We start from the raw sequence: 55,879 nt of genomic DNA on the forward strand, positions 1-55,879 counted from the left end.
GACACCGTCGTGGTGTCCACCCAGCACGACCCCGACGTGACCCAGGAGCAGATCCGCGAGGCGGTGATCGAGCTGATCATCAAGCCGGTGCTGCCGCCCGAGCTGATGCAGGGCGACGTGCGCTACCTGGTGAACCCCACCGGCCGCTTCGTGGTCGGCGGCCCGCACGGCGACTGCGGCCTCACCGGGCGCAAGATCATCGTCGACACCTACGGCGGCGCGGCCCACCACGGCGGCGGTGCGTTCTCGGGCAAGGATCCGTCCAAGGTCGACCGCTCGGCCGCCTACGCCGGTCGCTACGTGGCCAAGAACGTGGTCGCCGCCGGCCTCGCCGACCGGTGCGAGGTCCAGGTCGCCTACGCGATCGGTGTGGCGCGCCCGGTTTCGCTGATGGTCAACACCTTCGGCACCGGCAGGATCGCCGACGAGAAGATCGTCGATCTCATCGGCCGGCATTTCGACCTGCGCCCGAAGGCGATCATCCAGACGCTCGACCTGCTGCGCCCGATCTATTCCCGCACCGCCGCCTACGGCCACTTCGGCCGCGACGAGCCGGGCTTCACCTGGGAACAGACCGACAAGGCCGCCGCCCTGCGCGCCGACGCCGGACTCTGAGCCGGAAGCGCCCTCAGGAACGACGCGAGTCGCGCTCGGGCGGCGCTGCGGCGCTGGCGCGGGTTCCGAGCGCTGCAATCGCGACTTGCGTCGCTCCTACGCAGGTCAGCCGCGCTCGGGAATGCGCACGCGGGAACGCCGCGAGTCGCGCTCGGGCGGCGCTGGCGCGGGTTCCGGGCGCTGCAATCGCGACTTGCGTCGCTCCTGCGCAGAACCGCCGCGCATCCGTCCCGGTAGAATCCGGAACTCGCGGACGCCCGCCCCGGTCTCTGCCCCACCACGTCGCCCAGAGTCGCCCATGCTCCAACAAGTCCTGATGTTCGCCCTCGGCCTCACCGTCCTCGTTGTCGGTGCGGACGTCCTCGTACGTGGCGCCTCGCGGCTGGCGGTCTCCTTCGGCGTTTCGCCGCTCGTCGTCGGCCTCACCGTGGTCGCCTTCGGCACCAGCGCGCCGGAGATGGCGGTATCGGTGGGCTCGGCGCTCGCCGGCAGCCCCGACCTCGCGCTCGGCAACGTGGTCGGCAGCAACATCTGCAACGTGCTGCTGATCCTCGGCATCTCGGCGCTGATCACCCCGCTGCTGGTGGACGAGCAGATCATCCGCCAGGAGATCCCGATCATGATCGGCGTGTCGGCCCTGCTGGTGGTGATGGCGCTCGACGGCCATCTGGGCCTGGTCGAGTCGATCGTGCTGTTCGCCCTGGTGATCGCCTACACGGTGTTCCTGATCGTGCAGTCGCGGCGCGCCTCCAAGGCGGTGCAGGAGGAGTTCGGCACCGACCTCCCCACCTCCGCCTGGGACCGCCACTGGGCGGTGCAGGTCGGGCTGATCGCGACCGGACTGGTGATGCTGATCGTCGGCGCCGACTGGTTGGTGGAAGCGGCGGTGGCCTTCGCGCGCGCCTTCGGGGTCAGCGACCTGGTGGTGGGCCTCACCGTGGTCGCGGTGGGCACCTCGATGCCCGAGATCGCCACCTCCATCGTCGCCGCGATGCGCGGCCAGCGCGACATCGCGGTGGGCAACGTGGTCGGCAGCAACATCTTCAACATCCTCGCCGTGCTCGGTGCCTCGGGCATCGCCTCGGGCACCGGCCTGCCGGTGTCGGAGGCGGCGCGCAACTTCGACCTCTGGGTGATGCTCGCTGTGGCCTTCGCCTGCCTGCCGATCATGATCACCGGGCGCGAGATCGCGCGCTGGGAGGGCGGCGTGTTCCTCGCCTACTACGCCGCCTACACCGCCTGGCTGGTGCTGCAGGCCCAGCAGCACACCAGCCTGCCGGCCTTCTCGGGGATCATGCTGGGCTACGTGATGCCGCTCACGGTGATCACCGTCGTGGTCAGCATCGTGCGCAGCAACGGCAGGCGCGCATAGGCGGGGCGATCGGGCTGCGTGCCTCGCATGCCGGGCCGCCTGATCGCGACTGGCGTCGCTCCTGCGGGAGCCGGCGGCGACGGGGGCCGGATGTGGGAGCGACGCCAGTCGCGATCCCCGCGATCGTGATGCCCGCGGCAGCAACCGACCCCTCGAGTCCACGCCCGCCTGCCGCTTTGGTATCATTCGCTTCTTTCCGAGGAGCGCTGCGAGGCGCCGGCCGCATCCGCTGCTGCCAGGCCCCCAGGCTCGGACCCCGCCCTGCGGCGGGTATCAGTACAACGGCGCTCACCTGCGAATCGTCTTCAACCCTGCCGGGTTCGGGATGTCGGGTGAGCCGCCTGCAGCGACATGCTGCCCTCCCCCCGCTTTCCGCCCGGCCATAGCATGGAGCTTCACATGAACGCCGTGGCTGACACCCAATTCACCGATTTCGTCGTCGCCGACCTCGCGCTCGCCGCCTGGGGCCGCAAGGAAATCCGCATCGCCGAGACCGAGATGCCCGGCCTGATGGCGATCCGCGAGGAATACGCCGCCAGCCAGCCGCTGAAGGGCGCACGCATCACCGGCTCGCTGCACATGACCATCCAGACCGCGGTGCTGATCGAGACGCTGACCGCGCTCGGCGCCCAGGTGCGCTGGGCCTCGTGCAACATCTTCTCGACCCAGGACCACGCCGCCGCGGCCATCGCTGCCGACGGCATCCCGGTGTTCGCGGTCAAGGGCGAGTCGCTGAAGGACTACTGGGACTATACCCACCGCATCTTCGAATGGTCGGACGGGGGTTACAGCAACATGATCCTCGACGACGGCGGCGACGCCACGCTGCTGCTGCACCTGGGCGCGCGCGCGGAGCAGGACCTCTCGGTGCTGGCCAAGCCGGGCTCGGAAGAGGAGACCATCCTCTTTGCCGCGATCAAGGCCAAGCTCGCTACCGCCCCCACCTGGTACTCGACGCGGCTGGCGCACATCAAGGGCGTGACCGAGGAGACCACCACCGGCGTGCATCGCCTGTACCAGATGCACGCGCGCGGCGAGCTCAGGTTCCCGGCGATCAACGTCAACGATTCGGTCACCAAGTCGAAGTTCGACAACCTCTACGGCTGCCGCGAATCGCTGGTCGACGGCATCAAGCGCGCCACCGACGTGATGATCGCCGGCAAGGTCGCGGTGGTGGCCGGCTACGGTGACGTGGGCAAGGGCTCGGCCCAGGCCCTGCGCGCGCTGTCGGCCCAGGTGTGGGTGACCGAGGTCGACCCGATCTGCGCGCTGCAGGCGGCGATGGAAGGCTACCGCGTGGTCACGATGGAATACGCCGCCGACAAGGCCGACATCTTCGTCACCGCGACCGGCAACTACCACGTGATCACCCACGACCACATGGCGAAGATGAAGGACCAGGCCATCGTCTGCAACATCGGCCACTTCGACAACGAGATCGACGTCGCCAGCATCGAGCAGTACCAGTGGGAGGAGATCAAGCCGCAGGTCGATCACGTGATCTTCCCCGACGGCAAGAGGATCATCCTGCTCGCCAAGGGCCGCCTGGTGAACCTCGGCTGCGCCACCGGCCACCCGAGCTACGTGATGTCGAGCTCCTTCGCCAACCAGACGATCGCACAGATCGAGCTGTTCACCCGCACGGCCGACTACCCGATCGGCGTGTACACCCTGCCCAAGCACCTCGACGAGAAGGTCGCCCGCCTGCAGCTGAAGAAGCTCAACGTGCAACTCACCGAGCTGACCGACGCGCAGGCCGCCTACATCGGCGTGCCCAAGCAAGGCCCGTACAAGTCGGACGCGTACCGCTACTGAGCCCCGGGGGCGGCGCAGCCCCCGGCAGGAGCGCCTTCCGGCGCTCCTGTACAAAGGCTCTTCACGCCTCACCCCCTGACTCCTCACGCCCATGAGCATGAACTCCTTCCACGCCCGCCAGGGCAAGCCGCGGCCGGCCGCGCAGGGCAAGGGCCCGGCGGACCGCCACGGCCTGCTGCGCGTCGACCAGCTGCTGGTGGCGCAGGGGCTGGCGGCCTCGCGCACCGCGGCGCGCGCGCTGATCGAGGCCGGGCGGGTGAGCCACGAGGGCCAGCCGGTCGCCAAGCCGGCGCTGGAATTGCCGCCCGACGCACGGCTCGCCGTCACCCCCGCCGACAGCGACCGCTTCGTCTCGCGCGGCGCGCTCAAGCTCGAAGGCGCGCTCGCGCGCAGCGGGCTGGACGTACGCGGCGCCACCTGCCTCGACATCGGCCAATCCACCGGCGGCTTCACCGACTGCCTGTTGCAGGCCGGCGCAGCGAGGGTGGTCGGGGTGGAGGTCGGCCACGACCAGCTCCATCCGCGCCTGCGCGCCGATAGGCGCTGCGTCACCCTGGAGGGCATCAACGCCCGCCAGCTCGACGCCGCCGCGCTCGGCGGACACTACCCGCCGCACGGCTTCGACCTGCTGGTGTGCGACGCCAGCTTCATCTCGCTCGCCCTGCTGCTGCCGCAGTGGGCCGCGCTGCTCGCACCCGCCGGCCACGTGCTGGCGCTGGTCAAGCCGCAGTTCGAGGTCGGCCCGCAAGGCCTGGGCAAGGGCGGCATCGTGCGCGACCCCGCGCGCTACACCGAGGTCGAGGCCCGCCTGCGCGCCGCCGCGGACGCCGCCGGCCTCGTCATCCTCGACTGGTTCGACTCGCCGATCACCGGCGGCGACGGCAACCGCGAATTCTTCTTCCACGCCATCCGCAGGCCGGGCGGCGACACCCACCGAAGCGAACCATGAAACCCGAAATCTCCATCGAGTTCTTCCCGCCCACCACGGCCGAGGGCGCCGAGAAGCTGCATGCCACCCGGGAGAAGCTCGCCGCGCTCGAGCCGGCCTTCTTCTCGGTGACCTACGGCGCCGGCGGCTCCACCCGCGAGCGCACCTTCGCCACCGTGAAGGAGATCGCCGCCGCCGGCCACGAGGCCGCGCCACACCTGTCCTGCGTGGGCTCGTCGCGCGACAGCATCCGCGAGATCCTGCAGGAATACGCCGCCGCCGGCATCCGCCGCATCGTCGCGCTGCGCGGCGATCTGCCCTCGGGCGCCGGCGCGGCGGGCGAGTTCCGCTACGCCAGCGAGCTCGTCGAGTTCATCCGCAGCGAGACGGGCGACCGCTTCCGCATCGAGGTCGCAGCCTACCCCGAGTGGCACCCGCAGGCGAAGAGCCCGAAGGACGACCTCGCCGCCTTCAAGCGCAAGGTCGAGGCCGGCGCCGACTCGGCGATCACGCAGTATTTCTACAACCTCGACGCCTACCTGAACTTCGTCGACGCGGTGCGCAGGATGGGCGTCGACGTGCCGATCGTGCCCGGCATCATGCCGATCGGCAGCTTCAGCAAGCTGGCGCGCTTCTCGGATGCCTGCGGCGCCGAGATCCCGCGCTGGATGCGCAAGACCTTCGAGAGCTACGGCGACGACAGCGACGCGATCCGCGCCTTCGGCCTCGACGTGGTCACCCGGCTGTGCGAGAAGCTGCTCGCCGCGGGCGCGCCCGGCCTGCATTTCTACAGCATGAACATGGCCGGCCCGACCACCGAGATCTGCCGGCGGCTGGGGCTGACTGCCTGATCTCCCGGCAATCCTGGACGGGATCGTAAGGTGGGTGTGACGTATGCGGCTCAAGCCCCTGTGGCGTATGCCGTATAGTCCTCCGATCAGCACATCTTCTTCCGCCCCACGCCTCGTGCTGGCGGCCAGGATCCGCCACCATGTATTTCGCGCCTTTCTCCTCCGGTCCTGCCCAAGGCATTGATCGGTGCGTGGCTGGCGCGGACCTCTGCATATCTGCCCGGCGCCAACTGGCCCGGCTGCTGTTGACCGGCGCCCTCGCGCTGCCCTTCGCCGCGGCGGCCGAGGCGCCCCCTGATCTGAGCCTGGAGCAGTTGATTGCGCTTCCGGTGGAGAGCGCGGCAGAGTACGAGCGGGTAGCGGTGGTCGGCGCCTCAAAATACGAGCAGACGAAGGACCGGGTTGCCGCCGCCGTCACCGCGATCACCCGCGACGAGATCCGCAGCTTCGGCTGGCGCACGCTCGACGAGGCGCTCGCCACCCTCCCCGGCGTGCATACCACCTACGACCGCCAGTATTCCTACGTCGGCGTGCGCGGCTTCGGTCTCGCCGGCGACTACATGACGCGCGTGCTGGTCACCATCGACGGCGTGCGCGTCAACGAGCCGATGTACGACGGCGCCCCTTTCGGTCGCATGCTGCCGCTCGACATGGACCTGGTCGAGCGCATCGAATTCATCCCCGGCCCGGGCGGCGCGATCTATGGCCAGAACGCCATGTTCGGCGTCGTCAATGTGATCACCCGCAAGGGTGCGGCACTCGACGGAGGAGAGTTCTCGGCTTCGTGGCAGTGGCCGCAGGCGACGCGCAAGGCGCGGGCGAGCTGGGGCAAGCGCCTCGACAACGAGCTCGAGCTGCTGGTCTCGGCCACCGTCCTGCGCAGCGACGGCGACGACCTGTGGATGGACTTCGGCAATGGCGACAGCGCTACGGTGCGCGGCCAGGACGGCGAGCGCGACCAGGAGTTCAACCTCAGCGCGAGCCGCGGCCCGTGGTCCTTCGGGCTCGCGCACGGCGACCGCCGCAAGGACGACCCCACCGGCGTGTTCGGCACCGACGCCTTCGCCTCGGGCACCTTCCAGGGCGACCGCTACACCGTCGCCCACCTCGGCTACGGTGCCACGCTCACCGACACCTTGTCGCTGTCGGCGCGCGCCTTCGCCGGCGACTACCGCTACGAGAGCACCCTGATGTATGACGGCGAGGGCTACGAGTACCCCGCCTCCGCCGCCTGGCACGGTGCCGAGCTGCAGCTCGTGTCGACCGCCGTGGCCGGCCATACGCTCCTGTTGGGTACGGAATACCAGCGCAACCAGCGCATCGACCAGAACATCGTCCATCCGGACATCGGCTACCTCCTGCGCGACCGCCGTGACGGTTACCGCGCGGGACTCTTCGTGCAGGACGAATGGCAGATCACCGACGCTTTCGCCAGCACGCTCGGCCTGCGCGCCGACCACAATGACCTCACCGGCACCGAGTTCAGCCCGCGCGCTGGCCTGATCTGGAATGCCGGCAAGCACAACACGCTCAAGCTGCTGTACGGTCGTGCCCACCGCGCGCCCAACGCCTACCAGATGTACTACGACGATGCCTACCTCATCGAGGATGGCACGATCGGGGCCTGCCAACGCGCCAACCCGAGCCTGGGTGGCGAAGTGGTCGAAACCACCGAGCTGGTGCTCGACCATATCGCCTCGGCCAACCTGCACCTGCGCGCCTCCCTCTACCGCTGGAAGATCGACGACCTGATCAATCTTGTCGCCGACGCCGATAGCGTCGGCCAATATCAGGCCGTCGGCAGCGTCGAGAGCCGTGGCCTGGAGCTCTCCGCCGACCACACCTGGCGCAACGGCGCCCGCCTGCGCGGCAACCTGTCCTTCCAGCACGCCACCGGCGCGGCGGGCGAGCGCGTGGAGAACTCGCCGCGCATGCTCGGCCGGATGAACTTCTCCACTCCGCTGGCAAATCTGCCACTGCGCATGGGCGTGGAGTTCGCCTACGACAGCAAGCGCCGCAGCCCGGCGGGCAACACGGTCGACGCGTACTGGCGTTCGAACCTGCACCTGGTGGCCGAGCGCTGGATCCAGGGCGCCGAGGTGTCACTGAGTGTGATGAACCTGTTCGACGAAGACTACGCCCATCCGAGTGGCGGCGCGCCCATCCACACCATGGACCGCATCGCCCAGGACGGCCGCAGCCTGCGGGTCAAGTTCGACTACCGCTTCTGACCCAGCATGCTCTCACTTTCCATCCGCCCGCCACGACGCCGGCTGCGAGCGTTCATCCTCGGGGCGCTGCTGGCTGGCGTGGCGAACCTCGCACATGCGGGCGACATCACCGCCGAAGAGTACAGGGTCAAGGCATCCTTCCTGTTCAACTTCGCCGCCTTCACCTTCTGGCCGGAGGGTGGAGGTGAAACCCTGTCGATCTGCGTCTATGGTGGCGACCCGTTCGGCTCGCATCTCGACGCGCTCATGGACCGCAAGGTGGGCGAACGCAGCGTGCGCGTACGGCGTGTGGGCAGCGTCGACGCCCTCGTGGACTGCCAGCTCGTGTTCGTCCCCCGACAGATGATCGGCAACCTGGGCCGGGTGCTCGACGGCGTGGACGGCCAGCCCGTCCTCACCGTGGCCGACAGCCCGGGCGCCCTGGCGAGCGGCGTGGTGTTGAACATGGACAGCAGCGCAGGTCAGATCCGCTTTTCTGTCAACCTCGCGGCGGCCCGCCGCCAGGGGCTCGGGCTCAGCTCGAAGCTCCTCAATCTGGCCACCGAAATCAAGCGATGAAGATGTCCCACGACGAAGACGACAACCGCATCACCCTCGGCGAAAAGCTGCGCCGCGTAAGCCAGCGCGCGCTCGGCGCCGCGGTGGCGATGCTCGCGGTGGCGATCACCCTCGGTAGCTTCTTGATCAGCACGCTCGCGCTCGAGAGCAATACTCGGGTGATGGCGCGGGTGCTTGCCGACAATGCCGCCGCCGGCCTGATGTTCCTCGACCACGACGCCGCCACGCGCGTGCTCGCGACCCTGGAGCGCCTGCCGGACGTACGCGGCGCAGCGATCTTCGATGTATCCGGAGCCCCTTTTGCGCGTTACGGCAAGTTCATCGAACAAGGCCGGGAGACGGTGGACTTTTCGGCCGAGCACGCGCACTTCAGCTTCGAGACACTGCACCTGACCCAGCCGATCGTCGAGGGCGGGAACGTGGTCGGGGTGCTCGACCTCGACCTCGATCTGCGTCCGCTCTATCTCCAGGTGCTCGCCCACGGCTCGATTACGGTGCTCGCCGCGGCGATCGCGCTGCTGCTCGCCACCCACACGCTGCGCCGGCTCAACCGCGCGGTGTTGCAGCCACTGTCGACCCTGTCTGCGCTGATGGAGCGCGTCGCCCACACCGAGGACTACAGCGCGCGCGCCGAACCCAGCCGTATCATCGAGCTCGATTCCCTCGCCAGTGGCTTCAACCGCATGCTCGGCCAGATCGCCGAGCGCGATGCACGCCTGGCAAGCCATCGCGACCACCTCGAGGACGAGGTCGCCACACGCACCGAGGAGCTCCTGCGCGCCAAGGAGGCCGCAGAGGCTGCCAGCCAGGCCAAGAGCGACTTCCTCGCGACCATGAGCCACGAGATCCGCACGCCGATGAACGGGGTGCTCGGCATGACCGAGCTGCTCCTCGACAGCGGCCTCAACCACGAGCAACGCCACTTCGCCGAGGCGGTCGAGAACTCCGGTCGCCACCTGCTGGGCATCATCAACGACATCCTCGACTTCTCGAAGATCGAATCCGGCCACCTCGAGCTCGAAGCGGTGGAGTTCGAGCTCGGCGACCTGCTCGAGGACACGCTGGCGATGTTCGCCCAGCCAGCCGAGAAGAAGCGCCTGGAGCTGATCGCCGACCTGCCCCCCGAGGTGCGGCGCTGCGTGCGCGGCGACCCCTTCCGCCTGCGCCAGATCGTCGGCAACCTGGCCAACAATGCGATCAAGTTCACCGAGCGTGGCGAGGTCGTGGTGCGTGCCCGTCTGCTCGGCGAGGGCACTGACGGCTATCGCCTGCGCATCAGCGTCGAGGACACCGGGATCGGCATCCCGCCCCATGCGCAGCAGAAGATCTTCGAGCAGTTCTCCCAGCTCGACGGCTCCACCACCCGCCAGTTTGGCGGCACCGGCCTCGGCCTGGCGATCTGCCGCCGCCTGGTGGGCCTGATGGGCGGCGAGATCGGTGTCGACAGCCGGCCCGGAGCGGGCGCCTGCTTCCATATCGACCTGTGCCTGCCGGCGGGGCAAAGCACCGCCGAAGCCCTGCGCTGCGACGTCGCGCTCGAGCGTGTGCACGCCCTCGTCGTGGATGACAATGCCACCAACCGCGAGATCCTGCTGCGCCAGCTCCACGGCTGGGGCATGCAGGTGGAATGCTCTGCCGACGGCGCGGGCGCGCTGGATCGGCTCGCACGCGCCGCCACGGCCGGCGAGGGTTTCGAGCTCGCCGTACTCGACATGCACATGCCGCACATGGACGGCTTGCAGCTGGCCACCGCGATCCGCGCCAACCCGGCGCTCGCCGGCGTGCGCCTGGTGGTGCTGACATCGAGCTACTCCAGCGCCAGCGTGCGCGAGCGCGAACGCGCCGGCATCCTGCGCTGCGTGCACAAGCCGATCCGCCAGGCCGAGCTGTTCGAGGTTCTATGCAGCGCATTGCGCGCTGTGGACGCAGTGCCAGCGGCCACCGCAGTTGCGGACGAGTGGCGACCGACGCGCGGCGGGCGCGTGCTGCTGGCCGAGGACAACCCGGTGAACCAGCAGGTCGGCCTCGCAATGCTCGCCAAGCTCGGCATCGCGGTTCGTGTCGCCAACGACGGCGAAGAGGCAGTGAAGCTGGCTGCGACCGAAGCCTTCGACCTGATCCTGATGGACTGCCACATGCCGGTGCTGGACGGCTACGAGGCGAGCGCGGCAATCCGCGCATCGGAGCACGCACCGCGCGTACCGATCGTCGCGCTCACCGCCAACGTCATGGAAGGCAACCGCGAACGCTGCCTGGCGGCGGGCATGGACGATTTTCTCGCCAAGCCCTACGCGCTCGAGCAGCTCCAATCCACCCTGCAGCGCTGGATGGCGGCAACGCCCGCGAGCGCGCCGGCGACGCCTTGCGACGCCGCGACCGAAGCCGAGGCGACCGAGGTGACAGAGGCGGCGATCGATCGGACCTTCATCGAGCAGTTCCGCGAGCTCGACCCCGACGGCGGCATGGCACTCGCCGCGCGCATCCTCCGCGTCTATGCCGAGAGCAGCGCCCCCCCCTTCGCCGAGATCGAGCGCGCCACCGCCGCCGGCGACGCCGCGGGACTGCGTCGCGCCGCGCACAGCCTCAAGTCGAGCGCGGGGAACGTCGGCGCCAGACGCCTCGCGGCCCTCCTCAAGGACTTCGAGAGCCTCGGCAAGGACGGCCGGATCGACGACGCGCGCGCCGGCCTCGCCGCGCTGCGCACCGAGCATGCGCGCACGCTCGACGCCATCCATGCCCTGATCGAGGAGTTCGGTCGATGAGCTCGACTCGCATCCTGGTCGCCGACGACGATCCGACCGCACGCCTGCTGATGCAAGCCGCGCTCGGCAAGAGCGGCTTCGAGGTCGCCGTCGCCGAGGATGGCGAGGAGGCCTTGCAGGCCTTCGCGCACGCCACCTTCGACATGGTGCTGCTCGACGTGGAAATGCCGCGCCTGGACGGCTACGCGGTCTGCCGCGAGCTGCGCCGCCGCTGTGGCGACGCGCTGCCGATCCTGATGGTCACCGGCATGGACGACACCGCATCGATCGAGGCCGCCTTCGAGGCCGGCGCGACCGACTTCGTCGCCAAGCCGATCAGCTGGCCGCTTCTTGGCCACCGCGTCCGCTACGTGCTGCGCGCCACCCGCGCCGCCACCGCGCTGCGCATGGCCAACGCGCGCAACGCGGCCATGCTCGACGCCTTCCCCGACACCCTGCTGCGCCTCGACGCGGCCGACCGCATCGTCGAGCTGCGCGCAGCCCCGACCGGCGTGCCCAGCTGCTGCATGCCGGCGGTCGGCCAGACCCTGGCCGAAGCCTATCCGCACGAGGTGGCGACGCTGCTCGCGCAAGCGCTCGACGAGGCCCGCCGCAGCCGGCAGCCGAGCACGGTGGATTTTCCTCTCGCGTGTCGGACCGGACGCCCCTGCCACCAGGAAGCACGGGTGAGCGCAATCGACGACGGCGAGGCCCTCTGCCTGCTGCGCGACATCACCGAGCGCAAGGAGTATGAGACCCGCATCCACCACCTCGCCTATTTCGACAGCCTGACCGGGCTGGCGAACCGGCGCAGCTTCCTGGAGCGGCTCGAGCGCGAGATCCGCCGCGCCCTTCAGAACAAGTGGCGCCTGGCGGTGCTCTTCCTTGATCTGGACCGTTTCAAGAGCATCAACGACACCCTCGGCCACGCTGCAGGGGACGCCCTGCTGCAGCAGGCCGCCGAGCGCCTGCGTGCGATCACCCGCCCGGGCGACATCGTGGCGCACGACACTGATCGCATGGGCACGGCCGAATTCGCTCGCCTCGGCGGCGACGAATTCACCGTGCTGCTGCCGACGATCTCCCGACCGGACGACGCGCTGGCGATCGCCGAGCGCATCCGCGCCAGCATATGCGCTCCATTCGCGATCGAGGGCCAGGAGCTCTGCGTCACCACCAGCGTCGGCATCGCCGTCTTCCCGGACGACGGCGAGGACGCCGCCACGCTGATCAAGCACGCCGACATCGCGATGTACGACGCCAAGGCCAACGGACGCAACGGCTGCCGCTACTACAACCCTGCGCTGACCGCGGAGGCGGTGCATCGCGTGGAACTCGAGGCCGGGCTTCGCCGCGCGCTCGCCCACGACGAGCTCGTGCTGATGTACCAGCCGCAGGTGGAGGTGCGCGACGGCAGTATCGCCACCGTCGAGGCCCTGGTGCGCTGGCAGACGCCCGACGGCAGGCTGGTGCCGCCGCTCGAGTTCATCCCCTTCGCCGAGGAATGCGGCCTGATCGACGCCATCGGCTCCTGGGTGCTGCGTCGCGCCTGCCATGACGCAGCACAATGGCAGCGCCGCGGGCTCGACCTGCGCGTCGCGGTCAATCTGTCGCCGGTGCAGTTCCGCGCCAGCGGGCTGCTCGACAGGATCCGCGAGGCCCTCGCCGACAGTGACCTGCCCGCCGAACGGCTGGAGCTCGAGATCACCGAGAGTGCGCTGATGGCCGACGATGCCGACACCCATGCCACGCTGGCCGCACTGCGCACGCTCGGGATCGGCATCGCACTCGACGACTTCGGCACCGGGTACTCGTCACTGAGCTGCCTCAAGCGCCTGCCGCTGGACAAGCTGAAGATCGACCGCAGCTTCGTCAGCGGCCTGCCCGACGACGTCGACAACCACGCGATCGTGCGCGCGATCGTCGCGCTCGCACGTCACCTGGGCTTCCGCATCGCGGCCGAGGGCGTCGAGACCGCGGCGCAGGCCGAGCTGCTCGGCGAGCTCGAGGCCGACAGCCTGCAGGGCTACCTGTTCAGCCGCGCGGTGCCGGCCGCGGAGCTCGAAGCGCTGGCCTCGCGCAGGTGGCCGCCGGCGCGCGGCACCCAGTTCCGCATCGACTTCAGTTGAGCGGCTGGCGCAGGTTGCGCGCGAGCCCGAGCAGCGCCGCGCTGGGCTTGAGCCCGGCACGGCGGCTGCGCTCGACATCGATCTCGAAGGCGAGGCGCCGGCCCTCGGGCACGATCACCACCGCGACCGGTTGCGGCTGCGTTGCGTCGGTCACGGTCAGCACCGGCGCATCGCCGAGCAAGGCTGCGATGTGTGGCAGGCTGGGCGCCTCGTCCCTGCCGACGTAAAGCAGGTCGCAGTCACGGATCGCGGTCAGCGCACCAAGCCGCGCCACCGCCACGCTGCGCCCATGCACGGACTTGCCCTGCAGCCGGCGCATCGCCTCGGCCACGCCGTCGTCCCCATAGACGCAGAAGTTGAAGCTCGCGCGCGTCGCCGGCGGCCACTGCGTGAGCACGGCGAAGTTGTAGGCGTAGGTGGCCTTGAGGTCGAACTCGGGCAACGCCTGTGCGAGCACGCCCTGCGAAGTCGCCAGCGCGAGCCCGAAAAACAGGTTGCGTGCGCTCATAGCGCGTACCCGACCTGCAGCCAGACGCTGCGCCCGTCCATGCGCAGGCCGTCCTGTGCCACGTCACCGGGCCGCCAGTCGAAGCCCGACACGGTCTCGTAGTCACGATCGAACAGGTTGCGCACGCTCAGCGAGGCCGACAGGCCATGCCAGTCGCGCTCGGTGGACAGGGTCAGATTGGAAAGCGTCACCCCGCCCAGCATGCGCCGCTCGCGGGTCAGGCGCGGGCCGAGATATTGCGTCTCGAGGCCGGCACGCAGCGCCTCGCCCGGCAGCAGGAAGGTGAAGGCGAGCTTGCCGAGCAGGTCGGGCGAGTTGACCGCGTCGCGCCCGTACACATCGCGCGAGCGCTGCCAGGCCACGCTGGCGCGCGCACGCGCCCCGCGCTCCCAGACATGCTCGATCTCGGTCTCGACGCCGCGCGCGCGGCTGCTTCCCTCGGGAACCTCGTCCCCGTCCGCGTTTTCGATCGGCAGGTCGCTGCGCCGGTAGCGGTACAGGGAGCCGGTGAAGCGCGTGTGCGGCGCGAGCTGGCGCTGCAGCACGAGCTCGGTGGCGGCGACGTACTCGGGGACGGCCGTGTCGTCGGACGTCCAGCGGTCGTTGGCGTTGGGCATCTTGAAGGCCTCGCTGTACGAAGCCTTCCAGGTCGTCGCCGGATCCTGCTGCCAGATCAACGCGGCACGCGGGCTGAGGTTGCCGTCGAGATCGTCGGCGTCGTCGTGACGCACGCCCAGGTTGAGCGTCCACTGCTGGTTCAGCCGGTAGTCGTCGGCGACGTAGAGACTGAAGGTGCGGCGCGAAAGCTCGCCGTCGTCACGATCCGTGACTTCGCCAGCGGGCGAGAGGAAGCGGCGGTGGAAGGACTGGCGGTGGTCGTCGCGCAGCTCCGCGCCGAATACCAGCGTGTGGTCGACGAACCAGCGCCCGACGAACTTCTGGTCGAAGCGCCACCACGCGCCGTGGTAGTCGCGCACGCCGTACTTCTCGCCGTCGTCGTACTCGCCGTCCTCGTCGAGGGCGTATTCGCGCTGGTTCCAGTAGGCGTAGCGTCCCAACATCAGACTGGACGAGGAATACAGCTGCAGACCGAGGTCGGTCTCGTGGCGCACCCCGAGGAAGGCACTCTCGTCGCGTGTCGGGAACGGCGTGTTGAAGGCGGTGTATGCGGAGGGGTTCGTGGGTACGCTCTTCTCGCGCTCCACCCACGCCGCCTGAACGGTCCAGCCCGACCACGACAGCTTTCCGAACACGCGCTGGTTACGCTCGCCGTCGAGCCCCTCGGCCACGCCGAAGTTGGTCGCGGGCGTGTCGTAGGCGGGGAAGTACAGGTTGCGGCCATCGACGTCGAGCGTCGAGGCCGAGAGCAGGACCTCGGCGCCGTTGTTGAAATGCTTGCCCCAGGTGGCGCGCTGGCGGCTGGCGCCGCGGCTGGAGATCTCCGCCGACACGCGCGCACCGTCGAAGTCGCGTCCGCGCCGGGTGACGACATTGAGGATGCCGAGCAGCGCGTTGTTGCCGTAGGTCACCGAGCCGGTTCCCGGCACGTACTCGACGCGATCGACCAGTTCCAGGTCGATCAGGCCGGATTCGTCGATGTAGGCCTGGTCGAAGAGGTTGTCCTGCACCGCGTAGCCGTCGATCAGCAGCATCACGCGGCCGGCGTAGTCCTCGACGTCGCCGAAGCTGCGCCCGCCCATGTAGTGGTAGGTGCGCTCGTCGGTGGTGTACAGGCCGCGCATGCCGTTGATGACGTCGGCGAGCGTGCGGTAGCCGTAGGCGCGGATGTCGTCGGCGGTGACGATCGCCACCGCCGCAGGCGAGTCGCTCACCTGGCGTGCGAGCCGCGACGCGGACACGAAATCGCGCAGCAGCAACTCCTCGAAGGGCAGCGCGGTCAGGTCGTCCTGTGCGGCGCCAGCCTCGGACGGGAACGCGAGCAGCACGCCGAGGCCCAGCACGGCCAGCTTCAACCGACGAGGATCCACGACCTTTTCAGCTCCCCACTCCATTCCTGCATATTGGCTGACGCCCGAATCGGGTATCTTATCAGGCTGGTCCCGCGCCCGGCCGTACCCCCGATGAAAACCCTCGAACACATTCCCCTGAACGGCGAACTCCCCAGTCCGAAAGGAGTCGCGCTGGCGATCCTCGAACTGTGCCGCAAGGACGACGCCACGATCGCCGAAGTGGCGCGCATCGCGCAGACCGACCCGGCGCTGGCGAGCCGCCTGATTCGCCAGGCCAACTCGGCGGCGCACGGCGGCGGGCGACCGGTGGCCTCGGTCACCGAGGCAATCATGCGCCTGGGTATGGGCACGGTGCGCAACCTCGCGCTCGGCTTCTCGTTGGTGGACCAATACCAGAACGGGCCCTGCGGACAATTCGACTACCAGGGCTTCTGGTCGCACTCGCTGCTGATGGGGCTGGCGATGCAGAAGTTCAGCAACATGACGGGGGCCGGCGCGAGCGAGGAGCTCTTCGCCTGCGGCCTGCTCGCCCAGGTGGGCCGGCTCTCGCTCGCCACCGTCTATCCCGTCGAGTACGGCCGCCTGCTCGACGGCCAGGACGGTGTGGCGCGCAACCTGGTGGCGCTCGAGCAGGAGCACCTGCAGACCGACCACAACGAGCTCACCGCCGCGCTGCTCGGCGAGTGGGGCATCCCCGGCGCGCTGATCGAGCCGATCTACCACCACGAGGAGCCGGAGCACTCCGGCTTCTCCACCGGCTCGCGCCCCTACCAGCTCGTGCACCTGTTCTACCTCGCCCGCCGCGTCGCCGACCTCGGGCTGGCCGGCGAGAACGAGCGCAACGCCTGCACCGCCGAATTGCTGCTGCTCGGGGGCAGGATCGGCCTCGACGCCGAGCAGCTCGGCGCCACGGTGGACGACCTGGTGCAGCAGTGGCGCACTTGGGGCGAGCTGCTGCGCGTGCCGGCCTCGGCGCTGCCCTCGTTCGCGCACATGTCGGCGGCGCACGCGATGCGCGACGAGAAGAGCGATGGCGCGGCGGCGCTGCGCGTGCTGCTGGTCGACGACGACCCCACCACGCGCTGCATGATGGAGGGCGTGCTGTCCGGGGCGCTCGGCCACGCGGTGGTGTGCGCCAACAACGGTCGCGAGGCGCTTGCGCTGGCGGTCGAGACCCAGCCGCAGATCGTCGTCACCGACTGGATGATGCCGGGCATGGACGGGCTGGACCTCGCGCGTGCGCTGCGCGCGACCGAGTGGGGGCAGACCATGTACCTGATCATGCTCACCGGGCATGAAAACGAGGACGAGGTGAGCGAGGCCTTCGAGGCCGGGGTGGACGATTTCCTGGTGAAGCCGGTCAACGTGCGCACCCTGCGCGCGCGTCTGCGCGCCGCCCGGCACTACGTGCAGCTGCTCGAGGCGTGGGAGCGCGACCGTGCCCAGCTCAAGCAGTTCGCGGCCGAGCTGGCGATCAGCAACCGCCGCCTCGCCCACGCGGCGATGACCGACCTGCTCACCAACCTGCCCAACCGCCGCTCGGGCATGAACGCGCTCGCCAAGGCCTGGGCCGCCTCCAGCCGCTTCGAACAGCCGCTGTCGGTGATGATGCTCGACATCGACCACTTCAAGCGCATCAACGACAGCCACGGCCACGCGGTGGGCGACACCGTGCTGCGCGACGTCGCCCAGGCCATCCAGCAGTCGGCGCGCAAGGACGACAGCATGTGCCGCATGGGTGGCGAGGAATTCCTCGTGATCTGCCCGAACACCGACCTCAAGGCGGCGGTCCAGGCCGCCGAGCGCCTGCGCCGCATGGTCGAGCGCCTGCGCATCCAGGCCGGCGAAACGGAAATACAGACCTCGGTGAGCATCGGCGTGGCCACCCGCGAGGTCGGCATGACCGAGACCGACGCCCTCGTCAATGCCGCCGATCGCGCGCTCTACCGCGCCAAGCAAGCCGGCCGCAACCGCAGCTGCGTGGTGGTGCAGGGGCAGATGCGGTGCTTTCCGTGAGGCGTCGGGAACCGGCCTGCGCGCGGCGCGAATCGGCCGCGGCAGCGCTGAAGCGCGGGATCGCGACTTGCGTCGCTCCTACGAGACCGCCGCGCTCCCGAAGGCGCCTGTAGGAGCGACGCAAGTCGCGATCCGGTAATGGACACCGCGGCGCGCGGCGCTTGCCCGCGCGGCCGCCGGAAGGGATGCAGTCTCCCTCCTATCCCCTTCAGCGCTTGCCGCCCAGCAGCGAGCCCAATATCCCGCGCACGATCTGCCGCCCCAGGCTGCTGCCGATGGTGCGCGTGACCGTCTTGGCGGCGATCTGCACCAGTCCGTCGCGCTTGCCGCCACGCGGGCCGGTGGCGCCGAAGAGGATGTCGCTGACCACACTGCCGGTATCCTCGCCGCCGACCTCCTTCGCCGCCGCGCGGCCTGCCTCGACCGCGGCCTTGGTCGCGGCGCTGGCCTTGAGCAGCTCGTAGGCGGATTCGCGGTCGACCGCCTTCTCGTAGTGGCCGTAGATCACCGAGCCGGCGATCGCCGCCCGGCGCTCGCCGGGCTCGAGCGGACCGAGGCGCGAATCGGGCGCGATGACGTTGCAGCGCTCGGTGATCTGCGGCCGGCCTTTTTCGTCGAGGAAGGAGATCAGCGCCTCGCCCACGCCGAGCTCGGTGATCGCCGCCACGGCGTCGAAGGTCGGGTTGGGGCGCATGGTGTCGGCGGCGGTCTTCACCGCCTTCTGGTCGCGCGGGGTGAAGGCGCGCAGCGCGTGCTGGACGCGGTTGCCGAGCTGGCCGAGCACGGTGTCGGGCACGTCGAGCGGGTTCTGGGTGACGAAATACACGCCCACGCCCTTGGAGCGGATCAGGCGCACCACCTGCTCGATCTTCTCGATCAGCGCCTTGGGCGCGTCGTTGAACAGCAGGTGGGCCTCGTCGAAGAAGAACACCATCTTCGGCTTGTCGGGGTCGCCGACCTCGGGCAGCTGCTCGAAGAGCTCGGACAGCATCCACAGCAGGAAGGTGGAATAGAGCTTGGGCGAGTGGTAGAGCTTGTCCGCGGCGAGCACGTTGATCACGCCGCGGCCATCGGCGTCGGTCTGCATCAGGTCGGCGATGTCGAGCATCGGCTCGCCGAAGAACACGTCGCCGCCCTGCTCTTCCAGCGCCAGCAGGTTGCGCTGGATGGCACCGATCGAGGCGCTGGAGATGTTGCCGTACTCGGTGGTGAAGCTCTTCGCGTTCTCGCCCACGTACTGGACCATCGCGCGCAGGTCCTTGAGGTCGAGCAGCAGCATGCCGTTGTCGTCGGCGATCTTGAACACCAGCGTGAGCACGCCGGTCTGGGTGTCGTTGAGGTTGAGCAGGCGCGCGATCAAGAGCGGGCCCATGTCGGAGATGGTGGCGCGCACCGGATGGCCCTGCTCGCCGAACACGTCCCAGAACACCACCGTGTTGGCACGCGGCGTGTAGTCGTCGATGCCGATTGCGGCCAGGCGCTGCATCAGCTTGTCGGACCTGACGCCCGCGGCGCCGATGCCGGAGAGGTCACCCTTGATGTCGGCGACGAACACCGGCACGCCGATATGGGCGAAGGATTCGGCGAGCTTCTGCAGGGTCACCGTCTTGCCGGTGCCGGTGGCGCCGGTGATGAGGCCGTGGCGGTTGGACAGGCGCGGCAGCAGGCAGATGTCCTTGAACTGGTCCTTGTCGTGCGCGCGCGCGATCAGCATCGGGTCGGCCATTTCATGCTCCTCGGGAATCGATTCGGAATGCACCGAGTTTAGCAGCCCCGCCCGCGGCCTCCCATGGCCCCCGCAGGCGCGGTGGTTCTTCGTGGGAGCGACGCAAGTCGCGATTGCAGCGCATGAAATCCGCGCCAGCGCCGCAGAAACCTCCGATCGCGACTTGCGTCGCTCCTACGTCGCGGTGGCGCCCGCTGCACCCGAGGCGCACACACGGAGCGGGCGCTATAATGCGCGCCTCTTCAATCGCTCGGGCAGCACAGAGGTTCCAATATGGCGGGTCACTCGAAATGGGCCAACATCCAGCACCGCAAGGGTCGTCAGGACGAAAAGCGCGGTGCGGCATTCTCCAAGCTGGCGAAGGAGATCACCGTCGCCGCCAAGATGGGCGGAGGTGATCCCGGCTTCAACCCGCGCCTGCGCCTGGCGGTCGACAAGGCCAAGGGCGTCAACATGCCCAAGGACAAGATCGACAACGCGATCAAGAAGGGCACCGGCGAGCTCGAGGGCGTGAGCTACGAGGAGATCCGCTACGAGGGCTACGGCATCGGCGGCTCGGCGGTGATGGTCGACTGCCTCACCGACAACAAGACCCGCACCGTGGCCGACGTGCGCCACGCCTTCTCCAAGTACGGCGGCAACATGGGCACCGACGGCTGCGTGTCCTTCCAGTTCAAGCACTGCGGCCAGCTCCTGTTCGCCCCCGGCACCAGCGAGGACGCGCTGATGGAAGCCGCGCTCGAAGCCGGCGCCGAAGACGTCGTCACCAACGACGACGGCTCGATCGAGGTCATCACGGGCCCGTGGGAGTTCACCACCATCAAGGAAGCGCTCGAGAAGGCCGGCTTCACCGCCGAGTTCGGCGAGGTCACGATGAAGCCCGAGAACGTCATCGAGCTCGCCGGCGACGAGGCCGCGCGCATGCAGAAGCTGCTCGACGCGCTCGAAGGCCTGGACGACGTGCAGGAGGTGTACACCTCCGCCGAATTCGACGAGTAAGCTCTCCCGACTGCCCCCAGGAAAGCGGCGCCCGGCGCCGCTTTTTGTTTTTCACGGACCCACCGCGATGCCGACTCCGCCCCTGCTCACCCGCCTGACGCCGCTGCTGTTCGTGCTGCTGTGGAGCACCGGCTTCATCGGCGCCAAGTTCGGCCTGCCCTACGCCGAGCCACTCACCTTCCTGAGCAGCCGCTACGTGCTGGTGATCGCTCTGATGAGCCTGCTCGCGCTGGCGATGCGCGCGCCCTGGCCGGCCAGCCCGCGCGAGGCGCTGCACATCGGCGTCACCGGCGTGCTGGTGCAGGCGCTGTACCTGGGTGGCGTGTTCATGTCGATCCACCGCGGGCTGCCGGCGGGCATATCGGCGCTGGTGGTGGGCATGCAGCCGCTGCTCACCGCCGCGCTCGCCGGCGCGCTGCTCGGCGAGCGGGTATCGGCGCGGCAGTGGGCCGGGCTCGCGCTCGGCTTCGGCGGCGTCGCGCTGGTGGTGGGCAGCAAGGCGAACGTGGATGGCGTCGATGGCGGCGCGCTGATCCACATGCTCGTCCCCGCGCTGGCCGCGCTGCTCGGCATCACCGCCGGCACCCTGTACCAGAAGCGCTTCTGCCCGCGCTTCGACCTGCGCACCGGTTCGGTGATGCAGTTCCTGCCCAGTCTGGCGATCACCGCACTGATCGCCAGCCAGACCGAGACGATGCGGATCGAGTGGACCGGCGACTTCGTCTTCGCGCTCGGCTGGCTGGTGCTGGTGCTGTCGATCGGCGCGATCAGCCTGCTCAACCTGCTGATCCGCAGCGGCAGCGCGGTGAACGTGGCGAGCCTGTTCTACCTGACGCCGCCGACCACGGCGCTGATCGCCTGGGCGATGTTCGACGAGAAGCTATCCGCACTCGCCATCGCCGGCATGGCCATCGCCGTCTCGGGTGTATGGCTGGCGCGCAAGGGCTAGAATCGGGGCTCCTCCCACTCCGCAGGAGCATGCCATGCTGATGACCACCACCTCGAGCCTCGACGGCCAGCCGATCCGCCAGTACCTCGGCGTGGTCAATGGCGAGGCCATCATCGGTGCCAACCTGTTCAAGGACATGTTCGCCTCGATCCGCAACGTGGTCGGCGGCCGCGCGGGCAGCTACGAGCGCACGCTGGCCGACGCCCGCCGCATCGCCATGGAAGAGATGGAGGAAGCCGCGCAGAAGCTCGGCGCCAACGCGGTGATCGGCATCGACGTCGACTACGAGGTCCTCGGCCAGGACAACGGCATGCTGATGGTGTGCGTGAGCGGCACCGCGGTGAAGATTTGAGCGCTGCCGCAAGCACGCACGTCGCCACCCGCATCCTCGGCCTCGACCCCGGGCTGCGCATCACCGGCTTCGGCCTGGTGGACCAGCTCGGCACCCAGCTGCGCTACGTCGCCAGCGGCTGCATCAGGACCCGGGACGGAGAACTCCCCGCCCGCCTCAAGACCCTGCTCGACGGCGTGCGCGAGATCGTCGACACCTACCGGCCGGATGTGGTCGCGGTCGAGAAGGTCTTCGTCAACGTGAATCCGCAATCCACCCTGCTGCTCGGCCAGGCCCGCGGCGCGGTGATCTGCGGCGCGGTGGCCTGCGACCTGCCGGTGGCCGAATACACCGCACTGCAGGTCAAGCAGTCGGTGGTCGGCTACGGCAAGGCGCACAAGGAACAGGTGCAGCACATGGTGCAGCGCCTGCTCGCGCTCGACGCCAGCCCCGGCCCCGACGCCGCCGACGCGCTCGCCTGCGCGATCTGCCACGCCCACGGCTCGCGCGGCCTCGGCGCCCTCCCCGGCGTCGGCACGCGTCGCCGCGCCGGCCGCATCCTGGGCTGAGCGCGGCCGGGCCTCCGGAAGCGTGGCATTTCCAGCGGAGTGCCAGAAGGCGCAAGCGCGGTGGCCGGGTTCCGCGCCTGCGCGAGACGAAAAATCTGTTGCACTGCGCCAAACCTGCACGTATGATGCGCGCTCTTCGATCGGGCGCCAATCCGATCCGCCGCAAGGCACGGGGGTATAGCTCAGTTGGTAGAGCAGTTGACTCTTAATCAATTGGTCCTAGGTTCGAGTCCTAGTGCCCCCACCAACAAATTCAAGCACTTAGGCCAATCTTTCGAGGTTGGCCTTTTTGCTTTTTGGCGTTTGGGTAGGAATGGAAAACGTCGGCCCTTCCCGATGCCACGCGCTCGGCCACCTCCGCCTAGCAGCAGCGCCAGCATGTCCGCGAAAATGTCCGGCCTCGGTCTGGGGCGCGTTTCGCTACCCTCTTGCCCTGGCGGCGTGCCAGAAAAGAAACCCGGCGCGGGGCCCGTCTTGGTGGTGATGCTGGCGCTGGTCAAGCGTGCGCGGCCTGTCGGGTCAGTTGTGTGCGTCAAGTTGTGCAAAAGGGTTGATCAGGTAATCGGTTGATTCCGGGTTGCCGGGCGCGGGCGGTGAATGCGGGTGCCCGGCCCGGGATGCCCTTCGGCGTGTTCGATGGCCTCTTGCAGACCGAGCTTGATGCTCTCGAATGCGGCTTTCATGGCAGTCTGACTGCCGCCACTTCTGGCGCTCGCTGCACCACAGGCGCACCAGCGGCGCGAGCCTTCCACAAGCCATAGGCGTCTTGCTGCGCAATCCAGGCGTCTGCACTGCCTCCGTTCTCCACGCCAAGCCAACCTTCGAGGCGCAAGGCCATTTCCGGCGATATTGCAGCGCGGCCGTTCAGCACGTGAGACAAGGCGGCGCGGGTCACGCCAAGTTGCGCGGCGGCGTCGGTCACGGTCAGGCCCAGAGCAGGAAGAACATCCTCCCGGAGCGCTTCGCCAGGGTGCGGCGGGTTGTGCATCCTCGTCATGGTGCTGCCCTCAGCATTCGGTCAGGCGCTGCGCTCCAGGCGCACCACCGCGCGGCTTCCGGTCGCCTCGGCATAGCGGGCCAGCGTGCGCATGCTCGGCATGGTGCGGCCACTCTCCAGGCGGGCGATGGTCGACTGCGTCGTGTGCATGCGCTCGGCAAGCTCGGATTGAGTCAGGCCGGCGCGGGTGCGGGCGGTGATGAGTTCGCGGGCAAGCTCGAACTCCGGCGCTTGCGCGTCGTACTCGGCGCGGGCCTCGGGGTTCGCCAGAATGCGGGCCTTCAGGGCGGCAAGCTCAGTCATTGGTCAGGCTCCTCAGTCGCGCTTGGGCCGTTTCGATGGCCTTGCGCGGAGTTTTCTGGGTCTTCTTGGTGAAGACGTGCAGGACCGTCAGGCGCTGCCCGGTGCGGGCCACATAGACGGCGCGGGCGATGCCGTCGCGGCCGGTCATGCGCATTTCCCACAGTTTCCCTTCCAGCGGCCGAATATGCGGCATGCCCACCTTCTGCGGGCCGAAGGATTCCAGCAACTCGGCAATGTGCAGGAAGCGGGCTTGCATGTCGGCGGGCAGCGCCAGCAATTCGGCCTCGGCCTCCGGGATAACGGTAACGGTCCAGTGCATAGAGTATCGCATTTCTGATATGTTCCCGCGCATGTCGTCAGGCGGCGCGCTGCCCCAGGGCGGACCACGTTCGAGGGCGCGCGCTCCGCTTGGCGGATGGCCTCTAGCCGTGCCTCCCAGGCCACCAATGCGGCGCACTTCTCGTCGGTGCAGGCGTGCCGATCGTAGTGCGCGGCCTGCACTCCGCGAATGCCGTGGGATAGCGGTTGCGCGCGGGTGCCCTTGCGGATACCCAGGCCGGCAAGCATGGTCTCCACCGTGCGGCGGATGTCGCGCATCTCGAAGGACTCGCCACCGATGCCGGCGCACCCTTCGGCGGTGCGGTTGCTCACCAAAAAGGCCAGCTCTTCCGAGCCGGCCTTCCTGCGTTCCACGGCGGGTGGATTCCCCCGCCTCCACTGCAGGTCCCCGCTCCGGCGGGTCCACCTCGCTCAGGCCGCGCTGCGGATGAGCGAGACCGTGGCGCTGGTGCCGCGGTCGAGGGCTTCGAGCGCGGCGCTGGCGGCCTGGTCGACGTGGGTGCGCGCGGTGGAGCTGGCGTGGGCGGCAGCACGGGTGACGCCGTCGTAGGCGGTCGAGGCATTGGCGACCACGGAGCGCAGGGCGTGCACCGCGAGCGCGGAGCCTGCGGGGGCGCTGCGGTTGAGCAGTTCGAGGGTGAGGATCACACCCTGCAGCCATTGCGACATGCCGGCCTCGAACAGGCGCAGCGCGTCGGCCTGGGCCTGGGCGGCGACCGTGCCCGCGGTGGTAAACCAGGCGTGGCCGTGACGCAGCACCGGGGTGATCGAGCCGATCTGGAGTTCGACCAGGGTGCGCGGCTCGCGCGCCGCGGCGGCCGCCTGGGTGAAGGCGATGGTTTCGTCGAGCAGCGCGCGGCCGGTGTTGAGGTTGAGCGCGGTCAGGTGCTCGACCCCGGAGAGCAGGCCGTCGCTCGCGGTGGCGAGTTCGTGGATACGGACCTCCGCGGTGTTGCGGAAGGCGGAAAGCATTTTCTCGGGCGAGACGTTCATGGTGTACTCCTTGCGGTGGACGACACCTGGGTGCCGACTCGGCGTGATGGACCTTGCGGCATTATGGTGCACTGCAACAAAAGACAATGCAAGTCCTTTTGGAAACGTTCCAGAATCATGCACTTGCCTTCCTTCGGGGAGCCCCGTCGATGAGCCTTTCCGGCACCCAGATCGCCAGCCTCGTACTGTGCTGGCTGGCTTACGCCGCGCTGCACTCCCTGCTCGCCTCGCTGCGGCTCAAGCGCGTGGTGGCGGCGCACTGGCCGCGGCTGGCGCCGGCCTACCGGCTAGGAGTCTGCGCGGCAGAACTCCAGAGCGTGTTTTCTAGCAGAATGATTGGCGAACCGCGAGGTGCGGCACGAGACTGAGGCCGTGGTCAAGTTGCTTTGCGACGGCGCGGCGCGCATGCCGGACGGCAACGGGGACAGGTTTGCCCCCTTTTCCCGTCATGCCGTCCTCAATGTGCTCATCCTGCGCAGGTTCAGCGCCATACAGACGAGCTTCCACTCCGCTTTGACGCGCTCCAGGCCCCGCAGGCTGAACTGCCGGAATCCCAACACGTTCTTGATCCAGCCGTTGGGCGGTTCGGCGATCCATTTCCGTTTTCGGTAGGCGCTCTTGCCCGCCTCGCTCTCGAGCTTGTCGGCCATCTGCGCGGTGTGCGGATTGCGTTCGCGATCGAAGCCGAGTCGGCGCTTACCTTCCCGGCCCAGCGCCACCACCAGTTCGGTCCCGCACCCGTCGAGTTCCCGGAACGTTTGCTCCGAGCGGTAGCCGGTGTCGGCCAGCGCCTGGCGCGGTCGGTGTTCGACGTTGTCGCGCACGGCCTGCAGTACCCCCGCCAGTTGCCCGGCGTCGCTGGCGTTGTTGGTCAGTTCGGCCGCCACGATGATGTGGGCGGTCTCGTCGACCGCCGTCTGGGCGTTGTAGCTCGGATCGAACCCGCCGCCGGCGCGCTTCATGATGCGGCTGTCCGGATCCGTGAAGTTCTCCTGCGCCTTGTCCTCGGGCACTCCAAAGTCGCGCTTGTAGCGCCCGCCCTTCGGTTTGCCGTCACCGCCGCGCGGGCGACGGTCGTCATCGTCGCTGCGCCCGCGCGCCTGATCGGCCTCGCGCTGGCGCTGCTCGAGCCGCGCCCGGGCTTCAGCAATCGCCGTCAGCCGCGCCTCGCGCCGCGCGATCTCGGCCGGCACATCCAGCTCGGGCTCGTTCCGCTCGGCGTCGTCGGCGGCCTTGGCCCGATTGAGCAGCGCCTCGATCTGCCGTTTCAACTCGGCCTCCGCCTTCACCATATGGCCGTAACTCATCGCCTTGTGGCGGCTGGCGTTTGCCTTGACCTTGGTGCCGTCGATGGCCACCGTCCCGAGCTTGACCAGCCCCATCTCGCGGGCCAGTCGTACCACCTGCACGAACAACTCGCTCAGCTCCTTCAAATGGACAGCGCGAAAGTCGCTCAGCGTGCGGTGGGCCGGGAAGTTGTCTGCCGCCAGGACCCGGAACGCCACATCCTCGTGCAGCTTGCGCGCGATCTTGCGCGAACTGAACACGCCCGTGGCGTACGCATACAGCAGCACCTTGACCATCATGGCCGGATGAAACGGCTGGTTGCGCGGTCCGCCACCGGCATACCGGGCGTGGAACGCGCTCAGATCCAACCCGTCGACCGCGTCGCTGATGAAGTACGCCAAGTGGCCTTCGGGTAGCCACTCCTGCAGCGCCTGGGGCAGCAGCATCTGCTGCTGCGGGCAATAGGGCAGATAGCTCGTCATCTCGACAGTCTACCGGCCCCGAAACGCCCGCGAGGACTTAACTCACCGACGCTTGGCTTCTGCCGCGCAGACTCCTAGCCTTCAACCTGCTCGCGGTGGTCCTGCTGCTGCCGCCGCTGTGGCTCACCTTCGCCTGGCGCGGGCCGCTGCTGTGGTCCTGGCAGGGCGGCTGGGCCTGGCTGGCGAACGGGTTGGCGGTGGCGGCGGCGGCCGGCTTCCTGTGGTCGACGCGCTACTACGACATGGGCGTGTTCTACGGCAGCACGCAGTGGCGCACACGCGAGCACGCCGCCGAGGATCCCGGGGGCCTGACGCTGTCGCCGCTGCACCGCCACGTCCGTCATCCCTGGTACAGCCTCGGCCTGCTGATCCTGTGGACGCGCGACATGGACGAGGCGCGGCTGACGAGCGCGCTGTGCATCACGCTCTACCTGTGGCTGGGCTCGCTGCTCGAAGAGCGCAAGCTGCTTGCCTTCCACGGCAAAGCCTACGCGCGCTACCGCGAGCGCGTGCCCGGGCTCGTGCCCTGGCCCGGCCGCAGCCTGAGCGCGGACGAGGCGCATGCGCTGTGTACTCGACGACAGGCTCGGGACGCCACTCCGATGCACGACGACGCCTGATCCTCGCCCGGCAAGCCCATAGGCGCGGCCCGAGGCCATCACCCGCCGGCCCTCGTCGATATCCTCGGCCGGCCAGCGCACCGAGCACGCGGGTCGGACCAGCCTCACGCTCACAGGCCAGGATGCCTGCGCAGACAAGGCCCGGCAGGTGGTCCTTTGCCTCTACGGCCAGCCCCAGGCCTGGGCAACAGACGCTGCCGCCCCGTTGAACACCCGTTTGGACTGGATCTGATAGATTGTTCGCATAGAAAATGTCGATGCGCGAAAATTGGGGTGTGAGGACCGGTAGACGCTACGCAGGAGGGTGCTGCGGATGCCCCCCTCCAGACTCGACGCAGTCGGGTTGGCGCAGATCGGAGCGGGCCTTTCCCTTTGCCTCCTTACGCGCCCGCGCCCAACCCGGCCGCGTGCCTGAACCACGACTTCAAGACCACATCACGCTTGGAGCCGCCCATCCGCGATCACAACACGCTATTGCAGAAGTCGGAATCATCATGGAGCGCGTCACCGGCCTGCGAGAGGAAACTCGCTCCTGCTCCAAACATTCGGCCGCAGCCTACGCTGCACGGCAAAGATATTCGAGGGCCGGTTTAATGATCATGGAAGCAGAGAAACCGGACATGTCCGCAGCACCCACGATATTCGTCATCGATGACGATGAGGACGTCCGTACCAGTCTGTCACGGCTGCTGCGCGCCGCCGGCTGGCAAGTCGAGACCTTCGCTTCGGCAGGCGACTTCCTCGAGCGCCCCGCCTGCGCCGGTACAGCTTGTGTATTGCTCGATGTCGACATGCCGGAAATGACAGGTCCGCGCTTGCACGAAACGATGCTCGCACGCGGCATCGACATGCCGGTCATCTTCCTCACCGGAAAGGGAGACGTGCCCACGACCGTCCAGGCAATGAAGCGCGGCGCCGTCGATTTCCTGCTCAAGCCGGTGGAAAACGATACGCTCTTTGCCGCCATCGAGATCGCCCTGCGACGTCACGACAGCGATCAGGCGCGCCGACGGGAACAACTCGGCATCGCCATGCGCCTGGATCGCCTCTCGGCCCGCGAGCGCGAAGTCATGGAACTGGTCGTTCTGGGCCGCCTCAACAAGCAGATTGCAGCGGAACTGGGCATCGCCGAAAAGACCGTCAAGATTCACCGCGGGCGAGTCATGGAAAAAATGGAGGTCCAATCCGTGGCTGCACTGGTCCACCTGTTGGACCGCGCCGACGACAGAGCGCCAGCCGGTGGCGGCGACCCGCCCCTCCAGCGCTAGCCCCGTTTGTTTCACCCCTGGCGCAGGCGGGAACCGCCCCCCGGTTACCCGAACTGCGCCAAAGCCAATAAGACCAAGAGGCGATTACGGTCGGGCGGCGGCCCGCCTACCATCGGTTCTCCCTGACCTCCTGGAGAGACATGATGCGACATTCCGGCAAGCTGCTTGTTGGCCTGGCCGCGTTCGTGACGATGGTTACCGGCAACATCACCGCAGCACGGGGCGCAAGGCTTTCTCGAACTCGAGCAAACGCCTGCCTTCATTGGCTTGGGCGCCGGCAGCGTCCCGGATTACAAGGGCTCGGACGATCGCAGCGGCGGCGTCGCCCCCTACGCCCGCTACACCTTCGCCGGCCAGCAGCGCTACGTGCAACTGTTCGCCAACGAATTGAGCCTCAACCTGGTCGACAGCCAGAAATATCGCTTCGGGCCGGTGATCAACTACCACTTCGGCCGGGACAGCGACGTCGAGGACGACGTGGTCCGCCAGATGAGGGACATCGACGGCACCGTCGAACTCGGCGTCTTCGGCGACATCGCCTGGGTCGATGCCGCCAACCCGCGCAATCGCCTGATCGTCGGCGGCATGCTGCTGCAGGATGCCGGCGGCGAAAGCGACGGCCTGCGCGCAAGGCTCTCGGCCCGCTACTGGCGCCAGGTGCACCGCGCCGTGGACGTGCATGTCGGCGCCGGCTTCATGTACGGCAACCGCAAGTACAACGATCACTACTTCGGCATCAATGCGGACAACGTGGGCAGCGCGCCCCTCCCGGCCTACAAGGCAGACAGCGGCGTACACGAGGCCTACATAAACCTGGGAACAGCCCTTTACCTGAGCAAGGAATGGGTGCTCGGCGCCGGCCTGCGCTACGGTCGGATCACCGGCGATGCCGCCGACAGCCCCCTGGTCGACCAGCGCGGCAGCGAGAACCAGGTCATCGGCGGCATTGGTGTGGCCTACATCGGGTGGCGTTGACTGCGGAGGATCGATCACCGGGCCGGCAGGAGCTCATGCATGCGCGATGGTTCGAACGCCCTGAGCATTCACATCGTCGATGACGACGAGATGGTCAGATGCGGGCTGGCACGGCTGATGCGTTCCGCCGGCCACTCGCCGCTGAGCTTTGCCGACGGCGAGTCCCTGCTGACCCACCTGCATCAGGCCGTTCCCGACTGCGTCCTGATCGACATCACGCCCACCGGCAGACTCGGCATCAAGCCGCAGGAAAGACTGCGGGCGCGACTTGCCGATATTCCCTTGATCGCCATCTCTGCCCGCGACGACGAGGAGACCGTTCGCCTGGCCCGCCAGCTGGGCGCCCGCTTCTTCTTTCACAAGCCGGTAGATGGCCTGGCACTGCTCGATGCCATCAAGTGGGTGACGGGAGACCCGGCGGCCCGCCGATAGTCCGGAACAGGCTTGGTAGGCCACCCGCTTGGCGTTACATTCCGGGACATGCCGGGCTTGAACCTGATCGACGTAATCTGGCCGATGATGGCCGCCACCAGCTTGACGCTGGCGGTCATCTTTTTCTTCATCTGGATTCACCTTCGGGCCCAGCGCGATTACCTGGCTTTCGCCCTGTTCGCCGTCTGCGTCTGGTTTTACACGTTCGGCGAGTGGTCGCTGATGCGGGCGACGACGCCCGAGGCCTACGGCGACACCCTGCGCTGGATGATGGTCGTGGTCCCGATCGGGGTCATCCTCCTGGCCGCGTTCATCCGCTGGCACCTGCGCGCAGGCCGCGACTGGCTGTTCTGGAGCGTCTGCGGCCTGCGGCTGCTCGGCATCCCGCTCAACTTCCTGTTCGGGGCCAATGTCGTCTATTCGGAGATCACCGAGCTCCAGCAACAGGCGACCATGTTCGGCGACAGCATCGCCATGCCGGTCGGCGTCCCGGGGCCCTTCCACTGGCTGGTCAACAACCTCGCCGACATCCTGCTGGTCCTCTTTCTCGCCGACGCAACCCATTCCGCCTGGCGCCGCGGCGACGCTCTGACCCGGCGGCGCGCCCTTTTGGTCGGTGGCGGCACCATCCTGTTCTTCCTCATCGCCGCGGGCCATGCCACGCTGCTGCACGCCGGACTGGCATCCTCGCCATATCTGATCAGCATCAGCTTTCTCGGCATCGTCCTGGTCATGTCCTATCAGCTGGGCTTCGATGTCTTCCGCTCGGTGCACCTGGCCATCCAGCTGCGCGAGAGCGAACAGCGGATGGAGCTGGCCGTCCATGCCGCGCGCCTCGGGCTCTGGGAATGGGACATCGAGCGCGACGTCTTCTGGGCCAACGACACCGGCTATGCGATGTTTTCCTTTCTGCCCGGCGAGCGCGTGGACTTCGACAGGTTCAGCCAGCGCATCCATCCCGAGGAGAGAGCCGCAGTCGTCACCGCCGTCCACGATGCCCTCGCCAACCATCGCCGCTACGAGAAGGAATACCGCATCGTCCTGCCCTCCGGCGACACCCGCTGGATGCACGCCTGGGGGCAGGCCGAATACAGCGCCAGCGGCAAGCCGACCAAGCTGCTCGGCGTCGTCCTCGATGCCACCGAGCGCAAGCTGGCGGAGCAGCGCCAGGACGAGATCGAGAGACTGGCCAACCGCCAGCGCGACGAACTCGCGCACCTGTCGCGCGTCGCCATGCTGGGCGAGCTTTCCGGCGCTCTCGCCCATGAGCTGAACCAGCCGCTGACCTCGATCCTCAGCAATGCCCAGGCGGCCCAGCTGTTCATCGCCCGCGGCGTGGTGAGCGCCGACGAGATCGGCCCCATCCTCGACGACATCGTCAAGGCCGACCGCCGTGCCGGCGACATCATCCGGCGCCTGCGGCGGTTGCTAAAGAAGGACGACTCGACGCGGCAGTGGCTCGACCTCAACGAGGTGGTCAGCGAGGTCCTGCGGCTGACCAACAGCGACCGCGTTTCCCGCGGGATCACCATCAAGCTCGAGTTGTCGCCGGACCTGCCTCCTGTCTATGGCGACGAGGTGCAATTGCAGCAGGTCCTCCTGAACCTGCTGAACAACGCCTGCGATGCCATCGAGGCCGTCGACGCGCTGCCGGCGCTGACCGTCCGCACCGTATGCGAGGCCGGCAACGTCATCGTCTCCGTGGCCGACCGCGGCAGCGGCATCGGCGCCGAGGACATGGAGCGCATCTTCGAGCCCTTCGTCACCACCAAGGCCAAGGGCCTGGGCTTGGGCCTGTCGATCTGCCGGACCATCATCCAGGCTCACGGCGGCCGGCTCTGGGCTGAAAACCGGCAGGACGGCGGCGCGGTCTTCCACTTCGTGGTGCCTGTCGCGTGAACCCTGCCAATCGCCGCCCGGGCTGCTGGCGGACGGATCGCCGGCTCGTCCGGCGGTAAGACCAAGGTCTGATTTCTCGCCCCAGCCCCGGCGCATAACCTTCTCCTCCATGCCGGGTGGAGCGCGTGTGCGCTCTCCGGCGCATCGGTCCACCCCGGACCGTCTTCGACGGAAGGAGAAAACAATGACCATTCCCCGCAACACCCCCAACCCGTCCCCGGGCAGTCGCTGGCGGAAACTCGCCGCCTGCGCCGGGATGCTGATGGCAGCCGGCCTCGGCTTGTTGCATGGCGCCCCCCAGGCCAGTGCTGCCGAGCCGGCCAAGAAACCCAATATCCTGCTGATCGTTGCCGACGACATGGGCTATTCCGATGTCGGCGCCTTCGGCGGCGAGATCGAGACCCCGAACATCGACGCGCTGGCCCAGCGCGGCCTGAGCGCGACCAATTTCTACGTCGCCCCGACCTGCTCGCCGACCCGCTCGATGCTGCTCACCGGCACCGACAACCACGTCGCCGGCTTTGGCGTCATGTCCGAGTACACGGGGCCGCAGCAGAAGGGCAAGCCCGGCTACGAAGGCCATCTGAACCAGCGCATGACCAGCATCGCCACCCTGTTGCGCGATTCCGGCTACCACACCTACATGGCCGGCAAATGGCACCTCGGCGAGGAGAAGGGACAGTGGCCGGCCGACCAGGGCTTCGAGCGCGACTTCACCCTGATGCAGGGTGGCGGCAGCCACTGGTCGGATATGGGTTATCCCAACCCCCAGCATCCGAACCTGACCTTCACGCGCAACGGCAAGCTGCTCGACAAGCTGCCCGACGACCACTTCTCGACGGCGGCCTTCAGCGATTTCATCACGCAGTCGATCGACGAGAACAAGGCCGACGGCAAGCCCTTCTTCGCCTATCTCTCCTACCAGGCGGTGCATAGCCCCTTCGCCCTGCCGGACGACTGGATCGACAAGTACAAGGGACGCTACGACCAGGGCTACGATGCACTGCGCGCCGAGCGCCTGGCGCGGATGAAGGCGATGGGACTGGTCGGCGCCGACGTCAGCCTGGCACCGCGCATGCCCAACGTGCCCGCGTGGGACAGCCTGACGCCCGAGCAGAAGAAGATTTCCGCCCGCAAGATGGAAGTCTATGCGGCGATGGTGGCCAACATGGACCACCACATCGGCCGCGTCCTCGGCCACCTGAAGGCCAACGGCCAGCTCGACAACACGCTGGTGCTGTTCTTCTCCGACAACGGCGCCGAACCGGTCGAACTGCTCGAGCTCGCGGCCTCGGTCGATCCGGCGATGAAGGTCTGGCTGGAGAAGAACTGGGACACCAGGCCGGAAAACTGCGGCCGCAAGATGTCCGTCTGTGACTACGGCGCCGCCTGGGCCCAGGTCGGCTCGACCCCCTTCAACTACTTCAAGCACTACACCGCCGAGGGCGGCATCCGCTCGCCGCTGATCGCCGCCGGTCCCGGCGTCGTCTCCGACGGCCAGACCACCCGGGCCGTCCTGCACGTGACCGATGTCGTACCGACACTCCTCGAACTTGCCGGCGTCAGCCACCCGTCGCAGCGCGGAGGAAGCGATCAGGCACCGCTGACCGGCAAGTCGATGCAGCCTGTCCTCGTCGGCAAGGCGCAGGACATCCGCAGCGCCGACGAATGGATCGGCTGGGAGCTGTTCGGCAACCGCGCCCTGCGCCAGGGCGACTGGAAGGCCCTGTCCCTGCTGAAGGCAGCCGGCGGCACCGGCGAATGGCAGCTGTACAACCTGAAGGACGACCCGACGGAGTCACGCGACCTGGCGTCCAGCCAGCCGGCCAAGCTCGCGGAGCTGACCCGGCTGTGGGACCTCTATGCCAGCCAGAACGGCGTCATTCTCACCGGTGACGGTCCGTTCAAGGGCAGGAAATAAGCGCCGGATCAGTCGGTCGATGATGAAACCAGGAGCAACACGATGAGGAAGATCGCTTACCGACTGCCGCTGACCCTGGCCGGTCTGCTCGCGGGCCTCGGCCCGCTGGGCGCGGCCCAGGCCGCAGATGAATGGGACGTCGCCGTCACCCCCTATCTCTGGGCCACCGGCATGAAGGGCGACACGCAAGCCGGCAGGCTGCCGAAGACGAGCGTCGACATGAAGTTCTCGGACATCATGGACACCCTGGACTTCGGCCTGATGGGCCAGCTGGAGGCGCGCAAGAACCGCTGGGGCGTCTTTGTCGACGCCATCTACATGAAGCTGTCGGATAGCGCCGAAGCCTCGCCGGCGGTTCTCGGCGGCTCCCCGGACCTGCACGCCAAGGCGAGGATCAAGCAAAGCACGCTGGCCGCCGCGCTGACCTACCGGGCGCTCGAGGGCCCGTCACCGGTCGACCTGTTCGGCGGGCTCCGCTACACCAGGCTCGACGTCGATGTCGATGTCGACGCCAGCGTCTTCGGCGGCGCGGTCGGCGTGCAGGTGAAGCGCGACGCCACCAAGGACTGGGTCGACCCCTACATCGGTGTACGTGCCCAGCACAGGCTGAACGACAAATGGACGCTGGTCGGCTATGGCGACGTCGGCGGCTTCGGTGTAGGCGCCGACTTCACCTGGCAGGCCTCGCTGGGCGCCAACTACGATCTGTCCAGAACCACCTCGGCCAGCTTCGGTTACCGCTATTTCAGCGTCGACTACGACGACGACGGCTTTCTCTACGACATGGAGAACGAAGGCCTGTACCTGGGCGTGAGCTTCCGCTTCTGACGCAGCCCCCCGGGACGGTTCAGGCCGTCCCGGCTTCCACACCTGAATCGAGCCGCGCCAAGCACGAACCTTGCGCCGATCGGTATCACCCCTTCCCTTCCTGATGCAGCAGAACGCCGTAGCGCGCGGCATGCGGGCAGCGATTGCCCGCGGCGAGAGACTCATCGCTCCCGCAAGGTCTCGCACAAAGCCTTGGCTTGCCGGTCCCCCGGGAAGCGCTCGAGCAATTCCTCGGCATAGGCGCGCGCCCTGACCATGTCCTTCTGGTCGCGACTGATCGTCGCCAGGGCGAAAAGGACATCGCGATTGCCCGGATGCTGCGATTGCGCCTGACGCAGGATGCGCAGGGCGCCTACCCCGTCGCCACTGCCCTGCAGGGCCAGGGCATAGACATAGCTGTAGCGGGCATTGGCGCTTTCCGCTTCGGCAGCCTCGCGCAGCCACTGCAGGGCTTCGCCGCGGCGTTGCTGGCGGATCAGATTGAGGCCGAGGGTATGGCGCAGGTCGGCATCGAAGGTGATCCTGTCGATGCCCTCGCGCAGCAGGTGCTCGCCCTCGCCTTCGCGCTGCTGCAGGCGGTAAAGGTCGGCCAGGTTGACATAGGCCGGGACGAAACGAGCATCCAGCCGCAGTGCCGTCCGGTAGGCCTGTTCCGCCTGCTCGCCGTCGCCCATCGACAGGGCGAGCAGCCCCTGGCTGACATGACTCTCGGGCAGATCGGCGTTGACCTGAAGCGAAGCTTCGTACTCGGCCACGCCGCGCAGCAGTTCCTCCCGCTGGGCCGCCGGCAGTCGCTCGCGCAGCAGCGGGGCAAGAACCCGGACAGCCTCGAGGCGTACCGTCCGCTCGCTGTCGCGCAGGCTGCTCCAGCCCTGCTCGAAGCGGGTGCGCGCATCCGCCACCTCGAGGAAGCGCAACGAGGCGGCGCGCACCAGCGGCTGCCGATCCGCCAGCAAGGCCTGCAGCTCGGGCGTCGGCGGCACCGCCCCCAGGCCGGCCAGGCGGCTGGCGGCGCTGCCGCGGACAATCGCCGGCTGCTGCGGATCGCTCGCCACCGCCAGCAAGCGGGCAGCCCCGTCGGCCGCACCGGTGGCGGCCGCATGGAAGGCTTCGGCAAAATGCGGCCCGCGCATCCGGCTCTCGGGATACCACCGGGAAAGGGCACGGGCCGCCCATTCGTGGCCCTGCTGCGCATGGCATCCGGCACAGGCGTTCGGCGTGCCCAGCCTGACGGAGAGATCGGGACGCGGCACACGGATGCTGTGGTCGGCGCGCCAGTCATGGACCATGTACGCCCGCTGCGGCATATGGCAGCTGGTGCAACTGGCCCCCGGGCTGCCCGCCGGGTGATGGTGGTGCGCCGGGGTGTCGTAGCGTGCCGCCGGATGGCAGCTGGCGCACAGGGCATTGCCCTCGGCCCGCAGCTTCAGGCTGTGCGGCTCGTGGCAGTTGGTGCAGGCGACGCCGGCCGCATGCATCCGGCTCTGCGTGTAGGAGGCGTACTCGAAGACCTCGTCCTTGATCTGGCCGTCGGCAAAGTACAGCCGCTCCTCGAGCAGGGCCAGGCGATGGCTGTTGCCCAGCGGGCGGCCACCGCCGTCATCGGACCAGATCGGCCCGCGCCGCGAATGGCAGCGGGCACAGGCCTCGACCTGCGCTGCAGCGCTGGCCGGATCGAAGGCCCAGGTGGTGGTGGCCGCGGCAGCCAGCGAAACCGTCAGTCCCTTGTCGCCCGCCGGACGCCTTGCCGCCGGCAGTGCGGCCCAGTCGGCATGCTTGCCGCCGGCACCGTGACAGGCCTCGCAGGCGACGTTGATCTCGCTCCAGGTCGTCCGGTAACGATCGGCCGCCAGGTCGTAGTTCTTCTGCAGATTGGTCGAGTGACACTCGGCACATTGATGGTTCCAGGTCTGGCTGCGCGCCGTCCAGTGCTGCGGATGGCGGTGATCCATCGGCTCATTGGGGTAAAGATGGAACCAGCGCTGGCCGCCGACGGCCGCCGGCCGGCTATCCCAGGCGATGCCCAGCGCCTGGACATGGCCATTGGGCAACTCGATCAGGTACTGCTGCAACGGCGTCCAGCCGAAGGTGTATTTGATCCGGTAGTCCTGCAACTTGCCATCCGGGCCATCGGTGCGCACGAAATAGCTGCCGTCCTTGCGATAGAAGCGCGAGGTCACGCCATGCGCGGTGAAGGTGGCGTCGTTGAAGTCGCCCAGGACCTTGTCGGTTGCCGCCACGGCCATCGCCAACTCGTGATGCGAGCCGCGCCAGGCCTCGGCCTCCGCCTGATGGCAGGCGACGCAGCGGGTACTGCCGACATACCCGGAGCCAGCCACCGACCAGGGGGCCAACAGCAGGGCAAGAATGAAGACGGCGAGTTGCCTCATGTCAAGTCCGCTCCTGCGTCGTCACCACCCGGTCGCATGCCATGCCGGCAGCGACCGGGTCGCCCACGTCGCCCCCTCTAGTTGGCAGCCTTGGCGGCCTGCATGAAGGCGGCGGCATCCTTGGCCCAGGCGTCGATGGCCGGTTGCATCTGCTCGAGGGTCAGCGTGTCCTTGACGGTCTTCAGCTTGGCGCCTTCACCTTCACGCATGCCAGCGGCAACGAGCTGGCCGGTCGCGGTGTCGGTCACCTCGTATTCGAGAGCCAGAACAGCGCGTTTGGTGGTCTGGCCCATGGTCAGCACGAAGGCGACGGGCAGCAGCTGGTAAGGCTTCAGACCCTCGTCCTTGGCCGCTGCTGCGGTGACCGCCGGACGCATTCGCAGGACATTGGGCCCAGGCTTGTCGACTACGCGCACCACCGTCTGCAATTCGCGGCGAAAGGCCTCGTCGAGGGCGGCAGCGATCTGGTTCAGCGTGGCCATGCCCAGCTGTTCCGTCGGCTGCGGCGCCGGATGGAAGACCGTCTTGTCCACCATCACGGCGTCGTACTGAGCGAACGAGATCCCCGGGGCGACCCAGCGCCTGGCGCGTTCGCCCGACGGCGAACGGACCTCCTCCATACTGGCGTAGGTGGTGTCCTTGAGGAAACCGGACGGGGCGCCCAGATCTTTCTTGTCGTCGGCCAGCGCTTGATTGGCAAGGACACTGGCCGCCAGGGCCATGCCCGTCAAATAGGCAGGGAAACGCATCGCATTGCTCCTGAAGGCACATGAAGGGGGGAGGTGTCCTGATCGTAAGCTGCCGACCGTTCGCCGACTATCGGGCTTTGGTCTTACAGCCAGGCTGAAGATCGCCTCGCGCGCCCCCTCGGGCCGATCACCCTCGACGTGGTGAAAGCCCCTCATGCATCCGCCTTGAGATTCCAGGGCAGAAGGGCTGCGCCGTTGGCAGGCCTGCTTCGATCAGGACGACACCACCCCGATGCACGGCGGCAGCTGATCCTCCCCCGGCCAGCGCGACCAGTCGGGGTCGGGCAGCGCGTTGAAGACCTGGCGCAGGCTGGCGCCCCACTCCTTGTGGATCATGTCGAAATAAGGGTTGTCCCAATCCACGCTGACGTGGCGGGCGACGCGCAGTTCGTCGCGGCGGTAGATCAGCAGGTCGAGCGGCAAGCCCACCGACAGGTTGGAGCGGATGGTCGAGTCCATCGAGATCAGCGCGCACTTGGCGGCCTCGTCGAGCGAGGTCTTGCTGGTGACGATGCGGTCGATGATCGGCTTGCCGTATTTCGACTCGCCGATCTGGAAGTACGGCGTGTCGATCGAGGCCTCGATGAAGTTGCCGGCCGAGTAGATGTTGAACAGGCGCGGCGACTCGTCGCCGATCTGCCCGGCGAGGATGAAGCTGGCGTTGAACTCCACGCCGAACTGCTTGAGCGCCTCGGCGTCCTGGCGATGCACGCCGCGGATGGTCTCGCCGACCAGGCGGGCGCACTCGAACAGGGTCGGCGCGTTCCACAGGCTGTCGCGGTCCTGCACCGCGGCGTGCTCGCGCAGCAGGCTGATCACCGCCTGGGTGATGGCGAGGTTGCCGGCGCTCATCAGCACCAGCACGCGGTCGCCGGCACGCTCGAACACGGTCATCTTGCGGAAGGTGTTGATGTGGTCCACGCCCGCGTTGGTGCGCGAGTCGGACAGGCAGACCAGCCCCTCGTCGAGGCACATGGCGACGCAGTAGGTCATGGGTTCGATCCCGTCGGTTCATTGGCCCGGCCCCGGGTCCGGGCCGGAAGACGCCGCGTACCGGTCATGCCGCGACCGGAACCAGAAAGTTCTCGCCGATGCTGTCGCCGAGGCGGTTGATGCGCACCAGGAAGCGCTCCAGCCAGGGATGCAGGCCGGCATCGAAGATGTCGTCCATGCGCCCGTAGTGCAGCGTCGCGTGCAGCTCGCCGGCCTGGCGTGCGGCCTCGGCCGAGTGGATGCTGGCGATCTCGCCGAGGATGCCGTTGATCTCGTCCAGGCAGGCGTGCAGCGAGCGCGGCATGTCGGCGTTGAGGATCAGCAGCTCGGCCACCTTGTAGGGTGTGATCACGTCGCGATACACGTGGCGGTAGGTCTCGAAGGCCGACACCGAGCGCAGCAGCGCCCCCCACTGGTAGAAGTCGGTCGAGCTGGTGAGTCCCTCGGCCTTGGGCAGCAGGCTGTGGTACTTCACGTCGAGCAGGCGCGCGGTGTTGTCGGCGCGCTCGAGGAAGGTGCCCAGGCGCACGAACTTGAAGGCCTCGTCGTGCAGCATGGTGCCGAAGGTCACCCCGCGCAGCAGGTGGGAGCGGAACTTCACCCACTCGAAGAACTCGCCGAGGTCGGTGGCGCGCAGCTTCTGCGGCGTCATCTCGCGGATCTCGAGCCAGGTCGCGTTGGTGGTCTCCCACATCTCGGCGGTCAGCGTGCCGCGCACCGCGTGCGCATTCTCGCGCGCGGCGCGCAGGCAGTTCCACACGCTCGAGGGGTTGTCGCGGTCGAGCACGACGAACTCGATCACGTCGCAGGCGGAGAGCGGCCTGCCGGTGCGGGCGAAGGCCTCCGACAGTTCGCTGATGTCGAGGATGGCGGACCAGCTCTCGGTGTCGCCGCCGTTGGCCCCGGGCAGCAGCGACATGCGGTAGGACACGTCGAGCATACGCACGGTGTTCTCGGCGCGCTCGGTGTAGCGCGCCATCCAGTACAGGTGGTCTGCGGTTCGGCTCAGCATGGGGGTTCTCCTTGGCAATTGCGCGGCGGCGGGCGGCTCAGCCCACCACCCAGGTGTCCTTGGTGCCCCCGCCCTGCGAGGAGTTGACCACCAGCGAGCCGGCCTTGAGCGCGACGCGGGTGAGGCCGCCCGGCACCATGCGGATCTCGCGTCCGCCCGAGAGCACGAAGGGTCGCAGGTCGATGTGGCGCGGCGCGATGCCGGCGTCGACGAAGGTCGGGCAGGTGGACAAGGACAAGGTCGGCTGGGCGATGTACTTCTCCGGCGCGGCGAGGATGCGCTGGCGGAACTCCTCGATCTCGGCCTTGGTGGCCGCCGGCCCCACCAGCATGCCGTAGCCGCCGGCGCCATGGACCTCCTTGACCACCAGCTCGGGCAGGTGGGCGAGCGTGTAGGCGAGGTCGTCGGGTTCGCGCAGCATCCAGGTCGGGACGTTGTTGAGGATCGGCTCCTCGCCGAGGTAGAAGCGCACCATCTCGGGCACGTAGGGGTAGATCGACTTGTCGTCCGCCACCCCCGTGCCGACCGCATTGGCCAGCGTCACCCGGCCGGCGCGGTAGGCCGACATCAGGCCCGGCACACCGAGCATCGAGTCGGCGCGGAAGACCTCGGGGTCGAGGAAGTCGTCGTCCAGCCGCCGGTAGATCACATCCACCCGCCGCGGCCCCTGGGTGGTGCGCATGAACACGGTGTCGTCCTCGACGAAGAGGTCCTGGCCCTCGACGAGCTCGATGCCCATCTGCTGGGCGAGGAAGCTGTGCTCGAAGTAGGCGCTGTTGAAGGCGCCCGGGGTGAGCAGCACCGCGGTGGGGTCGAGTACGCCGGCCGGCGCCACCGCGCGCAGGGTCTCGAGCAGCAGGTCGGGGTAGTGCTCGACCGGCTGCACGTCGTAGCGCGAGAACAGGTCGGGGAAGAGCCGCATCATCATCTTGCGGTTCTCCAGCAGGTAGCTCACCCCCGAGGGCACGCGCAGGTTGTCCTCCAGCACGTAGTAGTCGCCCTTGCCGTCGGCACCCGCGGCACGCACCAGGTCGATGCCGGCGATCATCGCGTACAGCCCGCCGGGCACGTGCACACCCTTCATCTCGGGGCGGAACTGGGCGTTGTCCAGCACCTGGTCGGCGGGGATGCGTCCGGCGCGCAGGATCTCCTGGCCGTGGTAGATGTCGGCGAGGAAGGCGTTGAGCGCGCGCACGCGCTGGCGCAGGCCGGCCTCGAGCGTGCGCCATTCGTCGCCGGGGATGATGCGCGGCAGCAGGTCGAAGGGGATCAGGCGCTCCTTGCCGCCGTCGGCGCCATAGACGTTGAAGGTGATGCCGACGCGGTGGAAGGCGAGATCGGCCTCCTTGCGCTTGCGCGCGATCAGCTCGCGCGGGGTGTGCCCGAGCCACTCGCTGTAGGGCTGGTAGTGCGTCCGGATCGTGCCGTCGGCGGCGTGCATCTCATCGAAAGGCTTGGCGGCGTTCATGGCGTGCTCTGCGCGGATGGTTTATCGACTCCCTCGCAGGGCCTACAGCAGAAAACGTGCCAAGCCCATGAAACATGCAAAGCCGCGCCGGCAACGGGGTCGGGCACGTCGACGCCCGCGGGCACCGCGCTGGTGCGCACCATGGTGGCCGCCGACGCATCAATCTGGTGCGTCGGCGGCACGCGCCGGGCGCCCGCCCCGCCGCGGGGGCGGGCCCTCCTCCACCGGCATCACCGTCACCGCGACCTCGACGCCGTGCCCGCCCCCGCCGAGAATGACGCCGCGCAGCGGACACACGTCGCCGTAGTCCCGCCCCCAGGCCAGCGTGATGTGACCGCTGCCAGGCTGCAGGTCGTTGGTCGGATCGATGTCGATCCAGCCCGCGCCCGGGCACCACAGCGCCACCCAGGCGTGCGAGGCGTCGGCGCCGATCAGGCGCAGCTGGCCCGGCGGAGGCTCGGTGAGCAGGTAGCCGGAGACGTAGCGCGCGGCCAGGCCGAGCGCGCGCAGACAGGCGATCATCAGGTGGGAGAAGTCCTGGCACACCCCACGGCGCGCCGCGAAGACCTCCGCCACCGGGGTGGCGACGCTGGTCGCCGCGGGGTCGAAGCGAAAATCGGCGTGGATGCGCGCCGACAGCGCGAGCAAGGCGTCGAGCACCGGCCGCCCCGGGGTGAAGCTCGCCAGCGCATAGTCGGCGTACTGCGCCGCCTCGTCGCCGAGCGCCACGAAGGGCGAAGCGAAGCGGTACTGCCCGGCGTCGCGCGCGTCGGCGCGCAGCGGCGCGTGGCCGGAGAGGCCGTCGCGCAGGTGGTCGCGCGCGGTCTCCCAGGGCGGACTCGCCGCCGGCTCGGGCCAGGCCGGCGGGTCGACGCGGATGCGGCTGCGTGCGCGCACGACGAGTTCCGTGTGCGGCGCGTGCAGCGCGAACGCGGTCACCGGGTTGCCGAAGAAGTCGCTGCGCTCGCTACGCCGGGCCGGCGCCGGCGCGATCTCCAGGTGGTGCGCGAGGGTGCGCTGGCCGGCGCATTCGCGCGGGCGCAGGTGAGCCACCTGCTGCGACAGCGCCACCGCACTGTCGTAGCGGTAGGTGGTGTCGTGGAGGATCTCGTAGAGCGCCATCGCCGCCGCCCTACAGCGACACGGTCGCCCGGCTGCGGGCGTCGAGGTGGGTGAAGTAGCGCCGCGCCAGCGCATCGGCGAGCTCGTTGCCGCCGCGCCAGATGTCGTCCAGCACCTGCCGCAGGGGCTCGCAGTGGCGCGCCTGTGCGGCCGCGCGGCTACGCGCGCCGGCCAGCTCGTGCACGAAGCAGTCGCACAGCGCGAGCGCGTCGAGCGCGGCCAGGCGTTCGCGCAGCGGCGCGGCGAGCGCGGCGCCGTCGGGCAGCAGGGCGACGTGCTCGGCGAGCGAATCGAGCTGGTAGCGCAGCGCGCGCGGGTTGTCGCCGTCGAGCATGACCAGCTCGGCCACCGGCTGCGGGGCCAGGCCGCGCGCGTGGCGGCTGCGGTAGCGCAGCTCGGCGTCGGTGATCGCGAGCAGCACCTTGAGCCCGCCTTGCGAGGGCTCGAGCAGCAGCGCCGACAGCGCGGCGGCGAGAAACTGCAGGCGCTCGATGCGCCGCCCGATCGACAGGAAGCGCCAGCCGGCGTCGCGCGGCATGCTCTCGATGACGAAACCCGACAGCGTCACCAGCGACAGCAACGACTCGTCCAGGCGCTGCAGCGCCTCGCCGAGGCGCGGGGCCTGAGCCGGCGCCGCGGCAAACTCCGACAGGCGGTTGTAGATGCGCCAGCTGTCCGGCGACAGGCGGTCGCGCACCAGGGCTGCGACGCGCAGCACCTGGCGCAGGTTGGCCACCACGCTGCCGGGCTGGGCGGGATCGAAGAGCGCCTGAGCGAGCGGCGCGGGGGGTGTGGGTGCCGCGTCGGCCTCCCCCGCCACGGTGGCGAGCAGGCCGCGCTGCCGGCACAGCGCCTGCAGGGCCGCGGTCACCTTGCCATCCTCGCCCAGCCACGAGGCCTCGCCGGCCTCGCCCAGGCGCGCCAGCGTCTCGCGGCCGAGGCGGGCGGCAGCGTCGGCGCGCTCGCTGTAGCGTCCGAGCCAGAAGAAGTTCTCCGCCACCCGGCTCGACAGGCCGAGCACGCGCGCCCCCCCGGCAAAGGGCGCGAGCTGGCCGGGCACGATGCGCGGCACCGGACGCGGCCGCGCCGGCGAGCCGAGCACCCAGGCGTCCTTGCTGCCGCCGCCGTGCTGCATCGACACGATGCGCATGTCGGCCTCCGAGGCCACCCGGACGAGCCCGCCCGGCAGCACGCGAAACCCCTCCGCCCCCGCCGCCGCGAACACGCGCAGCCCGATGTTGCGCGCGACCAGCGCGCGCGCGTCGCGCGCGGGCGCCTTGTTCCCGGCGCCGCCCGCCTCGTCCGCCAGCACCGGGGCCTGCGAGAGGTTGACCATCTCCTGCGCGACGAAGTCGAAGGGCCGCAGCGCGATCCGTGCCGCCAGCGCGTCGAGCTCTGCCACCGGCAGGTCGCCGCAGAACACCGGCCGCGCACCCAGGGTGGGGTAGGCCGGCTTGATCACCAGCTCGCGCAGGTGCTTCAGCGCGTATTCGCAGGCCGCCGGCTCGCCGCACCACCAGGTCGCCACCGAGGGCATGCGCAGCTTGCTGCCGAGCAGGTGCTCGCACAGCCGCGGCAGGTAGCCGAGCAACGCCCCGGTCTCGAGGATGCCGCTGCCGAGCGCGTTGGCCACCGTCACCATGCCGGCACGCACCGCCGCCACCAGGCCGGCGACGCCGAGCGCGGAGTCTTCGCGCAGTTCGAGCGGATCGCACCACAGGTCGTCCACCCGGCGCAGGATCACATGCACCCGGCGCAGGCCCTCGAGCGTGCGCAACCAGACCTTGTCGTCGCGCACGGTGAGGTCCTGGCCCTCGACGAGCGGGAAACCCATCTCGCGGGCGAGGAAGGCGTGCTCGAAGTAGGTCTCGTTGTAGGGCCCGGGCGTGAGCACCACGATCAGGGGATCTTCCCCGGCCGCCGCACCGTCGGCCGGCGCGAGCTCGACGAGGCCGTCGCGGAAGCCCTCGAAGAAGGGCACCAGCGGCTCGACGCCGGCGGCGCGGTAGAGCTCGGGCAGCACGCGCGCGACCACGCTGCGGTTCTCCAGCGCGTAGCCCGCACCCGAGGGCGCCTGGGTGCGGTCGGCCACCACCCACCAGCGCCCGTCGGGCGAGCGCGCCAGGTCCACCGCGTACAGGTGCAGGAAGCGCCCGCCCGCCGGCCGCGCGCCCACGAGCGGGCGCAGAAAGCCGCTATGGCCATAGATGAGCGCGGGCGGCACCAGGCCCTGCTCGAGCAGGGTCTGCTCGCCGTAGAGGTCGGCGAGGATGCGGTCGAACAGGGTGGCGCGCTGGATCACCGCGGCCTCGATCTGCGCCCACTCCGCCGCGGGCAGCATGTAGGGCAGCAGGTCGAGCTCCCACGGGCGCGCGAAGCCGCGCGGATCGGCATACACGTTGTAGGTGATGCCGTTCTCGTGGATCTGCCGGCCGAGCGCGGCCCGCCGTGCCGACAGCTCGTCGGCGGGCATGGCGGCGAGGCCGTGGAAGAAGTCCCGCCAGTGCGGCCGCAGCACCACGACGCTGCCGATGCGTTGGCAGAGCTCGTCGTAGCGGTCGGGCCGCGCGACGTAGCGGGCGAGCAGCGCGGGCGGGCTGTGCGGCTGCACCTGCATGGCGGGTCAGCCCTGGCGGCGCAGGTCGAGGGTGAAGGGGAAATCGGCGTTGCGCGTGGCGGGCGCGGGTGCGACGCGGCCCGGCGTGTGACCGGTGGTGGTGAAGCGGGCCAGGCGGCGGCCTTCGGCCTCGTAGGGGTTCACCGGGTAGCTCTCGTGGTTGCGCCCGCCCGGATGCGCCACGTGATACACGCAGCCGCCCATCGAGCGCTGCATCCAGCCATCGACCAGGTCGAACACCAGCGGCGCGTGCACGCCGATGGTCGGGTGCAGGCAGGACGGCGGCTGCCAGGCGCGGTAGCGCACCCCGGCGACGAACTCGCCCACCGTGCCGGTGGGCTGCAGCGGCACGGCGCGGCCGTTGCAGGTCAGCACGTGGCGGTCGTCGTTGAGCCCGGACACCTTGACCTGCAGGCGCTCCACCGAGGAATCGACGTAGCGCACCGTGCCACCGGGCGCCCCCTCCTCCCCCATCACGTGCCAGGGCTCGAGCGCCATGCGCAGCTCGACCCGCACGCCGCGCGCGGCGAACTCGCCGTACCTGGGGAAGCGGAACTCGAAGTGCGGCGCGAACCAGTCGAACTCGAGCGGGTAGCCGAATTCGCGCAGCTCGCCGACGACGTCGCGGAAATCCTCCGCCACCCAGTGCGGCAGCAGGAAGCGGTCGTGCAGCTCGGTACCCCAGCGCCGCAGCCGACCCGGGGCATAAGGCTGCTGCCAGAAGCGCGCGATCAGCGCGCGCAGCAGCAGCTGCTGGGCCAGGCTCATGCGCGCGTGCGGCGGCATCTCGAAGGCGCGCAGCTCGAGCAGGCCCAGCCGCCCGGTGGCGCTGTCGGGGCTGTAGAGCTTGTCGATGCAGAACTCGGCTCGGTGGGTGTTGCCGCTGGCGTCGATCAGCAGGTTGCGCAGCAGGCGGTCGATGAGCCACGGCGGCACCTGGATGCCCGGCTCCGGCATCTGCTGGAAGGCGACTTCGAGCTCGTGCACCGAGTCGTGGCGCGCTTCGTCCACCCGCGGCGCCTGCGAGGTCGGGCCGATGAAGAGCCCCGAGAACAGGTAGGACAGGCTGGGGTGGTTGTGCCAGTAGCTCAACAGGCTGCGCACCAGGTCGGGCCGCCGCAGGAAGGGCGAGTCGCCCGGCGTGGCACCGCCGAGCACGAAGTGGTTGCCACCGCCGGTGCCGGTATGACGGCCGTCGAGCATGAACTTCTCGGTCGACAGGCGCGCCTGCCGAGCCTCCTCGTAGAGCGTGCCGGTGCGCTCGACGAGTTCGTCCCAGCTCGCCGCGGGGTGGATGTTGACCTCGATGACGCCCGGGTCGGGGGTGATGCGGAAGTGAGCCAGGCGCGGGTCGGACGGCGGCTCGTAGCCTTCGAGCACCACCGGCAGCTTGAATTCGGCGGCGGTGTCCTCGATGGCGGTGACGATCTCGAGGTAGTCCTCCAGCGCGGCAGTCGGGGGCATGAAGAGATGGAGCAGGCCGCCGCGCGGCTCGGCGCACAGCGCGCTGCGAGTGATCCAGGCCGCGGACTCGAAGGGTGCCGGACGGCGAGCGGGGTCGGTGCGCTCGTCGCGGCGATCCAGCGCGGACGCGCCGGGCCGCGGCACCGCGGCCTCGCCCTGCGCCCCATGGAAGCCGGCATGTTCGACACGGCTCGGCGTCCACCCGCCGCCGTGGGCGGCGAAGGGGAAGCCGAGGCCGCTGTCGGCGCCGAGCGTCGTGCCCGTCGGCCGCAGCTGCTGGCGCAGCTCGGCGTGCGCGGGCAGCGTCGGGAAGGGCTGGTTGGGGTCGGCGGGGTGGATCAAGGGCAGGTCGCCCTTGCCCGCCCAGGGCTGGGAATCGAGCGGCAGGCGGTAGCCGATCGGCGAATCGCCGGGGATCAGGTACAGGCGCTCGGCACGCAGGAACCACGGCCCGCTCTGCCAGCGATCGGCGCCGACGTGATCGCGCACCAGCGGCAGCACGTGCCCGACGACCTGCCTCAGCCCCTGGTCGAAGACCTTGGCGAGCCGCGCGCGTTCGAGCGGGTCGTCGACGCGCGCATCGTGCGGATCGACGTTGGCCGGCAGCCGGCGCTCGCGCCACAGGTAGTACCAGGCGTCCTCGAAGGCCGCCATCATCCACTGCGTATCCACGCCGAGGCGCTCGCCGACGCGCGTGAGGAAGCGCGCCGCCACGGCCTCGTCCACCGCAGTGCCCGAGAGCTCGCGCGCGAACAGCTCGGGCTTGCGCCAGATCGGCTCGCCGTCGCGCCGCCAGTAGCAATTGAGCGACCAGCGCGGCAACTGCTCGCCCGGATACCACTTGCCCTGGCCGAAGTGCAGCAGGCCGTGCGGCGCATAGTGGTCCTTGAGGCGGAACATCAGGTTTTCGGCCAGGGTGCGCTTGCTCGGCTTGCTGGCATCACGGTTCTGCGGATCGAGCGCGTCGCTGTTCCAGGCCGCGCCGTCGCGGTCGTCGAGTGCCACGAAGGTGGGCTCGCCGCCTTGCGTGAGGCGCACGTCGCGGGCCTTCAGGTCGGCGTCGATGCGCTGGCCCAGCACCTCGATCGCCGCCCACTGTTCGTCGGTATAGGGCTTGGTGACGCGCGGCGCCTCCCACACGCGCTCGACCTTCATGTGGTGCTCGAACTCGCATTCGCATTCATCGGTGAAGCCGGTGATCGGCGCCGCCGACGAGGGCTCGGGCGAGCAGGCGAGCGGGATGTGGCCCTCGCCGGCGAACAAGCCGGAGGTCGGATCCAGGCCCACCCAGCCGGCACCGGGCAGATAGACCTCGCACCAGGCGTGCAGGTCGGTGAAGTCCACCGCGGTGCCCGAGGGGCCGTCGAGCGACTTCACGTCCGGCACGAGCTGGATCAGGTAGCCGGACACGAAGCGCGCCGCCAGGCCGAGGTGGCGCAGCAACTGCACCAGCAGCCAGGCCGAGTCGCGGCACGAGCCGCTCGCCAGCGTCAGCGTCTCTTCCGGCGTCTGCACGCCCGGCTCCAGGCGCACCAGGTAGCGGATGTCCTGCTGCAGGCGCTGGTTGAGCGCGACCAGGAAATCCACGCTGGCCCGCGGCGCGCGCGGGATGGATTCGAGGCAGTCGATGAACTTCGGCCCCAGCGCGGCAGCCGGCGCCTTCGCCAGGTAGGGCGCGAGCTCGACGCGCAGGGCGTCCTCGTAGGCGAAGGGGATCTTCTCCGCCGCGGGTTCGAGGAAGAAATCGAAGGGGTTGATGACCGACAGCTCGGCCACCAGGTCGACCTCGATGCGCAGTTCGGTAGCCTTGTCGGGGAAGACGAGGCGGGCGAGATAGTTCGACTGCGGGTCCTGCTGCCAGTTGATGAAGTGGCCGGCGGGGTCGACCTTCAGCGCGTAGGCATGGATGGGCGTGCGGCAGTGCGGCGCCGGGCGCAGGCGCACGACCTGCGGCGACAGCGCGACCGGGCGGTCGTAGCGGTAACGGGTGACGTGGTTGAGCTTGACGTGGATGGACACGGCGGCCTCGCAGGGAGCGTAGTGGGGCGACACCGGGTGTCAGCAAGAAGCGTGCAAGCCCGCGCGACGCCTGGCTTCCGCCGTTTCCGCTGGCACTGCCCCCTCCGTGCAGGCGCAATCGCGCACCATTTGCGCCCGGAGCGCACCAGCGCGGTGCGGCACCAGCGCGCCGCCGCCGGAGTCGCGACTTGCATCGCTACGGCGAAGAGGCATCGGAGGCGTGGCGCATTCTCGTGGGAGCGGCGCAAGCCGCGATCGCAGGCGTGCAGCAGGCAAGGACGCTAGTCGCAGTGCCGCCGCCGGAGTCGCGACTTGCATCGCCCCTGCGGAGGACCCTGTAGCGTGGCACCGGAGCTCGAGCGCATGGACACCCCGTCCCGGGGTGCTGCGATCCGGCCCAGCTGGCACAATGCGGCGCATGGCCGCACGGTCGCCCTCCTCCCTCGCTCCCGCGTTCGCGCTCGCCTATGCGCTGCTGGTCGCCTATGCCTGCCTGCATCCGCTGACCGGCTGGCGCAACAGCGGCTTGCCGGCGTTCGACTGGCTGTGGGCGCCATGGCCGAAGTACTTCATCCTCGAAGATCTCCTCTTCAACATCCTCGGCTACCTGCCGCTCGGGCTGCTGCTGGCGGCGGCGCTGCCGGCGCAGTGGCGCTTCGCGCGCAAGGCGCTCGTCGCCGCGCTGCTCGCCGGGCTGTTCAGCTTCGGCCTGGAGGCGCTGCAGAACTACCTGCCCAGCCGGGTGGCGAGCAATCTCGACCTCGGCGGCAACGCGGCCGGCGGCCTGCTCGGCGCACTCGCCGGCGCGCGCTGGGGCAGTGCGCTGCTCGGGCCGCAGGGGAGGCTGCAGCGCTGGCGCGCGCGCAGCGTGATCGGCGGGCGCAGCGGCGAGGCCGGACTGGTGCTGATCGGGCTGTGGCTGCTCGGCCAGCTCGGCGCCACCGACCTCGTCTTCGCCAGCGGCGACCTGCGCAGCCTGCTCGGCATCCCTGCGCCGCTGCCCTTCCGCCCCGAGCGCTTCATCGCCTTCGACACCGCGCTCACCGCAAGCGGGCTGCTCGCGATCGGACTGTTCGTGCGCTGCATGACGCGCGGGGCCAGCCCGCTGCCGGTGTTGGCGGTGATCGCCCTCGGCATCGGCGCGAAGTCGCTGGCGACGTGGATCTTCTTCGAGCCGGGGGCGCCGCTCGCCTGGCTCACCCCGGGCGCAGAGCGCGGCCTGGTGATCGGCGGCGCGCTGCTGCTGCCCGCGCTGCTGCTGCCGCGCCTGGCCCAGCACGCGATCGCCGGCACCAGTCTGCTGCTCGCCACCGCGCTGGTGAACCTGATCCCGGAGAACCCCTACCTGCCCTTCGACCGGCGCCTGGCCGGGTTCAGCAACGTGTTCAGCTTCCACGGACTCACCGGGCTGGTCGACAGCCTGTGGCCCTACGCCGCGCTGGCCTACCTCTCGGCGCTCGGGCTCTGGCGGGGCGAGCACCTCGCGGCCGCCCCTGCGAGCGCGCAGCCGGCTCCGCGCCGCCGAGCCCGCCGCTAGGCATCGGGGCGGCGGCCGCAGCCAGGCCCCGCGGCCAGGTCCCGCGGCCACAACCCCGCCGCAAGCCGCACACGCGGCAAGCGCCGCCTATAATCTCGCGACGTTCCCGCGGATCGGCGCCGGCACGGCGTTCGACCCGATACCCAGAGAGCCACCATGAGCTACTTCAAACACCACGTCTTCTTCTGCTGCAACCAGCGCCAGCCGGGCGAGTCCTGTTGCAACGACCACAAGGCGAGCGAGCTGCAGACCTACGCCAAGGAACGCACCGCCGCGCTCGGCCTCAAGGGCAAGGGCAGCGTACGCGTGAACAAGGCGGGCTGCCTCGGCCGCTGCGACGACGGTCCGGTGATCGTCGTCTACCCCGACAACGTCTGGTACACCTACGTCGACAAGGAAGACATCGACGAGATCATCGACTCGCACCTGATGCAGGGCCGCGTGGTCCAGCGCCTGCGCCTGCCCGAGGACGCCGCATGAGCCGCCCGCTGCCCACCGAGTCCGCCCTGCTGCGCGGCCCCGCCGGCAACATCGAGGCGCTGATCGACGCCCCCGCCACGGTCAAGGGCATCGCGCTCGTGTGCCATCCCCACCCGCTCTTCGGCGGCGCCAACACCAACAAGGTCGCGCACACGCTCGCGCGCGCCTTCCGCGATCTCGGCTACGCGGTGATCCGCCCCAACTTCCGCGGCGTGGGCCAGAGCGAGGGCACGCACGACCACGGCGAAGGCGAGACCGAGGACATGCTCTCGGTGATCAGCTGGGCGGAGTCGCGCTGGGGCGCGCTGCCGCTGGCGCTCGGCGGCTTCTCCTTCGGCGGCTACGTACAGGTGCGCGTCGCCAAGCGCCTGGCCGAGGGCATCGCGCCGCCGCGCCAGCTCGTGCTCGTGGGCATGGCCGCGGGCGAGACCACCGGCAGCGGCCGCAGCTACGACACCCCGGCGCTGCCGACGAACATCCCCGCGCTGGTCATCCACGGCGAGAACGACGACACCGTCGCGCTCGCCAACGTGCTCGACTGGGCGCGGCCGCAGGAACAGCCGATCATCGTGATCCCCGGCGCCGACCACTTCTTCCACGGCAAGCTGCACCTGATCCGCGAGCTCATCGCGCGCAACGTCGCGCACGCCTGAACACTGCCGCCGGCAATCGCGACTTGCGTCGCTCCTACGAAACCCAGGCGCTTACAGAATTGCCGTAGGAGCGACGCAAGTCGCGATTCCAGCACCGGACTCCGCGCCTCCCCCGAATCCGCGCCGCGCCCGCCTCCGCGCCCCGCCGGCCTTCTCGCGACGCGGGCCGCGATCCTTCCGGTTTCCCTGATTTCCCCCCGCCCGCCTGCGGCGTACGCTGGCTCGGCCACCACCGGAGACCCACCATCATGAAACTGCTCGCCTCGCTGACCAGCCCCTACGCGCGCAAGATCCGCGTCATCCTCGCCGAGAAGGCGCTGCCCTTCGAGCTCGTGGTCGACTCGCCCTGGGAGGCCAACACCCGGATTCCCGAGCTCAACCCGCTCGGCAAGGTGCCGGTGCTGATCACCGACGAAGGCGAGACCTTCTTCGACTCGCCGGTCATCGCCGGCTACCTCGAGACCCTCGGCGCCTCGCCCGCGCTGCTCCCCCCCGCCGGGCTCGACGCCGTGCGCGTGCGGCAGACCGAGGCGCTCGCCGACGGCGTCACCGACGCGGCGGTCACCGCCCTGCTCGAATCGCGCCGCCCCGACGGCGAGCGCAGCGAACGCGAGATCGCCCGCCAGAAGGACAAGATCGACCGCGGCCTCGCCGAGCTCGAGCGCCGCCTCGACGGCCGCCACGCCTTCAACGGCAGCCCGATGCAGCTCGGCGACATCGCGGTCGCGGTCGCGCTCGGCTACCTCGACCTGCGCTTCCCGGATATCGATTGGCGCAGCCGCCATCCGGGCCTGGTGCCCTTCGCCGAGCGCATGTTCGCCCGCAGCAGCCTGCGCGACACCCAGCCGCCGGCGGGCTAGGCGGATCGGGGGCCAGCGGGGGCGCCGGATCGACGTGGGGATGAGCAAATGTAAGACCCGAGCCCAAGTGTTCACTGGTCGTGATAGCGGCAGGCGCTCACCACCAGCGCCTGGCCTTCGACGCAGCAGGCCAGCCGGTGGGTGTCATCGATGCGGCGCGACCCGAAGCCTGAGGGGTTTTCCTTGAGGGGGAAAGACCTGGCCCCAGCCCCCAAAAATCGATAATGATAGCGCCCCTGCAGAAACTCGATCCGATCAGCCTTCACCAAGTACACGCAGCGGTGCTCCTGCGTGATGCGACGTGACCAGACATCCGAGCCCAGACACTTCAATGGCTCCGGGCTGCCGATACCCTTGAAGGGATCGCGCGGCACCGCCTTGACCAGCTCCAGCAGCCGTTTGGCCGTGCGACGCTCCGTCTCCACCCAGTCGCTCAGGTCTTCCAGGAACTCGGGCTGGAAGACCGCGACATGTCTGGCATCAGGCTTCGAGACCATAGTGCTCCTCGAGGGCATCGACGGCAGTCGGGACCACCTCGCCGGATCGGGCGCGCGCCAAGGCCGCCAGCAGACGCTCGGCATTCCTGGGCGAGCGCAGCAGATGGGCCGTTTCCATCAGGCTCTGCAATTCATCGGCAGCAATCATTGCGACCGCCCCCCCAGAGCGGCGGCGGACCACAACCACTTCGCGGTCATCGACGGCACGGTCCATCAAGGTCTTGAACTGCTCACGGGCTTGACTGTAAGTGGTTTCGATGGTCATCGCGGCCTCCTTTATCTGTACAGATAAACCGTACAACCCGCAGCCGTGCGCTGCGCATCGGCCGCCACAGGGCTGGACGACGCGTGAGCAAATGAAAGACCCCAGGACCTCCCCCGCAGTTGCGCGCGCCCCCGAGCGTGACACCCTCATCCGACGCGAGTACACTCATTTGGTCAGATAGTCACCAAGGCGCCATCATGCGTACGCTCACCCTTGCCGAAACCAAGTCACACCTGTCCGCCGTCGTCGATCAGGTCATCGCCGGCGAAGAGATCGTGATCACCCGCCGCGGTCAGCCCGTTGCCCGCATCGTGCCCGAACGCACGCGACCCGCCGCCGACGCCGCAGCCCTCACCGCCGAGCTGCGCGACTTCGTGCTCGCTCAAGCTCCGCAAGCCCGCACGGCAGCCGAGGTCGTGCGCGAAGCCCGCGATGGGGCGCGCTACTGATGGCGCTGTACGCGGACACCTGCATCCTGCTACCCCTGTTCTTTCGCGACGCCAGCACCGAAGCGGCGCTCGCGTGGCTCGAGGAGGCGGGCAACGAGACGATCCTGATCAGCCCATGGACGCGCACCGAGTTCGCCAGCGCAGCCGGAATCATGGCGCGCAGGGGCGACGTTTCTGCGGCGCTCCACCAGCAAGGACTCGCCCGCTTCGACCGCCTGGCCGATGCGCGACTCGCCGTCGAACCGATCGACAGCACGGATTTCGAGCGCGCAAGGAACTGGATCGCCGACTACCGCAGCGGACTCCGTGCAGGCGATGCGCTGCATCTGGCCGTATGTGCGCGGCTGAATGCGAGGCTGTGCACTGCGGAGGCAGCCCTGGCACGGGCGGCGTCCGAGGTCGGGGTGGCGGTGCAGCGGGTGGCGTGAGCAACTGCACGATTTGAGCCCAGGCTCACCCTAACCCCGCCCCTGCAACCACTCCGAAAACTCCGCCACCGTCAGGATCGGAACCTTGAATTCCGCTTTGACCGCATGCAGGTCGCCATCGCCACTGACAAGGACATCGGCCTCGGCGACGACCGCGAGCACCAGAAAGATGAGGTCGTCGGGATCCCGAATGCCCGGCAGCCCATCGGGCGGGGCCTCGATCCGGACGGTCTCGACATACGGCAGGAACTCCGCCAGCAGCGCCTCCTGCTCATCACGCCCGAGCTTGAACTTCGGGTAATTCAGCACCCGCAAGAGCTCGCTGACCGTGTCATGACTGGCCAGGGGGACACAGCGCCCGCCCTGCCAGGCCTCACGCAGCCATGCAAACCGGCTGCGAGAAAAGATCAGCGCCGACACCAGGCAGTGGGTGTCGAGCACGACGCGCGGCAGCGTCATGCGTGCTTTCTCGCCCAGGCAATCGCATCCTCGACGTCATCCTGCGTGATGCCGAGCGCCTCGAGCTTTGCCCGCACGGCATCCCCCTGCTGCAGCCGAACCGGCGTCAGCACGATCTTGCCGTCCTGGACCGTGACGTCGTAGTAGTCGGTTTCGCCCACGCGCTGGACGATGGCCTTGGGCAAGGTGACCTGGTTCTTGCTCGTACGTTTGGCCAGCATGATCGGCCTCGAAAAGTAATGAAGTAAGGAATCTGATTTTAGCTGCTTGTTGCGAAGCGCCCGCAAGGAAATGCACACAGGGGACAGATGCCGATTTCGCCTCAAGGCAAGCCTGTCGCCGCGCTCGTCGATGCGCGCCTGTTCGAGCGCATTCGTCGCATGCAGGCGCGTTTCGACGCGCTTTGCCAGCGGATCGAGGCAGGATACGACGGCGTCCCTGAAGAAGCAGGCATCGCCGAAATCGAGGCCGCGGTTGCCGCCGAGCGGCGCGCGCACGCGCACCCGACAGCAGGCTGAGCGTGCCGTCCGCCCTGCGCGTCGTCCTCGACACCAAGGTCCTGTTGTCCGGCCTGGCCTACCCGGGGAGCCTGCCTGGCCGGATCGTGGCCGCGTGGCGGCACGGCTCGGTCGACGTGGTGTTATCGACCTTCATCCTCGACGAACTGCGGCGCGTGCTGCCACGGCTGTCCGCCCGCCACGGCCTGTCCAGCCGCGAAATCGACGACCTCGTCGATATCCTGTCGATCCAGGCCGAGCTCGTCGAACCGGAAGCGGTCTCGGACCCGACTTTGACACCACCAAGTCACACGCCCCGCCACGAGGCGCGCAGCGCAAGGCATCCGACGAGTGGCCGGAAACAGCCGTGTATCTATGTGGGAGTCGCGCTCAGTCGAGCTTGAGGATGGCCGGCGGCGGCTTGATCTTCAATGCTTTCAGTCGGTTGGCCGCTTCCGTCGTAGGCTCGGTGACCTGCCAGGCGGTGCCGTTGGGGCTGGACAATTGCGCAAGCTGAATGCGCTTGAGGTCGTCGCGGATGTTGCGCCAGGTGTCCTGGCAGGCATGCTCGATCACGCGCTCCAGCAGCAAGGCGAGCACCGTGATCGCAATGTGGGCGTGGATGCGGTGCGGTGCCCAGTGGAACACTGGGCGCATGCGCAGGCCGCCCTTCATCGTGCGCCAGGCCTCTTCGACGCGCTGCTGCTGCTTGTAGCCGAGCGCCATGTCCTCGGCCGTGAGGGTGTCGTCGTTGCTGTGGACGACGAACTTGCCGTCGAAGCGTTCGAGTTCGGCGATGGCCTGGCGGTCGATCGCCAGGCCGCGCTTGGTCTCTTTCAAGAACCGCCCGTAGCGGGCGCTGCTACGTAGCGCACACACGCGCTTGCTGTGCCCGCCCTCGTCCTGATCGGCCAGGCAGGCGAGTTCGGCCTCGAGCTCACGGATGCGCTCGGCGCGATAGGTGCGCTGGCGATGTGCCTCCTGCGGGTTGAAGCACACCGCGTAGCGGCGGCGGCGCTCGCCGTCGCCGACGATGACTTCCTTGACTTCGAGGTTGTCGGCGATCTTGCGGTAGCGGCCCGGGCGCGAGAGCACCGTTTCGGTGACCTCGTCGCCACGGCGCATCGGCATCGCCATCAGGTACTTGCCACCGCCCTTGGCGAGCGCCTGGAAGTTCGCCTGCGAGACCATCCCGGCATCCCCGACGAACAGGCAGCGGGTGAGCTGCCAGCCCTTCAGATCTTCCTTGACCTGGGCCACCGTGGTGA

The 55,879-nt window shown here is 68.9% G+C and carries 51 protein-coding genes, 1 tRNA gene and 1 riboswitch (2 of these 53 only partly in view); of the genes, 30 read left to right on the forward strand and 22 right to left on the reverse strand.

What is annotated here, in order from left to right; translation table 11 throughout:
- The 9 genes from metK to TMZ1T_RS18650 all read left to right on the forward strand — a co-directional run.
- Positions 1-615: the 3' portion of a methionine adenosyltransferase gene (metK, locus tag TMZ1T_RS18610; RefSeq protein WP_004315758.1), read on the forward strand. It extends 549 nt beyond the left edge of the window; 615 of the gene's 1,164 nt are visible here — the last part of the coding sequence; its start codon lies off the left edge, out of view; it ends in the stop codon at positions 613-615.
- Between the two features lie 298 nt (positions 616-913).
- Entirely contained in the window at positions 914-1,987 is a 1,074-nt protein-coding gene (locus tag TMZ1T_RS18615; protein WP_004315759.1) for a calcium/sodium antiporter, read from the forward strand.
- Positions 1,988-2,179: 192 nt separating this feature from the next.
- A riboswitch (S-adenosyl-L-homocysteine riboswitch) is annotated at positions 2,180-2,284 on the forward strand.
- Positions 2,285-2,386: 102 nt separating this feature from the next.
- Positions 2,387-3,802: an adenosylhomocysteinase gene (gene ahcY, locus TMZ1T_RS18620; protein WP_012586171.1), complete on the forward strand. Its 1,416-nt coding sequence runs from the start codon at positions 2,387-2,389 to the stop codon at positions 3,800-3,802.
- A gap of 91 nt (positions 3,803-3,893) precedes the next feature.
- Positions 3,894-4,751, forward strand: coding sequence for a TlyA family RNA methyltransferase (locus tag TMZ1T_RS18625; protein ID WP_012586172.1), 858 nt, complete (start codon positions 3,894-3,896; stop codon positions 4,749-4,751).
- Positions 4,748-5,581 carry a methylenetetrahydrofolate reductase [NAD(P)H] gene (gene metF, locus TMZ1T_RS18630; RefSeq protein ID WP_004300233.1) on the forward strand — a complete coding sequence of 278 codons (834 nt, stop codon included), beginning with the start codon at positions 4,748-4,750 and terminating at the stop codon, positions 5,579-5,581. Before TMZ1T_RS18625 ends, metF begins: the two co-directional genes overlap by 4 nt.
- 245 nt (positions 5,582-5,826) lie before the next feature.
- A complete protein-coding gene (locus TMZ1T_RS18635; RefSeq protein WP_144312185.1) occupies positions 5,827-7,812 on the forward strand; it encodes a TonB-dependent receptor plug domain-containing protein in 1,986 nt (661 codons plus the stop codon).
- A gap of 6 nt (positions 7,813-7,818) precedes the next feature.
- The gene (locus TMZ1T_RS18640; protein WP_012586174.1) at positions 7,819-8,370 is read left to right on the forward strand and encodes a YfiR family protein; all 552 of its coding nucleotides are present in this window, start codon (positions 7,819-7,821) and stop codon (positions 8,368-8,370) included.
- Positions 8,367-11,132 carry a response regulator gene (locus TMZ1T_RS18645; protein WP_012586175.1) on the forward strand — a complete coding sequence of 922 codons (2,766 nt, stop codon included), beginning with the start codon at positions 8,367-8,369 and terminating at the stop codon, positions 11,130-11,132. Before TMZ1T_RS18640 ends, TMZ1T_RS18645 begins: the two co-directional genes overlap by 4 nt.
- Positions 11,129-13,240: a putative bifunctional diguanylate cyclase/phosphodiesterase gene (locus TMZ1T_RS18650; RefSeq protein ID WP_012586176.1), complete on the forward strand. Its 2,112-nt coding sequence runs from the start codon at positions 11,129-11,131 to the stop codon at positions 13,238-13,240. Before TMZ1T_RS18645 ends, TMZ1T_RS18650 begins: the two co-directional genes overlap by 4 nt.
- On the opposite strand, the gene TMZ1T_RS18655 is transcribed toward TMZ1T_RS18650, so the two are convergent.
- Together TMZ1T_RS18655 and TMZ1T_RS18660 are read right to left on the reverse strand one after the other, a co-directional pair.
- Positions 13,233-13,748 (reverse strand): YfiR family protein, encoded by a 516-nt coding sequence (locus TMZ1T_RS18655; RefSeq protein WP_004300241.1) that lies wholly within the window; start codon positions 13,746-13,748, stop codon positions 13,233-13,235. The two genes, TMZ1T_RS18650 and TMZ1T_RS18655, sit on opposite strands and share 8 nt — an antisense overlap.
- Positions 13,745-15,760, reverse strand: coding sequence for a TonB-dependent receptor plug domain-containing protein (locus tag TMZ1T_RS18660; RefSeq protein ID WP_012586177.1), 2,016 nt, complete (start codon positions 15,758-15,760; stop codon positions 13,745-13,747). Before TMZ1T_RS18660 ends, TMZ1T_RS18655 begins: the two co-directional genes overlap by 4 nt.
- A 69-nt stretch (positions 15,761-15,829) precedes the next feature.
- Here TMZ1T_RS18660 and TMZ1T_RS18665 point away from each other — a divergent pair, with 69 nt between their 5' ends.
- On the forward strand, positions 15,830-17,734 hold the full coding sequence (locus tag TMZ1T_RS18665) for a GGDEF domain-containing response regulator (RefSeq protein WP_012586178.1): 1,905 nt from the start codon (positions 15,830-15,832) through the stop codon (positions 17,732-17,734).
- A 208-nt stretch (positions 17,735-17,942) separates the two neighbouring features.
- Here the strand turns inward: TMZ1T_RS18665 and TMZ1T_RS18670 are convergent, their stop codons facing one another.
- The gene (locus TMZ1T_RS18670; protein ID WP_012586179.1) at positions 17,943-19,460 is read right to left on the reverse strand and encodes a helicase HerA-like C-terminal domain-containing protein; all 1,518 of its coding nucleotides are present in this window, start codon (positions 19,458-19,460) and stop codon (positions 17,943-17,945) included.
- A 273-nt stretch (positions 19,461-19,733) separates the two neighbouring features.
- Here TMZ1T_RS18670 and TMZ1T_RS18675 point away from each other — a divergent pair, with 273 nt between their 5' ends.
- The 5 genes from TMZ1T_RS18675 to TMZ1T_RS18695 all read left to right on the forward strand — a co-directional run bounded on the left by TMZ1T_RS18675 (position 19,734) and on the right by TMZ1T_RS18695 (position 22,555).
- Entirely contained in the window at positions 19,734-20,459 is a 726-nt protein-coding gene (locus tag TMZ1T_RS18675) for a YebC/PmpR family DNA-binding transcriptional regulator (RefSeq protein WP_004300250.1), read from the forward strand.
- A gap of 67 nt (positions 20,460-20,526) precedes the next feature.
- Positions 20,527-21,408: a DMT family transporter gene (locus tag TMZ1T_RS18680; protein ID WP_004300252.1), complete on the forward strand. Its 882-nt coding sequence runs from the start codon at positions 20,527-20,529 to the stop codon at positions 21,406-21,408.
- A gap of 34 nt (positions 21,409-21,442) precedes the next feature.
- On the forward strand, positions 21,443-21,760 hold the full coding sequence (locus tag TMZ1T_RS18685) for a heavy metal-binding domain-containing protein (RefSeq protein ID WP_004300255.1): 318 nt from the start codon (positions 21,443-21,445) through the stop codon (positions 21,758-21,760).
- Positions 21,757-22,308, forward strand: coding sequence for a crossover junction endodeoxyribonuclease RuvC (gene ruvC, locus TMZ1T_RS18690; protein WP_004300257.1), 552 nt, complete (start codon positions 21,757-21,759; stop codon positions 22,306-22,308). Before TMZ1T_RS18685 ends, ruvC begins: the two co-directional genes overlap by 4 nt.
- A 171-nt stretch (positions 22,309-22,479) precedes the next feature.
- A tRNA-Lys gene (locus TMZ1T_RS18695) sits at positions 22,480-22,555 on the forward strand.
- 307 nt (positions 22,556-22,862) lie between these two features.
- Here TMZ1T_RS18695 and TMZ1T_RS21440 read toward each other — a convergent pair.
- The 5 genes from TMZ1T_RS21440 to TMZ1T_RS18715 all read right to left on the reverse strand — a co-directional run bounded on the left by TMZ1T_RS21440 (position 22,863) and on the right by TMZ1T_RS18715 (position 24,940).
- Complete coding sequence (locus TMZ1T_RS21440; protein ID WP_012586180.1) at positions 22,863-22,991, reverse strand: hypothetical protein; 129 nt, start codon at positions 22,989-22,991, stop codon at positions 22,863-22,865.
- Complete coding sequence (locus TMZ1T_RS20725; RefSeq protein WP_012586181.1) at positions 22,988-23,305, reverse strand: HigA family addiction module antitoxin; 318 nt, start codon at positions 23,303-23,305, stop codon at positions 22,988-22,990. Before TMZ1T_RS20725 ends, TMZ1T_RS21440 begins: the two co-directional genes overlap by 4 nt.
- Before the next feature lie 21 nt (positions 23,306-23,326).
- Positions 23,327-23,608, reverse strand: a complete 282-nt coding sequence (locus tag TMZ1T_RS18705) for a helix-turn-helix domain-containing protein (RefSeq protein ID WP_012586182.1) — start codon at positions 23,606-23,608, stop codon at positions 23,327-23,329.
- Positions 23,601-23,927: a type II toxin-antitoxin system RelE/ParE family toxin gene (locus TMZ1T_RS18710; protein WP_041589916.1), complete on the reverse strand. Its 327-nt coding sequence runs from the start codon at positions 23,925-23,927 to the stop codon at positions 23,601-23,603. Before TMZ1T_RS18710 ends, TMZ1T_RS18705 begins: the two co-directional genes overlap by 8 nt.
- A 431-nt stretch (positions 23,928-24,358) precedes the next feature.
- Entirely contained in the window at positions 24,359-24,940 is a 582-nt protein-coding gene (locus tag TMZ1T_RS18715; RefSeq protein WP_004300281.1) for a phasin family protein, read from the reverse strand.
- Between the two features lie 149 nt (positions 24,941-25,089).
- Here TMZ1T_RS18715 and TMZ1T_RS18720 point away from each other — a divergent pair, with 149 nt between their 5' ends.
- On the forward strand, positions 25,090-25,308 hold the full coding sequence (locus TMZ1T_RS18720; RefSeq protein ID WP_012586184.1) for a hypothetical protein: 219 nt from the start codon (positions 25,090-25,092) through the stop codon (positions 25,306-25,308).
- A 78-nt stretch (positions 25,309-25,386) separates the two neighbouring features.
- Here TMZ1T_RS18720 and TMZ1T_RS18725 read toward each other — a convergent pair whose 3' ends face one another.
- The gene (locus TMZ1T_RS18725; RefSeq protein ID WP_012586185.1) at positions 25,387-26,709 is read right to left on the reverse strand and encodes an IS1182 family transposase; all 1,323 of its coding nucleotides are present in this window, start codon (positions 26,707-26,709) and stop codon (positions 25,387-25,389) included.
- Positions 26,710-26,804: 95 nt separating this feature from the next.
- On the opposite strand from TMZ1T_RS18725, the gene TMZ1T_RS18730 reads away from it, so the two are divergent.
- The 7 genes from TMZ1T_RS18730 (at position 26,805) to TMZ1T_RS18760 (ending at position 34,652) form a co-directional block, all read left to right on the forward strand.
- Positions 26,805-27,329: a methyltransferase family protein gene (locus TMZ1T_RS18730; protein ID WP_012586186.1), complete on the forward strand. Its 525-nt coding sequence runs from the start codon at positions 26,805-26,807 to the stop codon at positions 27,327-27,329.
- A 599-nt stretch (positions 27,330-27,928) separates the two neighbouring features.
- Complete coding sequence (locus TMZ1T_RS18735) at positions 27,929-28,597, forward strand: response regulator transcription factor (RefSeq protein WP_245537134.1); 669 nt, start codon at positions 27,929-27,931, stop codon at positions 28,595-28,597.
- Positions 28,598-28,864: 267 nt separating this feature from the next.
- The gene (locus TMZ1T_RS18740; RefSeq protein WP_012586188.1) at positions 28,865-29,572 is read left to right on the forward strand and encodes a MipA/OmpV family protein; all 708 of its coding nucleotides are present in this window, start codon (positions 28,865-28,867) and stop codon (positions 29,570-29,572) included.
- 39 nt (positions 29,573-29,611) lie between these two features.
- The gene (locus TMZ1T_RS18745) at positions 29,612-30,004 is read left to right on the forward strand and encodes a response regulator transcription factor (RefSeq protein ID WP_012586189.1); all 393 of its coding nucleotides are present in this window, start codon (positions 29,612-29,614) and stop codon (positions 30,002-30,004) included.
- 48 nt (positions 30,005-30,052) lie between these two features.
- Positions 30,053-31,903 carry an ATP-binding protein gene (locus TMZ1T_RS18750; RefSeq protein ID WP_004300292.1) on the forward strand — a complete coding sequence of 617 codons (1,851 nt, stop codon included), beginning with the start codon at positions 30,053-30,055 and terminating at the stop codon, positions 31,901-31,903.
- Between the two features lie 184 nt (positions 31,904-32,087).
- On the forward strand, positions 32,088-33,824 hold the full coding sequence (locus tag TMZ1T_RS18755) for an arylsulfatase (RefSeq protein ID WP_012586190.1): 1,737 nt from the start codon (positions 32,088-32,090) through the stop codon (positions 33,822-33,824).
- Between the two features lie 42 nt (positions 33,825-33,866).
- Positions 33,867-34,652, forward strand: coding sequence for an outer membrane beta-barrel protein (locus TMZ1T_RS18760; RefSeq protein WP_012586191.1), 786 nt, complete (start codon positions 33,867-33,869; stop codon positions 34,650-34,652).
- Between the two features lie 161 nt (positions 34,653-34,813).
- Here TMZ1T_RS18760 and TMZ1T_RS18765 read toward each other — a convergent pair whose 3' ends face one another.
- The 8 genes from TMZ1T_RS18765 to TMZ1T_RS18800 all read right to left on the reverse strand — a co-directional run bounded on the left by TMZ1T_RS18765 (position 34,814) and on the right by TMZ1T_RS18800 (position 48,486).
- Positions 34,814-37,042 (reverse strand): tetratricopeptide repeat protein, encoded by a 2,229-nt coding sequence (locus TMZ1T_RS18765; RefSeq protein ID WP_012586192.1) that lies wholly within the window; start codon positions 37,040-37,042, stop codon positions 34,814-34,816.
- Between the two features lie 77 nt (positions 37,043-37,119).
- On the reverse strand, positions 37,120-37,791 hold the full coding sequence (locus tag TMZ1T_RS18770; RefSeq protein ID WP_004300300.1) for a DUF3313 domain-containing protein: 672 nt from the start codon (positions 37,789-37,791) through the stop codon (positions 37,120-37,122).
- A 213-nt stretch (positions 37,792-38,004) separates the two neighbouring features.
- Positions 38,005-38,784 (reverse strand): proteasome-type protease, encoded by a 780-nt coding sequence (locus TMZ1T_RS18775; RefSeq protein ID WP_004300301.1) that lies wholly within the window; start codon positions 38,782-38,784, stop codon positions 38,005-38,007.
- 64 nt (positions 38,785-38,848) lie between these two features.
- Positions 38,849-39,796, reverse strand: a complete 948-nt coding sequence (locus tag TMZ1T_RS18780; protein ID WP_004300303.1) for an alpha-E domain-containing protein — start codon at positions 39,794-39,796, stop codon at positions 38,849-38,851.
- A gap of 37 nt (positions 39,797-39,833) precedes the next feature.
- Positions 39,834-41,264 carry a circularly permuted type 2 ATP-grasp protein gene (locus TMZ1T_RS18785; protein ID WP_004300305.1) on the reverse strand — a complete coding sequence of 477 codons (1,431 nt, stop codon included), beginning with the start codon at positions 41,262-41,264 and terminating at the stop codon, positions 39,834-39,836.
- Between the two features lie 159 nt (positions 41,265-41,423).
- Positions 41,424-42,386 carry a transglutaminase family protein gene (locus tag TMZ1T_RS18790; protein ID WP_012586193.1) on the reverse strand — a complete coding sequence of 321 codons (963 nt, stop codon included), beginning with the start codon at positions 42,384-42,386 and terminating at the stop codon, positions 41,424-41,426.
- Positions 42,387-42,396: 10 nt separating this feature from the next.
- Complete coding sequence (locus TMZ1T_RS18795; protein WP_012586194.1) at positions 42,397-45,003, reverse strand: circularly permuted type 2 ATP-grasp protein; 2,607 nt, start codon at positions 45,001-45,003, stop codon at positions 42,397-42,399.
- Between the two features lie 6 nt (positions 45,004-45,009).
- Entirely contained in the window at positions 45,010-48,486 is a 3,477-nt protein-coding gene (locus TMZ1T_RS18800; RefSeq protein ID WP_012586195.1) for a transglutaminase family protein, read from the reverse strand.
- Positions 48,487-48,904: 418 nt separating this feature from the next.
- On the opposite strand from TMZ1T_RS18800, the gene TMZ1T_RS18805 reads away from it, so the two are divergent.
- The 4 genes from TMZ1T_RS18805 to TMZ1T_RS18820 all read left to right on the forward strand — a co-directional run bounded on the left by TMZ1T_RS18805 (position 48,905) and on the right by TMZ1T_RS18820 (position 52,016).
- Positions 48,905-50,023 carry a VanZ family protein gene (locus TMZ1T_RS18805; protein WP_041589710.1) on the forward strand — a complete coding sequence of 373 codons (1,119 nt, stop codon included), beginning with the start codon at positions 48,905-48,907 and terminating at the stop codon, positions 50,021-50,023.
- Positions 50,024-50,179: 156 nt separating this feature from the next.
- On the forward strand, positions 50,180-50,503 hold the full coding sequence (locus TMZ1T_RS18810; RefSeq protein WP_012586197.1) for a (2Fe-2S) ferredoxin domain-containing protein: 324 nt from the start codon (positions 50,180-50,182) through the stop codon (positions 50,501-50,503).
- Positions 50,500-51,156 (forward strand): alpha/beta hydrolase, encoded by a 657-nt coding sequence (locus TMZ1T_RS18815; protein ID WP_012586198.1) that lies wholly within the window; start codon positions 50,500-50,502, stop codon positions 51,154-51,156. The genes TMZ1T_RS18810 and TMZ1T_RS18815 overlap by 4 nt, the downstream gene beginning before the upstream one ends.
- Positions 51,157-51,404: 248 nt before the next feature.
- Entirely contained in the window at positions 51,405-52,016 is a 612-nt protein-coding gene (locus TMZ1T_RS18820) for a glutathione S-transferase (protein ID WP_012586199.1), read from the forward strand.
- Between the two features lie 71 nt (positions 52,017-52,087).
- Here the strand turns inward: TMZ1T_RS18820 and TMZ1T_RS21685 are convergent, their stop codons facing one another.
- Both TMZ1T_RS21685 and TMZ1T_RS18830 read right to left on the reverse strand, forming a co-directional pair.
- Positions 52,088-52,513 (reverse strand): Txe/YoeB family addiction module toxin, encoded by a 426-nt coding sequence (locus TMZ1T_RS21685; RefSeq protein WP_012586200.1) that lies wholly within the window; start codon positions 52,511-52,513, stop codon positions 52,088-52,090.
- Positions 52,497-52,778 carry a type II toxin-antitoxin system Phd/YefM family antitoxin gene (locus TMZ1T_RS18830; protein ID WP_012586201.1) on the reverse strand — a complete coding sequence of 94 codons (282 nt, stop codon included), beginning with the start codon at positions 52,776-52,778 and terminating at the stop codon, positions 52,497-52,499. Before TMZ1T_RS18830 ends, TMZ1T_RS21685 begins: the two co-directional genes overlap by 17 nt.
- 197 nt (positions 52,779-52,975) lie before the next feature.
- Between TMZ1T_RS18830 and TMZ1T_RS18835 the strand changes: the two genes are divergently transcribed.
- Together TMZ1T_RS18835 and TMZ1T_RS20740 are read left to right on the forward strand one after the other, a co-directional pair.
- Positions 52,976-53,227 (forward strand): type II toxin-antitoxin system Phd/YefM family antitoxin, encoded by a 252-nt coding sequence (locus tag TMZ1T_RS18835; protein ID WP_012586202.1) that lies wholly within the window; start codon positions 52,976-52,978, stop codon positions 53,225-53,227.
- Positions 53,227-53,655 carry a type II toxin-antitoxin system VapC family toxin gene (locus TMZ1T_RS20740; protein WP_012586203.1) on the forward strand — a complete coding sequence of 143 codons (429 nt, stop codon included), beginning with the start codon at positions 53,227-53,229 and terminating at the stop codon, positions 53,653-53,655. Before TMZ1T_RS18835 ends, TMZ1T_RS20740 begins: the two co-directional genes overlap by 1 nt.
- 30 nt (positions 53,656-53,685) lie before the next feature.
- Here TMZ1T_RS20740 and TMZ1T_RS18845 read toward each other — a convergent pair whose 3' ends face one another.
- Both TMZ1T_RS18845 and TMZ1T_RS21690 read right to left on the reverse strand, forming a co-directional pair.
- Entirely contained in the window at positions 53,686-54,114 is a 429-nt protein-coding gene (locus TMZ1T_RS18845; protein ID WP_012586204.1) for a putative toxin-antitoxin system toxin component, PIN family, read from the reverse strand.
- Positions 54,111-54,611 carry an AbrB/MazE/SpoVT family DNA-binding domain-containing protein gene (locus TMZ1T_RS21690; protein WP_261789087.1) on the reverse strand — a complete coding sequence of 167 codons (501 nt, stop codon included), beginning with the start codon at positions 54,609-54,611 and terminating at the stop codon, positions 54,111-54,113. Before TMZ1T_RS21690 ends, TMZ1T_RS18845 begins: the two co-directional genes overlap by 4 nt.
- Positions 54,612-54,634: 23 nt before the next feature.
- Between TMZ1T_RS21690 and TMZ1T_RS18860 the strand changes: the two genes are divergently transcribed.
- Positions 54,635-55,015 carry a PIN domain-containing protein gene (locus TMZ1T_RS18860; protein ID WP_261789088.1) on the forward strand — a complete coding sequence of 127 codons (381 nt, stop codon included), beginning with the start codon at positions 54,635-54,637 and terminating at the stop codon, positions 55,013-55,015.
- On the opposite strand, the gene TMZ1T_RS18865 is transcribed toward TMZ1T_RS18860, so the two are convergent.
- On the reverse strand, positions 55,002-55,879 hold the 3' portion of the coding sequence (locus tag TMZ1T_RS18865) for an IS1634 family transposase (RefSeq protein WP_012586206.1). The gene runs 808 nt beyond the window's last position; only the last 878 of its 1,686 coding nucleotides appear in the window; its start codon lies beyond the right edge, outside the window; the stop codon is at positions 55,002-55,004. The two genes, TMZ1T_RS18860 and TMZ1T_RS18865, sit on opposite strands and share 14 nt — an antisense overlap.

This window comes from Thauera aminoaromatica (genome assembly GCF_000021765.1).
Lineage (GTDB): Bacteria > Pseudomonadota > Gammaproteobacteria > Burkholderiales > Rhodocyclaceae > Thauera > Thauera aminoaromatica.

Coding starts and splice junctions, on each gene's coding strand:
- TMZ1T_RS18705 (WP_012586182.1), bottom strand. CDS start 23,608: ATGACTGAGCTTGCCGCCCTGAAGGCCCGCATTCTGGCGAACCCCGAG.
- TMZ1T_RS18625 (WP_012586172.1), top strand. CDS start 3,894: ATGAGCATGAACTCCTTCCACGCCCGCCAGGGCAAGCCGCGGCCGGCC.
- TMZ1T_RS18810 (WP_012586197.1), top strand. CDS start 50,180: ATGAGCTACTTCAAACACCACGTCTTCTTCTGCTGCAACCAGCGCCAG.
- TMZ1T_RS20740 (WP_012586203.1), top strand. CDS start 53,227: ATGGCGCTGTACGCGGACACCTGCATCCTGCTACCCCTGTTCTTTCGC.
- TMZ1T_RS18765 (WP_012586192.1), bottom strand. CDS start 37,042: ATGAGGCAACTCGCCGTCTTCATTCTTGCCCTGCTGTTGGCCCCCTGG.
- TMZ1T_RS18785 (WP_004300305.1), bottom strand. CDS start 41,264: ATGAACGCCGCCAAGCCTTTCGATGAGATGCACGCCGCCGACGGCACG.
- TMZ1T_RS18715 (WP_004300281.1), bottom strand. CDS start 24,940: ATGAACGTCTCGCCCGAGAAAATGCTTTCCGCCTTCCGCAACACCGCG.
- TMZ1T_RS18735 (WP_245537134.1), top strand. CDS start 27,929: ATGGAAGCAGAGAAACCGGACATGTCCGCAGCACCCACGATATTCGTC.
- TMZ1T_RS18795 (WP_012586194.1), bottom strand. CDS start 45,003: ATGCAGGTGCAGCCGCACAGCCCGCCCGCGCTGCTCGCCCGCTACGTC.
- TMZ1T_RS18780 (WP_004300303.1), bottom strand. CDS start 39,796: ATGCTGAGCCGAACCGCAGACCACCTGTACTGGATGGCGCGCTACACC.
- TMZ1T_RS18830 (WP_012586201.1), bottom strand. CDS start 52,778: ATGACCATCGAAACCACTTACAGTCAAGCCCGTGAGCAGTTCAAGACC.
- TMZ1T_RS18675 (WP_004300250.1), top strand. CDS start 19,734: ATGGCGGGTCACTCGAAATGGGCCAACATCCAGCACCGCAAGGGTCGT.
- TMZ1T_RS18660 (WP_012586177.1), bottom strand. CDS start 15,760: ATGGAGTGGGGAGCTGAAAAGGTCGTGGATCCTCGTCGGTTGAAGCTG.
- TMZ1T_RS18835 (WP_012586202.1), top strand. CDS start 52,976: ATGCGTACGCTCACCCTTGCCGAAACCAAGTCACACCTGTCCGCCGTC.
- TMZ1T_RS18770 (WP_004300300.1), bottom strand. CDS start 37,791: ATGCGTTTCCCTGCCTATTTGACGGGCATGGCCCTGGCGGCCAGTGTC.
- TMZ1T_RS18650 (WP_012586176.1), top strand. CDS start 11,129: ATGAGCTCGACTCGCATCCTGGTCGCCGACGACGATCCGACCGCACGC.
- TMZ1T_RS18820 (WP_012586199.1), top strand. CDS start 51,405: ATGAAACTGCTCGCCTCGCTGACCAGCCCCTACGCGCGCAAGATCCGC.
- TMZ1T_RS18775 (WP_004300301.1), bottom strand. CDS start 38,784: ATGACCTACTGCGTCGCCATGTGCCTCGACGAGGGGCTGGTCTGCCTG.
- TMZ1T_RS18685 (WP_004300255.1), top strand. CDS start 21,443: ATGCTGATGACCACCACCTCGAGCCTCGACGGCCAGCCGATCCGCCAG.
- TMZ1T_RS18805 (WP_041589710.1), top strand. CDS start 48,905: ATGGCCGCACGGTCGCCCTCCTCCCTCGCTCCCGCGTTCGCGCTCGCC.
- TMZ1T_RS18845 (WP_012586204.1), bottom strand. CDS start 54,114: ATGACGCTGCCGCGCGTCGTGCTCGACACCCACTGCCTGGTGTCGGCG.
- TMZ1T_RS21440 (WP_012586180.1), bottom strand. CDS start 22,991: ATGAAAGCCGCATTCGAGAGCATCAAGCTCGGTCTGCAAGAGGCCATC.
- TMZ1T_RS21685 (WP_012586200.1), bottom strand. CDS start 52,513: ATGGTCTCGAAGCCTGATGCCAGACATGTCGCGGTCTTCCAGCCCGAG.
- TMZ1T_RS18815 (WP_012586198.1), top strand. CDS start 50,500: ATGAGCCGCCCGCTGCCCACCGAGTCCGCCCTGCTGCGCGGCCCCGCC.
- TMZ1T_RS18680 (WP_004300252.1), top strand. CDS start 20,527: ATGCCGACTCCGCCCCTGCTCACCCGCCTGACGCCGCTGCTGTTCGTG.
- TMZ1T_RS18665 (WP_012586178.1), top strand. CDS start 15,830: ATGAAAACCCTCGAACACATTCCCCTGAACGGCGAACTCCCCAGTCCG.
- metF (WP_004300233.1), top strand. CDS start 4,748: ATGAAACCCGAAATCTCCATCGAGTTCTTCCCGCCCACCACGGCCGAG.
- TMZ1T_RS18755 (WP_012586190.1), top strand. CDS start 32,088: ATGACCATTCCCCGCAACACCCCCAACCCGTCCCCGGGCAGTCGCTGG.
- TMZ1T_RS18670 (WP_012586179.1), bottom strand. CDS start 19,460: ATGGCCGACCCGATGCTGATCGCGCGCGCGCACGACAAGGACCAGTTC.
- TMZ1T_RS18750 (WP_004300292.1), top strand. CDS start 30,053: ATGCCGGGCTTGAACCTGATCGACGTAATCTGGCCGATGATGGCCGCC.
- TMZ1T_RS20725 (WP_012586181.1), bottom strand. CDS start 23,305: ATGACGAGGATGCACAACCCGCCGCACCCTGGCGAAGCGCTCCGGGAG.
- TMZ1T_RS18710 (WP_041589916.1), bottom strand. CDS start 23,927: ATGCACTGGACCGTTACCGTTATCCCGGAGGCCGAGGCCGAATTGCTG.
- TMZ1T_RS18655 (WP_004300241.1), bottom strand. CDS start 13,748: ATGAGCGCACGCAACCTGTTTTTCGGGCTCGCGCTGGCGACTTCGCAG.
- TMZ1T_RS18720 (WP_012586184.1), top strand. CDS start 25,090: ATGAGCCTTTCCGGCACCCAGATCGCCAGCCTCGTACTGTGCTGGCTG.
- TMZ1T_RS18615 (WP_004315759.1), top strand. CDS start 914: ATGCTCCAACAAGTCCTGATGTTCGCCCTCGGCCTCACCGTCCTCGTT.
- TMZ1T_RS18760 (WP_012586191.1), top strand. CDS start 33,867: ATGAGGAAGATCGCTTACCGACTGCCGCTGACCCTGGCCGGTCTGCTC.
- TMZ1T_RS18745 (WP_012586189.1), top strand. CDS start 29,612: ATGCGCGATGGTTCGAACGCCCTGAGCATTCACATCGTCGATGACGAC.
- TMZ1T_RS18790 (WP_012586193.1), bottom strand. CDS start 42,386: ATGGCGCTCTACGAGATCCTCCACGACACCACCTACCGCTACGACAGT.
- TMZ1T_RS18645 (WP_012586175.1), top strand. CDS start 8,367: ATGAAGATGTCCCACGACGAAGACGACAACCGCATCACCCTCGGCGAA.
- TMZ1T_RS18640 (WP_012586174.1), top strand. CDS start 7,819: ATGCTCTCACTTTCCATCCGCCCGCCACGACGCCGGCTGCGAGCGTTC.
- TMZ1T_RS18725 (WP_012586185.1), bottom strand. CDS start 26,709: ATGACGAGCTATCTGCCCTATTGCCCGCAGCAGCAGATGCTGCTGCCC.
- ahcY (WP_012586171.1), top strand. CDS start 2,387: ATGAACGCCGTGGCTGACACCCAATTCACCGATTTCGTCGTCGCCGAC.